The 57,671-nt window shown below is 55.3% G+C and carries 50 protein-coding genes (2 of these 50 running past the window's edge); 22 read left to right on the top strand and 28 right to left on the bottom strand.

Going from position 1 to position 57,671, the window contains the following annotated elements; genetic code table 11:
- The 4 genes from pnp to IV433_RS08825 all read left to right on the top strand — a co-directional run.
- Positions 1-30: the 3' end of a polyribonucleotide nucleotidyltransferase gene (pnp, locus tag IV433_RS08840; protein WP_195813600.1), read on the top strand. Its footprint begins 2,094 nt before the window's first position; the window shows 30 of its 2,124 coding nt (coding positions 2,095-2,124); its start codon lies beyond the left edge, outside the window; it ends in the stop codon at positions 28-30.
- Positions 31-160: 130 nt separating this feature from the next.
- The gene (nlpI, locus tag IV433_RS08835; protein ID WP_101078327.1) at positions 161-1,045 is read left to right on the top strand and encodes a lipoprotein NlpI; all 885 of its coding nucleotides are present in this window, start codon (positions 161-163) and stop codon (positions 1,043-1,045) included.
- 115 nt (positions 1,046-1,160) lie between these two features.
- Positions 1,161-1,241, top strand: a complete 81-nt coding sequence (yrbN, locus tag IV433_RS26395; protein WP_096335046.1) for a protein YrbN — start codon at positions 1,161-1,163, stop codon at positions 1,239-1,241.
- Positions 1,231-3,153: a DEAD/DEAH family ATP-dependent RNA helicase gene (locus tag IV433_RS08825; RefSeq protein WP_195813601.1), complete on the top strand. Its 1,923-nt coding sequence runs from the start codon at positions 1,231-1,233 to the stop codon at positions 3,151-3,153. Before yrbN ends, IV433_RS08825 begins: the two co-directional genes overlap by 11 nt.
- A 90-nt stretch (positions 3,154-3,243) precedes the next feature.
- Here the strand turns inward: IV433_RS08825 and IV433_RS08820 are convergent, their stop codons facing one another.
- The gene (locus IV433_RS08820) at positions 3,244-4,269 is read right to left on the bottom strand and encodes a luciferase-like monooxygenase (RefSeq protein WP_195813602.1); all 1,026 of its coding nucleotides are present in this window, start codon (positions 4,267-4,269) and stop codon (positions 3,244-3,246) included.
- 326 nt (positions 4,270-4,595) lie between these two features.
- On the opposite strand from IV433_RS08820, the gene IV433_RS08815 reads away from it, so the two are divergent.
- Genes IV433_RS08815 through IV433_RS08805 form a run of 3 tightly spaced genes read left to right on the top strand, consistent with a single transcriptional unit; the run spans position 4,596 to position 7,899 of the window.
- Positions 4,596-5,570, top strand: coding sequence for an HlyD family secretion protein (locus IV433_RS08815; RefSeq protein ID WP_195813603.1), 975 nt, complete (start codon positions 4,596-4,598; stop codon positions 5,568-5,570).
- Positions 5,567-6,739 carry an ABC transporter permease gene (locus IV433_RS08810; RefSeq protein WP_101078331.1) on the top strand — a complete coding sequence of 391 codons (1,173 nt, stop codon included), beginning with the start codon at positions 5,567-5,569 and terminating at the stop codon, positions 6,737-6,739. The genes IV433_RS08815 and IV433_RS08810 overlap by 4 nt, the downstream gene beginning before the upstream one ends.
- Positions 6,736-7,899 (top strand): ABC transporter permease, encoded by a 1,164-nt coding sequence (locus IV433_RS08805; RefSeq protein WP_195813604.1) that lies wholly within the window; start codon positions 6,736-6,738, stop codon positions 7,897-7,899. Before IV433_RS08810 ends, IV433_RS08805 begins: the two co-directional genes overlap by 4 nt.
- A 58-nt stretch (positions 7,900-7,957) precedes the next feature.
- On the opposite strand, the gene IV433_RS08800 is transcribed toward IV433_RS08805, so the two are convergent.
- Both IV433_RS08800 and ubiU read right to left on the bottom strand, forming a co-directional pair.
- Positions 7,958-8,836, bottom strand: coding sequence for a U32 family peptidase (locus IV433_RS08800; protein ID WP_195813605.1), 879 nt, complete (start codon positions 8,834-8,836; stop codon positions 7,958-7,960).
- 14 nt (positions 8,837-8,850) lie between these two features.
- Positions 8,851-9,846: a ubiquinone anaerobic biosynthesis protein UbiU gene (gene ubiU / locus IV433_RS08795; RefSeq protein ID WP_195813606.1), complete on the bottom strand. Its 996-nt coding sequence runs from the start codon at positions 9,844-9,846 to the stop codon at positions 8,851-8,853.
- A 314-nt stretch (positions 9,847-10,160) separates the two neighbouring features.
- Between ubiU and ubiT the strand changes: the two genes are divergently transcribed.
- Complete coding sequence (gene ubiT, locus IV433_RS08790) at positions 10,161-10,682, top strand: ubiquinone anaerobic biosynthesis accessory factor UbiT (RefSeq protein ID WP_152325276.1); 522 nt, start codon at positions 10,161-10,163, stop codon at positions 10,680-10,682.
- Positions 10,676-11,179 (top strand): GNAT family N-acetyltransferase, encoded by a 504-nt coding sequence (locus IV433_RS08785; protein WP_195813607.1) that lies wholly within the window; start codon positions 10,676-10,678, stop codon positions 11,177-11,179. The genes ubiT and IV433_RS08785 overlap by 7 nt, the downstream gene beginning before the upstream one ends.
- Positions 11,180-11,206: 27 nt before the next feature.
- On the opposite strand, the gene IV433_RS08780 is transcribed toward IV433_RS08785, so the two are convergent.
- A complete protein-coding gene (locus tag IV433_RS08780) occupies positions 11,207-11,536 on the bottom strand; it encodes a GIY-YIG nuclease family protein (protein WP_195813608.1) in 330 nt (109 codons plus the stop codon).
- Positions 11,537-11,649: 113 nt separating this feature from the next.
- Between IV433_RS08780 and IV433_RS08775 the strand changes: the two genes are divergently transcribed.
- Together IV433_RS08775 and IV433_RS08770 are read left to right on the top strand one after the other, a co-directional pair.
- Positions 11,650-12,102: a YhbP family protein gene (locus IV433_RS08775; RefSeq protein WP_195813609.1), complete on the top strand. Its 453-nt coding sequence runs from the start codon at positions 11,650-11,652 to the stop codon at positions 12,100-12,102.
- Positions 12,103-12,201: 99 nt separating this feature from the next.
- Positions 12,202-12,843 carry a Rossmann-fold NAD(P)-binding domain-containing protein gene (locus IV433_RS08770; protein WP_195813610.1) on the top strand — a complete coding sequence of 214 codons (642 nt, stop codon included), beginning with the start codon at positions 12,202-12,204 and terminating at the stop codon, positions 12,841-12,843.
- A gap of 84 nt (positions 12,844-12,927) precedes the next feature.
- Here IV433_RS08770 and IV433_RS08765 read toward each other — a convergent pair whose 3' ends face one another.
- The 10 genes from IV433_RS08765 to phnF are packed head-to-tail and all read right to left on the bottom strand — an operon-like array spanning position 12,928 to position 20,525.
- Positions 12,928-13,566, bottom strand: a complete 639-nt coding sequence (locus tag IV433_RS08765) for a DapH/DapD/GlmU-related protein (RefSeq protein ID WP_195813611.1) — start codon at positions 13,564-13,566, stop codon at positions 12,928-12,930.
- 8 nt (positions 13,567-13,574) lie between these two features.
- The gene (gene phnN / locus IV433_RS08760) at positions 13,575-14,150 is read right to left on the bottom strand and encodes a ribose 1,5-bisphosphokinase (RefSeq protein ID WP_195813612.1); all 576 of its coding nucleotides are present in this window, start codon (positions 14,148-14,150) and stop codon (positions 13,575-13,577) included.
- 11 nt (positions 14,151-14,161) lie between these two features.
- Positions 14,162-15,298, bottom strand: coding sequence for an alpha-D-ribose 1-methylphosphonate 5-triphosphate diphosphatase (phnM, locus tag IV433_RS08755; protein ID WP_195813613.1), 1,137 nt, complete (start codon positions 15,296-15,298; stop codon positions 14,162-14,164).
- The gene (gene phnL / locus IV433_RS08750) at positions 15,295-16,002 is read right to left on the bottom strand and encodes a phosphonate C-P lyase system protein PhnL (RefSeq protein WP_195813614.1); all 708 of its coding nucleotides are present in this window, start codon (positions 16,000-16,002) and stop codon (positions 15,295-15,297) included. The genes phnM and phnL overlap by 4 nt, the downstream gene beginning before the upstream one ends.
- 30 nt (positions 16,003-16,032) lie before the next feature.
- Complete coding sequence (gene phnK, locus IV433_RS08745) at positions 16,033-16,824, bottom strand: phosphonate C-P lyase system protein PhnK (protein WP_101078348.1); 792 nt, start codon at positions 16,822-16,824, stop codon at positions 16,033-16,035.
- Positions 16,824-17,699 (bottom strand): alpha-D-ribose 1-methylphosphonate 5-phosphate C-P-lyase PhnJ, encoded by an 876-nt coding sequence (locus IV433_RS08740; protein ID WP_195813615.1) that lies wholly within the window; start codon positions 17,697-17,699, stop codon positions 16,824-16,826. The genes phnK and IV433_RS08740 overlap by 1 nt, the downstream gene beginning before the upstream one ends.
- A complete protein-coding gene (locus IV433_RS08735; RefSeq protein WP_195813616.1) occupies positions 17,689-18,771 on the bottom strand; it encodes a carbon-phosphorus lyase complex subunit PhnI in 1,083 nt (360 codons plus the stop codon). Before IV433_RS08735 ends, IV433_RS08740 begins: the two co-directional genes overlap by 11 nt.
- Complete coding sequence (gene phnH / locus IV433_RS08730) at positions 18,771-19,352, bottom strand: phosphonate C-P lyase system protein PhnH (RefSeq protein ID WP_195813617.1); 582 nt, start codon at positions 19,350-19,352, stop codon at positions 18,771-18,773. Before phnH ends, IV433_RS08735 begins: the two co-directional genes overlap by 1 nt.
- A 3-nt stretch (positions 19,353-19,355) precedes the next feature.
- A complete protein-coding gene (phnG, locus tag IV433_RS08725) occupies positions 19,356-19,799 on the bottom strand; it encodes a phosphonate C-P lyase system protein PhnG (protein WP_104923470.1) in 444 nt (147 codons plus the stop codon).
- Positions 19,800-20,525, bottom strand: a complete 726-nt coding sequence (gene phnF / locus IV433_RS08720; protein ID WP_195813618.1) for a phosphonate metabolism transcriptional regulator PhnF — start codon at positions 20,523-20,525, stop codon at positions 19,800-19,802.
- Positions 20,526-20,891: 366 nt separating this feature from the next.
- On the opposite strand from phnF, the gene IV433_RS08715 reads away from it, so the two are divergent.
- Genes IV433_RS08715 through IV433_RS08700 form a run of 4 tightly spaced genes read left to right on the top strand, consistent with a single transcriptional unit; the run spans position 20,892 to position 22,107 of the window.
- Complete coding sequence (locus tag IV433_RS08715; RefSeq protein ID WP_195813967.1) at positions 20,892-21,212, top strand: type II toxin-antitoxin system RelE/ParE family toxin; 321 nt, start codon at positions 20,892-20,894, stop codon at positions 21,210-21,212.
- Complete coding sequence (locus IV433_RS08710) at positions 21,209-21,496, top strand: helix-turn-helix domain-containing protein (RefSeq protein ID WP_195813619.1); 288 nt, start codon at positions 21,209-21,211, stop codon at positions 21,494-21,496. Before IV433_RS08715 ends, IV433_RS08710 begins: the two co-directional genes overlap by 4 nt.
- A 23-nt stretch (positions 21,497-21,519) precedes the next feature.
- Positions 21,520-21,792 carry a type II toxin-antitoxin system CcdA family antitoxin gene (locus tag IV433_RS26135; RefSeq protein WP_229893281.1) on the top strand — a complete coding sequence of 91 codons (273 nt, stop codon included), beginning with the start codon at positions 21,520-21,522 and terminating at the stop codon, positions 21,790-21,792.
- On the top strand, positions 21,793-22,107 hold the full coding sequence (locus tag IV433_RS08700; RefSeq protein ID WP_195813620.1) for a CcdB family protein: 315 nt from the start codon (positions 21,793-21,795) through the stop codon (positions 22,105-22,107). It begins immediately after the preceding gene.
- Positions 22,108-22,156: 49 nt separating this feature from the next.
- On the opposite strand, the gene nrdG is transcribed toward IV433_RS08700, so the two are convergent.
- From nrdG to treR, 5 genes are all read right to left on the bottom strand, one after another.
- Entirely contained in the window at positions 22,157-22,621 is a 465-nt protein-coding gene (gene nrdG, locus IV433_RS08695) for an anaerobic ribonucleoside-triphosphate reductase-activating protein (protein WP_195813621.1), read from the bottom strand.
- Positions 22,622-22,785: 164 nt separating this feature from the next.
- Positions 22,786-24,924, bottom strand: a complete 2,139-nt coding sequence (gene nrdD / locus IV433_RS08690) for an anaerobic ribonucleoside-triphosphate reductase (protein ID WP_195813969.1) — start codon at positions 24,922-24,924, stop codon at positions 22,786-22,788.
- 347 nt (positions 24,925-25,271) lie between these two features.
- Complete coding sequence (treC, locus tag IV433_RS08685) at positions 25,272-26,915, bottom strand: alpha,alpha-phosphotrehalase (protein WP_195813622.1); 1,644 nt, start codon at positions 26,913-26,915, stop codon at positions 25,272-25,274.
- 29 nt (positions 26,916-26,944) lie between these two features.
- A complete protein-coding gene (gene treB / locus IV433_RS08680; RefSeq protein WP_195813623.1) occupies positions 26,945-28,363 on the bottom strand; it encodes a PTS trehalose transporter subunit IIBC in 1,419 nt (472 codons plus the stop codon).
- 155 nt (positions 28,364-28,518) lie between these two features.
- Positions 28,519-29,469, bottom strand: a complete 951-nt coding sequence (gene treR, locus IV433_RS08675) for a trehalose operon repressor TreR (RefSeq protein ID WP_195813624.1) — start codon at positions 29,467-29,469, stop codon at positions 28,519-28,521.
- Positions 29,470-29,834: 365 nt separating this feature from the next.
- Here treR and mgtA point away from each other — a divergent pair, with 365 nt between their 5' ends.
- Positions 29,835-32,537, top strand: coding sequence for a magnesium-translocating P-type ATPase (mgtA, locus tag IV433_RS08670; RefSeq protein ID WP_195813625.1), 2,703 nt, complete (start codon positions 29,835-29,837; stop codon positions 32,535-32,537).
- Positions 32,538-32,669: 132 nt separating this feature from the next.
- Positions 32,670-35,072, top strand: coding sequence for a beta-N-acetylhexosaminidase (locus IV433_RS08665; RefSeq protein ID WP_195813626.1), 2,403 nt, complete (start codon positions 32,670-32,672; stop codon positions 35,070-35,072).
- A 59-nt stretch (positions 35,073-35,131) separates the two neighbouring features.
- Here the strand turns inward: IV433_RS08665 and IV433_RS08660 are convergent, their stop codons facing one another.
- The 4 genes from IV433_RS08660 to IV433_RS08645 form a co-directional block, all read right to left on the bottom strand.
- On the bottom strand, positions 35,132-36,106 hold the full coding sequence (locus IV433_RS08660; protein ID WP_305079894.1) for a TerC family protein: 975 nt from the start codon (positions 36,104-36,106) through the stop codon (positions 35,132-35,134).
- 411 nt (positions 36,107-36,517) lie between these two features.
- Positions 36,518-37,264 carry a glutamine amidotransferase gene (locus IV433_RS08655; protein ID WP_195813627.1) on the bottom strand — a complete coding sequence of 249 codons (747 nt, stop codon included), beginning with the start codon at positions 37,262-37,264 and terminating at the stop codon, positions 36,518-36,520.
- Between the two features lie 56 nt (positions 37,265-37,320).
- Positions 37,321-38,310 carry a Gfo/Idh/MocA family protein gene (locus IV433_RS08650; protein WP_195813628.1) on the bottom strand — a complete coding sequence of 330 codons (990 nt, stop codon included), beginning with the start codon at positions 38,308-38,310 and terminating at the stop codon, positions 37,321-37,323.
- 29 nt (positions 38,311-38,339) lie between these two features.
- Complete coding sequence (locus IV433_RS08645) at positions 38,340-38,846, bottom strand: M48 metallopeptidase family protein (RefSeq protein ID WP_195813629.1); 507 nt, start codon at positions 38,844-38,846, stop codon at positions 38,340-38,342.
- A gap of 171 nt (positions 38,847-39,017) precedes the next feature.
- Between IV433_RS08645 and rlmG the strand changes: the two genes are divergently transcribed.
- Both rlmG and IV433_RS08635 read left to right on the top strand, forming a co-directional pair.
- The gene (rlmG, locus tag IV433_RS08640) at positions 39,018-40,169 is read left to right on the top strand and encodes a 23S rRNA (guanine(1835)-N(2))-methyltransferase RlmG (protein ID WP_195813630.1); all 1,152 of its coding nucleotides are present in this window, start codon (positions 39,018-39,020) and stop codon (positions 40,167-40,169) included.
- An 84-nt stretch (positions 40,170-40,253) separates the two neighbouring features.
- A complete protein-coding gene (locus IV433_RS08635) occupies positions 40,254-40,985 on the top strand; it encodes a phosphoribosyltransferase (protein WP_195813631.1) in 732 nt (243 codons plus the stop codon).
- Positions 40,986-41,292: 307 nt separating this feature from the next.
- Here the strand turns inward: IV433_RS08635 and IV433_RS08630 are convergent, their stop codons facing one another.
- Positions 41,293-43,329: an NADPH-dependent 2,4-dienoyl-CoA reductase gene (locus IV433_RS08630; protein ID WP_195813632.1), complete on the bottom strand. Its 2,037-nt coding sequence runs from the start codon at positions 43,327-43,329 to the stop codon at positions 41,293-41,295.
- 395 nt (positions 43,330-43,724) lie between these two features.
- Here IV433_RS08630 and IV433_RS08625 point away from each other — a divergent pair, with 395 nt between their 5' ends.
- Entirely contained in the window at positions 43,725-44,591 is an 867-nt protein-coding gene (locus IV433_RS08625) for a crotonase/enoyl-CoA hydratase family protein (protein WP_152325245.1), read from the top strand.
- A gap of 29 nt (positions 44,592-44,620) precedes the next feature.
- Here the strand turns inward: IV433_RS08625 and pdeR are convergent, their stop codons facing one another.
- The 4 genes from pdeR to malT form a co-directional block, all read right to left on the bottom strand.
- Positions 44,621-46,639 (bottom strand): cyclic di-GMP phosphodiesterase, encoded by a 2,019-nt coding sequence (gene pdeR, locus IV433_RS08620; protein WP_195813633.1) that lies wholly within the window; start codon positions 46,637-46,639, stop codon positions 44,621-44,623.
- 286 nt (positions 46,640-46,925) lie between these two features.
- Positions 46,926-49,223 (bottom strand): beta-glucosidase BglX, encoded by a 2,298-nt coding sequence (bglX, locus tag IV433_RS08615; RefSeq protein ID WP_195813634.1) that lies wholly within the window; start codon positions 49,221-49,223, stop codon positions 46,926-46,928.
- Positions 49,224-49,604: 381 nt separating this feature from the next.
- A complete protein-coding gene (locus tag IV433_RS08610; RefSeq protein ID WP_152325242.1) occupies positions 49,605-49,889 on the bottom strand; it encodes a YjcB family protein in 285 nt (94 codons plus the stop codon).
- A 243-nt stretch (positions 49,890-50,132) separates the two neighbouring features.
- Positions 50,133-52,859 carry an HTH-type transcriptional regulator MalT gene (malT, locus tag IV433_RS08605; protein ID WP_195813635.1) on the bottom strand — a complete coding sequence of 909 codons (2,727 nt, stop codon included), beginning with the start codon at positions 52,857-52,859 and terminating at the stop codon, positions 50,133-50,135.
- 321 nt (positions 52,860-53,180) lie between these two features.
- Between malT and malP the strand changes: the two genes are divergently transcribed.
- Both malP and malQ read left to right on the top strand, forming a co-directional pair.
- Positions 53,181-55,583 carry a maltodextrin phosphorylase gene (malP, locus tag IV433_RS08600; protein WP_195813636.1) on the top strand — a complete coding sequence of 801 codons (2,403 nt, stop codon included), beginning with the start codon at positions 53,181-53,183 and terminating at the stop codon, positions 55,581-55,583.
- Positions 55,584-55,592: 9 nt separating this feature from the next.
- On the top strand, positions 55,593-57,671 hold the 5' portion of the coding sequence (gene malQ, locus IV433_RS08595; protein ID WP_195813637.1) for a 4-alpha-glucanotransferase. Its footprint extends 9 nt past the window's final position; 2,079 of the gene's 2,088 nt are visible here — the first part of the coding sequence; its start codon is at positions 55,593-55,595; its stop codon lies beyond the right edge, outside the window.

The raw sequence follows: 57,671 nt of genomic DNA, 5'->3' as shown, positions 1-57,671 counted from the left end.
GATACAACTGAGCAACCTGCAGCTGAATAATTTGTAACAGAAGTTTTACAGCTCCTTTCCACTTGGACGGGAGCTGTTCGTCTCACGAACGTAGGGATGCGTTTGTGTTAAGCAAGCGGATGACAGGACGTTCATCCAATGTTTGTCTCCGGGAGTAGAAATGAAGCCTTTCTTGCGCTGGTGTTATGTTGCGACAGCACTTATGTTGGCAGGATGCAGCAACCATGATTGGCGTAAAAATGAAGTTCTGGCGATTCCGTTGCAGCCGACGTTGCAGCAGGAAGTCATTCTGGCACGCATGGAACAAATACTTGCCAGCCGGTCATTGACTGACGATGAGAGAGCACAGCTATTATATGAGCGCGGTGTGCTGTATGATAGTCTCGGGCTAAGAGCACTGGCGCGAAATGATTTTTCACAAGCGCTGTCTATTCGTCCTGATATGCCAGAAGTTTTTAACTACCTGGGGATTTACCTAACGCAGGCAGGCAATTTCGATGCTGCCTATGAAGCGTTTGATTCTGTACTAGAGCTTGATCCAACTTACAACTACGCGCGTTTGAACCGAGGTATCGCACTGTATTACGGTGGCCGATTCTCGTTAGCGCAGGATGATCTGCAGGCGTTTTATCGAGACGATCCAAATGATCCCTTCCGTTCGTTATGGCTTTACCTTGCGGAGCGAGAAATCAATCCGAAGAATGCCGAAGTAGCGCTTCAACAGCGTTATGACAAAGCGGACAGAGGGCAATGGGGATGGAATATCGTCGAATTCTACCTGGGCAAGATCAGCGAATCTACGCTGATGGAACGCCTCAAGGCAGAAGCAACGGATAACACTTCGCTCGCTGAGCATCTCAGTGAAACTGACTTCTATTTAGGTAAGCATTACCTAAGTCTGGGGGACAAGAACAGCGCCGCGGCACTGTTCAAACTGACGGTAGCTAACAACGTTCATAACTTTGTTGAGCACCGCTATGCATTGTTGGAATTGGCGCTTTTGGGCCATGAGCAAGACGACCTATCAGAATCGGACCAGCAATAGCTGACGACACCAATCAGCCTTTTTAATCATGGTATTAACCATTTTTAAGCGCCTTAACGGGCGAGGGTTGCTTTGTTCGTTTTATAATCTAATTTGAGCCGGTTCACACTTTTCAATGAAAATGACTGAAAATTTTCTCGACGAGTTATGTAGACTGGCTGCCATTATTAATGAGGCACGTGTACATGACTACTGAGCTTGAAACCTCTTTTGCTGACCTGGGGCTGTCTGCTCCGATCATTTCTGCCCTGACTGATTTGGGCTACGAAAAACCATCACCAATCCAGGCCGAGTGTATTCCTCACCTGTTAAATGGCCGCGACGTTCTGGGTATGGCTCAGACAGGTTCCGGTAAAACCGCAGCGTTCTCTTTACCGCTGCTGCATAACATCGATGCTTCACTGAAAGCACCACAAATTCTTGTTCTGGCACCAACCCGCGAACTGGCGGTTCAGGTTGCTGAAGCAATGACTGATTTCTCTAAACATATGCATGGCGTGAATGTGGTTGCCCTTTACGGCGGCCAGCGCTATGACGTTCAGCTGCGCGCACTGCGTCAGGGTCCACAAGTTGTTGTAGGTACCCCGGGCCGTCTGCTGGACCACCTGAAACGCGGCACCCTGAACCTCTCTAACCTGAGCGGTCTGGTGCTGGACGAAGCTGATGAAATGCTGCGTATGGGCTTCATCGAAGACGTCGAAACTATCATGGCGCAGATCCCGGCTGAACATCAGACCGCGCTGTTCTCTGCAACCATGCCAGAAGCTATCCGTCGCATTACCCGTCGCTTCATGAAAGAGCCTCAGGAAGTACGTATCCAGTCAAGCGTGACAACGCGTCCGGACATCAGCCAGAGCTACTGGTCTGTATACGGCCTGCGTAAAAACGAAGCGCTGGTTCGTTTCCTGGAAGCAGAAGATTTTGATGCGGCGATCATCTTCGTTCGTACCAAAAACGCAACGCTGGAAGTGGCAGAAGCACTGGAACGTAGCGGCTACAGCAGCGCTGCACTGAACGGTGACATGAACCAGGCCCTGCGTGAGCAGACTCTGGAACGTCTGAAAGATGGCCGTCTGGACATTCTGATCGCAACTGACGTGGCAGCACGTGGTCTCGACGTAGAACGTATCAGCCTGGTTGTTAACTATGACATCCCGATGGACTCAGAATCTTACGTTCACCGTATCGGCCGTACCGGTCGTGCAGGTCGTGCAGGTCGCGCATTGCTGTTCGTTGAGAACCGCGAACGCCGTCTGCTGCGCAACATTGAACGTACAATGAAGCTGACCATTCCAGAAGTTGAAATCCCAACTGCGGAAGTTCTGGGCGAACGTCGTCTGGCTAAGTTCGCAGCAAAAGTTCAGCAACAACTGGAAAGCAGCGATCTGGATCAGTACCGCGCTCTGCTGGCTAAACTGCAACCTGCAGAAGAGCTGGACATCGAAACGCTGGCCGCTGCACTGCTGAAAATGGCACAGGGCGAACGTCCTCTGATCGTTCCTGCTGATCAGCCGTTCAAAAGCCGTCCACCACGTCGTGAATTCGAAGATCGTGGTGACCGCGGTGATCGTGGCGATCGTCGTGACCGTCCGGCGCGTAACAGCGACCGCCCTGCACGTGATGGCGACAGCCCACGTCGTGAGCGTCGTGACGCTGGCGATATGGAACTGTATCGTATCGAAGTGGGCCGCGATGATGGCGTTGAAGTTCGTCATATCGTTGGCGCTATCGCTAACGAAGGCGACATCAGCAGCCGTTACATCGGTAACATCAAACTGTTCGGTACGCACTCCACTATCGAGTTGCCGAAGGGTATGCCGGGCGAGATTCTGTCTCACTTCACCCGTACCCGTATCCTGAACAAACCGATGAACATGCAGTTGATCGGTGATGCGGAGCCACAGGCTCCGCGTCGCGACCGTCCGGCAGGTGCTGGTGGTGAGCGTCGTGGTAACGGTGCTCCGCGTCCGTTCAATGGCGAACGTCGTGAAGGTGGCCGTGGTAACGGTGCTCCACGTTCTTTCAACGGCGACCGTCGTGAAGGTTCTTCAGCAGCCGGCGACCGTCGTCCGCCAAGCCGCGCACCACGTCGTACTACTGACGCATAATAATCTGACTTCAGTTCGCTGAACTTCAGATAATAAAAAACCAGCCTTTTAACGGGCTGGTTTTTTTTCGTCTGCCATTTACCGCAACGTTTATCCGATGCGCTGTTCTTTCACCAAATCGCCCTGTAACTGAGAGACGATTTCGAATGAACGCAGGCGGGCTTCATGATTAAAAATCTGCCCGTTAATCATCAGCTCATCGGCTTCGGTTTCGCGCAAGACAGACTGCAACCCCTGACGAATCGACTCTTTATTGCCGACGACTGACATCCGCAGCGCATTATCCACGCCAAAGCGTTCTGACGCTGACCACAGGCTTTCGATGTTATCGACCGGTGCCGGTAATTTCCCCGGCATGCCGCGGCGTAAATTGATGAACTGCTGCTGATTCGAGGTAAACATCCGCTGCGCTTCTTCGTCGGTATCTGCGGCAATCGCATTAATACACACCATTGCATACGGCTTTTCGAGCTGCGCGGAAGGCTGGAATTTACTGCGATAAATCGCCAGCGCCTGATACAGCATGTCGGGCGCAAAGTGTGATGCAAAGGCAAACGGCAGGCCAAGTGCGGCGGCGAGTTGCGCGCTGTACAGGCTGGAACCCAGCAGCCAGATTGGCACATGCAGGCCCTGACCCGGAACCGCCTGGACGGCTTGCTGCGGCTGAACGTCGCCGAAATACATCTGCAATTCCTGAACATCCTGCGGGAAATTATCAATCTCCCCGGAAAGATGACGGCGCAGCGCAATCATCGTGCGCTGATCGGTTCCCGGCGCGCGACCCAGGCCGAGATCGACACGGTTCGGATACAGCGTCGCCAGCGTCCCGAATTGTTCAGCAATCACCAATGGCGAATGGTTTGGCAGCATCACGCCACCGGAACCCACGCGGATCGTTTTCGTCCCGCCCGCAATATAGCCCAGCAAAACGGACGTCGCCGCGCTCGCGATGCCGGTCATGTTGTGGTGTTCTGCCATCCAGTAGCGCTGATAGCCCCATTTCTCGGCGTTTTGCGCCAGACTCAGAGAACATTGAAAAGCCTTCGCCGGATCAGCACCTTGCGGGACGGGTGCCAGATCGAGCACGGAAAGGGGAACGGTGTTTTTATCAGACATAATCACGGCTCACTCGTTGATGAAGAGGAGGGGAAAGGGTGCATTCCGCTCATAATTAAACCGAGTATTACCCATTACGTGTTCATTGAATACGGCATTTGTGCCCTTAATTTCCGTTTAAACATGCTTAAATTAGATTGAAGTTGCCTAAACTATAATTTTAGCCAATATGTTGTTTTGTGTTAAAAAGTCTCTGCTCATCCCGCTATGATTTCATTGAAGTAAAAAATGCGCCTGAAAAGGCTGCGAAAGCAGGCAGGGACAATGATGGAAGGGAAAACCAATGCCGGTAAATAATTCAGGCGAACAAAAAGGACGTGGTATCAATGAGTAAACGAATGTTATTAACCCTGCTGCTGGTGGCGGTTGCGGTTTCTTTGGCTGTTTTATTTCGTGCGCATAACGAAGATCTCCTGCTTCAGGGCGAAGTCGATGCGCCTGAAGTCATTGTCGCGTCGAAAGCCAAAGGCCGCGTGATTGAACGTCATGTCGAACGTGGCGATGACGTAAAAGCAGGGCAGTTGCTGATTACTCTCGACAGTCCGGAAATGATGGCGCAACTCCGCGCGCTGGAAGCCGCACGCGATCAGGCCAAAGCCCAGCTCGAACTTTCTGTTAACGGGACGCGTGAAGAAAGCATCCGCAACCTGAAAGCGACGCTGGCGCAATCTCAGGCCGAATACGTCAACGCCCGCGATGAATACAACCGCAATGCGAAAATCGCCGGTAAAGGCTTTATCTCTGCCTCCGATTTAGAAGATTCACGCCGCGCGCGCGACAGCGCTTATGCGCAGGTTTTGGTGGCTAAAGCCAATCTGGATGAAGGCGTTAACGGCGATCGCGTGGAGCAACGCGCAAGTTATGCGGCTCAGCTGCGTCAGGCGGAAGAAGATTTACTGGAAGTGAAAGCCCAGACCGATGATTTACAGGTGAAAGCGCCGGTAGACGGCGAAGTCGGGCCGATTCCGGTGGAAGTCGGCGAGTTGCAAAGTGCGTCCAGCCCGTTGCTGACGTTAGTCCGTCTGCCCGATGCTTATTTCGTTTTTAACCTGCGCGAAGACATTCTGGCGGGCGTGCGTAAAGGCGACAAAGTACAAATGCGCGTGCCTGCGCTGAATAATGAAATGATCGAAGCCGAAGTGCGTTATATCGCACCGCTCGGTGATTACGCCACCAAGCGTGCAACGCGCGCGACCGGTGACTTTGATTTAAAAACCTTTGAAGTTCGTCTGTATCCCGCCAAACCGGTTTCCGGATTACGTCAGGGCATGAGCGCGCTCTGGCAGTGGAAGGCGAAGTGAAGCCGGTCAAAGCGCCGCGCAGTGAAAGGATAAAAGCCGCATGGCGCTGTTTCAGTCGTGCTTTTACCCGCGAGGCAAATTACGCCTTTCGTAAGCCGGTGATCCACTGGCTGTGCTGGATTTTCCCTTTACTTCTGTTTGGCCTGATCAGCAGCAACTTCTCTGAAGGCACCTTGCTGGATTTGCCCGTTTCGGTGGTGGATAACGATCACAGCACGCTGTCCAAAACGCTCACCCGCAAACTTGACGCGGGTTCTCATGCGCACGTTCAGGCATTTGAAGGCGGATTACCGGAGGCGGAATACCGTCTGCGCACCGCGCAGGATTATGCATTATTGTATATTCCGGTGAACTTCGAAGCGGACGTGCTGGCCGGTAAACAGCCGAGCGCGGTCCTGTATTACAACGCCCTGTTTTACGGTGCCGGGTTGTATTCCACGCAAGATTTCAGCGGGCTGATCACTGAGCTGAACACCAGCTACCGGTCGATTATCGCGACGGAAATCGGCAAAACGTTGCCGTCACTGGCGAGCGTCGATCTCTCTTACGGCAGCCTGTTCAACGCCAGCGGCAGCTATATTTACTACCAGCAATTCGCCGCCACCATCCACCTTCTGCAACTTTTCACCGTCACCTGCATGATTTACGTGATGGCACGCAGTCAGGCGCTGCTCAGTGCGCCGTCGTTTACCCTGGCACTGCTCGGGAAACTCGCGCCGTACACGCTGTGTTTCACCACCTTGCTGATGGTGGAAATCGCCATGCTCGTGGGTTTTTTCGACGCGCGGGTGAGCGGTAATCCGTTGTATATGCTGGTGATTGGCTTCTTTTATGTGATTGCCGCCCAAAGCCTGGGTCTGCTGCTCTTTACCTTCACGAAAACGACCATCACCGCCTACACCATGATGGGGATTTTCGTCAGTATCGCGCTCACCTTTTCCGGTATGGCCGTTCCGGTGTTATCGATGCCGCTGCCGGCGCGCATTATTTCCGGTATCGAACCCCTGAGTTACGCGCTGGCGGCAATGTTTGACGTTTTCCTGCGTCAGGTATCGCTGCGCGGGATTCTGATGGTGTGCTGTATTCTGCTGATTTATCCGCTGCTGACCGGTGTGCTGGTGCGTAAGCGTCTGTATATGCGCATGAAGCAACAGGAGCCAGGACAATGACCCGTCGCGAATGGTTCAAAACCTGGTGGGGAACCTTCAGCAAAGTGCTGACCGGTTTGCTCGATAAACCGATGTGGATGATGCTGCTGCTTTCGCTGTGCGTGATGAGCCTGGTTTACGCTAACCGTACCGTCTGGGATCTGCCGGTCGCCGTTATCGATCAGGATCACAGCACCGCCAGCCGAATGCTGACCCGTCAGCTGGACGCCACGTCGAAAGTTGAAACTAATCACTACGATAATCTCGCCGATGCCGAACGCGATCTGGCGCTGCGAAAATTGTTCGCGGTGATCATCATGCCGGTGGATCTGGAGAAGAAGATCCTCGCCGGTGAAAACATCGTGATCCCGGTTTATGGCGATGCGACCAACCGTCTGGCGAACGGGCAAATCCAGCAGGACGTGCTCGCGGCGTATCAGGCGATCCTTACGCAATACAACACGGATTTACTGCTCAGCAGCGGCTTCAGCGAGCGGCAGGCCAGCGTCGTGTTGTCGCCGATAATCGGGCAGTCGCTGGATGTCTTTAACCCCGGCATCAGCTTCGCGGCGATTATCTTTCCCGGTCTTCTGGTCATGTTATTACAGCACTCACTGCTGATCGCCAGTGTGCGTGTCAGCATTGTGCTCAACAGCGGGCCTTCCGGAAAACCGGCAATACCGGCCTTTCTCGGCGGGATTTCTGCGCTGATCCCGGTCTGGTTATTCCTGTCGATTGTCCTGTTCGTCTTGTGGCCGTGGGTGCTGGGATACCGGCAGACGGCCAGCATTCCTGAAATTCTGCTGCTGACGTTCCCGTTTTTACTGGCCGTACTCGGATTAGGCAAACTGGTCACGGAATGCCTGCGCAGCGTGGAACTGATCTACCTGACGCTGGCCTTCGTGACGACGCCGGTCTTTTACATTTCCGGTACCATCTGGCCGCTGCAGGCGATGCCCGCGTGGGTCCGGGCGGTGTCTTCGATGCTGCCCTCGACCTGGGCGACCAAAGCGATTGCGGGGGTGAATCAGATGGGGCTGCCGTTTAAAGATGTTGGCGGAGATATCCTGATGCTTCTGCTTTTATGCGCGTTTTATACGTTCATTGGTATCGCCGTGGGGATGCTGCGCGACGGCGTGCGTCTGCGGGCGATGTTCAGGCCGCGGCGAAGAGGCGTCTGATCCAAAAAGGGATATTACCGCAAAGTAATATCCCTTTTTCATGGCGTCATTTTAACTCTCAGCGACGCAGTTCCAGCCCGGCAATACGCTGCCAGTAGCCGTTACAGTCGGCTCTGTCTGTCAGCATTAGCGGATGCAAACCCCGTTCGTTGGCGCGGAATTCCTCGAGAGTGGAAAGCGTCTCGTGCGTTTCCGGTGACAGCCGCACGATATCGACCAGCCCCTGCATCGACGTCAGTTCATTGCCCAGATTGTAGCAATAGCCACTTTGCGTCTGGATGCCATTGAGGATAAACACCTGCTGATTTTCCTGCGACAGCATTTTCCGGCCCTGCGGATAATTGATGCAGCAGGTTTCGCATTCATCTTTCGCACGGTTTTCCGAACGTGCCGTGAAACAGCGCGCGGAATAGGCCAGCGGCAGGTGCCCGTAAGACAACACTTCCACTTCGAACTTATCCCGGATGCCCAGTTCCTGACACTGATTCAGCAGGTTCACCAGCCAGTCGCGGGAAAGCTCAACCGGCATACACCAGCGCACCATGCCTTGTTTTTGCAGCAGTTTCAGCGTAACGGCGTTGTAGCAGTTCAGCGCGTGGCCGACGACAAACGGGAGCTTCCGGTCTGCCGCCATATTGACCGCGCCAAAATCGTTGGCTTCCAGCAGGAACTCACCGTTCTCCACATAGCGTTTCAGTTCATTCAGCTCGGACGGTGCCTGCAACAACGCCAGCGTGGAAATCACCACCTGCTTTCCGACTGACGCCAGTTCACGGGCGACATCCATCCAGTCATTGACCTTCATTTCGCGACGTTTGGTACACACATTCTCGCCGAGATAAATGATGTCGGCGCTGCTGTTTGCCGCCGCCTGATAAAAGTCTTCAACCTGCGCTTTCGGCCAGTAATAAAGGATGGCTCCTAATGAATATTTCATGATGATCTCTTTAATTACTGCCATTTACGGTGATAGGCACCGAGCGTCGTTTGCGTACCCTCAGACATCGCGCCCAGCGCATTCATCCAGGCTTCGTCGGTTTTGTAGTTTTGCGGATCGGCCATGCAGCGGTCGATGGCCATGCGCCACACGCGCGCCACCTGGCTGACATACGCCGGGCTGCGCTGGCGCCCTTCGATTTTCACCGAGGCAATATTGGCGGCGAACAGCTCCGGCAGTAATTCCAGCGTATTCAGGCTGGTCGGCTCTTCCAGCGCGTGGTATTTCGCGCCATCCACCAGATACCGGCCTTTGCACAGCGTCGGATAGCCGGCGTTTTCGCCTTCGTCATAGCGGTCAATCAGCACGTCATTCAGACGTGATTCCATGCCCTGTGCGGTTTGTTGCCAGCGCACAAAACGCGCCGGAGAACAGGCACCCACGGTATTAGGCGATTCGCCGGTGAGATAGGAAGAAAGGTAACAGCGGCCTTCGGCCATGATGCACAGGCTGCCGAACGCGAATACTTCCAGCGGCACGACGGTGGTGCGCGACAACTGACGCACCTGATGCATCGAAAGCACGCGAGGGAGCACCACGCGGGCGACGTCAAAATTGTTTTTGTAGAAACGGATCGCTTCGTCGTTGGTGGCGGAAGCCTGAACGGAGACGTGGCGTTCGACGTGAGGATATTTCGTCGCGGCGTAATCCAGCATGGCGATATCGGCGAGGATCAGCGCATCGGCGCCGAGCTGTGCGGCCATATCCACGGCGCGTTCCCAGCGCTGATAGCCGTCAGGGTGCGCAAACGTATTGATGGCGATATGCAACTTACGGCGGTGGCGGTGAACGTAATTTGCCGCCTCCTGCAATTTTTTCTCCGTGAAGTTCAGGCCTGCAAAGTGGCGTGCATTGGTGTCATCTTTCAGGCCGATATATACCGCATCAGCACCGTTATCGATGGCCGCTTTTAGCGCAGGTAAATTCCCTGCCGGGCAAAGTAGCTCCATTCTCGTTCCTTACTGCAACCGCACGCCGTGGCGAAAGGGTTGTGGGTGATGAAAAGCCAGTTGCCGACGTTATTCATTCATCAGTCAGGGCTTTGATTGGCGAACTATTTTAGAGAAGCTATAGATGCAATATTTTGATTTGAGGCAGTTTCTGGGGTGTTGAAGGGGCTGCAACCGTCGGGGAGGTTGTACGGGAGGTTTTTCTGTTGCAGTATTTATTGATGTAGACCGCTGAACGTTACGGGCGATGTGGCAAAATAGTACAAATAGTTGCCACAAAATTGCCGAAAAAGTTACCGAAAGGAGTAGTGCCAGTGTTGCAAAAACTACGTGCACGTTTGGTTCGTCAGGGACCATCCCTGTTGAGTGTGCCTTTGAAATTCACGCCTTTTGCGCTACAGCGTCAGGTCTTGCAACAGGTACTGAGCGGGCAGCTTCGTCAGGCGCTGGCCGATGGCGAACTGGATTTCCTCGAAGGCCGCTGGCTGAAAATTGATGTCAGCGATCTCAGCCTGAGCTGGCTGATGTCAGTGGATGAAGGCAAGTTGATCGTTGCAGAAAAAGGCGACGCGGATGTCAGCTTTAGCGGCAACGCCAACGACCTGATTTTGATTGCTGCGCGGAAAGAAGATCCGGATACGCTGTTCTTCCAGCGTCGTCTGCGCATTGAAGGTGACACGGAACTCGGTCTGTACGTGAAGAATCTGATGGATTCTATCGATCTCGATACTATGCCGCTGCTGCTGAAAAATGGCCTGCTGCGCCTGGCCGATTTCGTCGAAGCGGGACTGCAAGAGGACCGTGAGCCGAAAGCTCCGGTAGCTGAGCCATGCTAATTCGCACTGAAATTCCGGTAGATGCCGCGGGCATTGACCGGCTGTTGCGCCGTGCCTTCCCCGGCGGCGCCGAAGCCGATCTGGTGCAGCAACTGCGCGAAGACGGCCTGCTGACGCTGGGTGTTGTCGCCACCGACGACGAAGGCGGTGTGGTCGGTTATGTCGCCTTCAGCCCGGTTGATATTCAGGGCGAAGATCGCAACTGGGTCGCGCTGGCACCGCTGGCGGTTGACGAGTCTTTGCGTCGTCAGGGATTGGGCGAAAAGCTGGTGTACGAAGGGCTCGATTCCCTGAATGAATTTGGTTACGCCGCCGTCGTGGTGCTTGGTGACCCGGCGTATTACGGGCGTTTTGGTTTTAAACCGGCGGCAGTACATGATTTGCAGTGCCGCTGGCCGGACACCGAAGCGGCATTCCAGCTCTTCACCTTGTCCGATGATGCGCTCAACGACGCCAGCGGTCAGGTAGAATTCTCCCCGCCGTTTGACCGGTTCTGATATTTAACGGGTCTGACTTCAGGCCCGCTAGTTTTCTTCCCGCGCCTCGTTTTCCAGACTCCCGCTATCCGGCAATCCAAAATAACGATGCAGGCATACGGGCGCGGCTTTCACCAGCAATTCCTTCTGCGCCTTGCTCAGCTTTTTCACCCGGATTTCCAGCTTAGAGGCCAGAGAACGATCCCCCGCCACGCAGTGGAACACCAGCTCCAGCTCGCCTTTTCCGCGTAATGCTTTCGCCCCTTTGCCTGCCTGATGCTGGCCGAGACGCCGCGTTACGTCGGTCGTGATGCCGGTATAAAGCATGCCGGTGGGCGTTCTCAACATGTATAAAAACCAGCCGGGAGAAGTGGACATAGACGCATCGTATTTGGAAAAGTTTGCGTAAGTTTACCTGAACCGCACAGCAGAATGACGTAAAACATCGGTGTGTCACGGTACACTGCGGCAAAGACGACAAGGATCCTCCGATGAATAACCCCGACGACCTGAAACACATTCTCAAATTCCTGAACAAAAATCATGTGCTGGCGCTGTGTGCCGCCGCCGACGGCGAGATGTGGAGCGCTAACTGCTTTTACGTCACCGATGCGGAAAACCTGTCTTTATACTTCATGACCGAACTGAAAACGCTGCACGGCACGCTGATGGCAAAATCGCCGCAGGTGGTGGGCACGATCGCGCCGCATCCGAAAACCATCGCGCTGATCAAAGGCATTCAGTATCGCGGTGAGGCGACGATCCTTTCCGGTGAAGAAGAGAGCCACGCGCGCCGTCTGTACTGCAAACATTTCCCGGTGGCGATCGCCATGAAAGCGCCGGTCTGGGCGCTGAAACTTAACAGCATCAAGATGACGGATAACGCCCTGGGATTTGGCAAAAAGCTGCTGTGGGATCGCACGCTTTCTGATAAGCCTGAGTAACAGGAACTGTCTTATAGCGGGGAATTTACAATCGGGTAACACTTGAACTTATCTGTTTCTGAAATTCCGTGTAAACGCCGTTTTTTAAAAGGAAGTGATATGGCAAAAGTTCTTCTGCTGGGCGGAAGTGGTCTGATCGGGCGCGAGCTTTTGCGTCTGTTGCAACTGGATCCGCGCGTCAGCCGGATTGTTGCGCCGAGCCGCCGCCCGCTGCCGCCGGGTAATAAACTGATCAACCCGCTCGGGGCAAATCTCACGTCGCTGGTGGTTGCGCTGGATGAACCGATTGACCTGCTGTTTTGCTGCCTCGGCACCACGCGTAAACAGGCGGGCAGCGCGCAAGCGTTTCGCGCCGTGGATTACGATCTGGTGGTGGATTGCGCCAAAGCCGCGAAGGAACTCGGTGCGCGCCATTGCCTGGCGGTCAGTGCCAACGGTGCGGATGCGCACTCACGATTTCTCTATAACCGGACGAAAGGGGAAATGGAACAGGCGCTGATGCACCAGGGCTGGACTTTGCTGACGCTGGTCAGGCCTTCGCTGCTGGTCGGGAAACGCCATCCGCCGCGCCTGCTTGAACAACTCAGTGCGCCGCTGTTTAAACTGTTGCCGGGAAAATGGAAAGCCATCGATTCGGACGTTGTCGCCAAAGCCTTGCAGGAACAGGCGTTTAACGCAGGACTGGGCGGCGTCACCGTGCTGGAATCCGATCAAATCGCCGCCAGCATTGAAGAACTTTAATCCGCGTTCTCTGCTGAGCGGGATCCTTATGATAAGGTATCAGCAAAAAACGCGAATTTTGCCCCGCAAGGATCGTCCCGATCCTTACAGATATTTCTCCGCGAACACATCCAGATTTCGAAAATCCGGCATTCTTTCTTTCAGCGTGTCGTGATCCCAGTTCCACCACTGACTGTTCTCGATCTTTTCGATCATTGAATCTTCAAAACGCATGCCGATCTTTTTCGCGGCCACGCCCGCCACGATGGAATACGGCTCAACGTCTTTCGTCACCACGGCGGACGTCCCGATCACCGCGCCGTTCCCGACGCTGACGCCCGGCATGATCACGGCGTTGTGGCCGATCCACACGTCGTTGCCGACGGTGACGTGATGTTCACGGCGCCAGTCGAAGAAATCCTGATCGTCCTCACCCAACCCGTAAACCGAGCTACGGTAGGTGAAATGATGCTGCGCAACGCGCTGATATGTCGGGTGATTCCCCGGATTGATCCGCACATAGGTGGCAATTGACACAAACTTGCCGATAGTCGCGTATAAGATCTGATTGTTGCCCGCCGTATACGAATAATCGCCGATCTGTGTTTCTTCGATGATCGCGTTATCGGCAATATGCACGTATTGCCCGAGCTGCGAACGGTTCAGTTCGACCTGCTGGCCGATTTTCGGACGTGAATAATCCTGTTCGTCAGCCAGAGAAAACGGGGAAATGATGTCTGTCATAATCTCGCTCATGTTGAAGTGACGGAATAAAAAGGGGCGCTGACCGGCAGCGAAAGAATAGCCAGCAAATGCCGTAACGTGTCCTGTAACGCACCGTCGTTATTCAGCCGGTGGCAGCTGGCGGGCAACGCGCTGTCATACTCACGGGCACGCGCCAGACGGCAGGCAATTTGCCCGGCGTCTTCGCGTCCGCGCCGCAATAAACGCGCAGCCAGCACCTCGTCTGAAACCTGCAAACACACCGGCACCAGCCGCTGGCCGTAACGCTGTTGCGCTTTCTCCAGATGCGCCCGCGAACCGTTGACCACCACGTGGCAACCGAGCTGCATCCAGGTGTCGATTTCGATTCCCACGCCGTAACGGCACTGATGCGCGTGCCATTCCAGCGCAAATAATCCGTGCTGACGACGCTGAATAAATTCGGCATCGCTCAGCGCTATATGATTCTCAGAACCGGCGTCAGCGGGACGCGTAATGTAGCGATGTGCCACGGCAACATCCGCCGGTAAATGCTGGCGCAGCGCGTCCAGAAGACTGTCCTTTCCCGAACCTGAAGCACCCATCAGATAAAGTAAACGACTCATTTTTTCTCCGTTTAGAACACCTGAATGCCCTGACGCCAGACGTTTTGCACATAGTGATGATCGCCATGCGCACGTGCCAGAACCAGATCGGCGCGTTTGCCTTCGGCAATTTCACCGCGATCCTGCAAGCCCAGCGCATTGGCCGGATTTCGCGTCACCAGCTTCACGGCCTGCGGCAAACTGAAGGCATTGGTTTCATCATTGGCGATGCGGAAAACGGCGTCCATCAGGCTGGCGGGATAATAGTCGGAGGACAAAATATCCAGCAGGCCCAGTGACGCCAGTTTATGCGCCGCGACGTTGCCCGAATGCGAGCCGCCGCGCACGATATTCGGCGCGCCCATCAGCACCGCCAGCCCGCTGGCGTGCGAGGCGCGTGCCGCTTCTTCGGTGGTCGGGAATTCTGCAATAACGCTGCCGAGCGCCAGAGATTCCTCAACGTGTGCCGCCGTGGCGTCATCGTGGCTGGCCAGCGAAATATTCCTGGCGCGGCAATGGGCGGCAATCGCTTCGCGGTTAGGCTGTGCCCAGCGGCGCGACAGGGCGATTTGCTCTTCCTGATACGCGTCCATCTGCTCATCGTTCATGTGATATTTGCCCTGATAATACTCGCGGTATTTCTGCGGCGTGGCGAACTGGCGCTGGCCCGGCGAGTGATCCATCAGGGAAACCAGCGAGAGAGCTGACGTATCCATCAGCTTTTCAAACAGCGGCAACGTGGTGTCGTGCGGCAGTTCGCAGCGCAGATGCAGACGGTGTTCAGCGCGGTTCAGCCCGGCGTTCTGGCTGTTGACGATGGCGTCGATCATCTTTTGCAAATTCTCCAGACGATGCCCGCCGTCGCGCACATCGCCCACGGCCACGGCGTCGAGCACCGTGGTGATCCCGCTTGCCACCATCAGCGCATCGTGGCTGCTCATGGCGGAATGTGCCGGCCAGTCCACTTTCGGGCGCGGCGTGAAAAACTTGTCGAGGTTATCAGTGTGCAGCTCGATCAATCCCGGCAGCAGCCAGCCGCCCTGAGCGTCCAGCGCCTGCGGCAACTGACTGCGCGTGTCGGCAAAAGCCGTGATCACGCCGTTGTGCATTTCCAGCGAGCCATCGGCGACCTGATCGTCGAGAACCAGTTTGACGTTGTTGATGATCATGCGGACATCTCCGGGGCAGTTTCTGGGCTCATTTCATACAGGCGATCGGCGACACGTTCGCGGACATCTTCGTCATGGAAAATCCCGACCACGGCGGCTCCGCGGGCTTTCGCCTGCTCAATCAGCGTGACGACGGCGGCGCGGTTAGTGGCGTCCAGCGAGGCGGTCGGTTCATCAAGTAGCAGCACCGGATAATCGACCACGAAGCCGCGTGCGATATTCACGCGCTGCTGTTCGCCGCCCGAAAATGTTGATGGCGCGAGATGCCACAAACGTTCCGGCACATTCAGATGGCGCAGCAATGCGCTGGCGCGGGCTTCGCTTTGTGCTTTATCCACGCCCAGTTCCAGCAGCGGCTGCATCACCAGATTCAGCGCGCTGATACGCGGGATCACGCGCAGAAACTGGCTGACCCAGCCGACGGTATGACGGCGCACGGACAGGATTTCGCGCGCTTCGGCGCTGACCATATCGATTTGCTGGCCCTGATGTTCGACCCAGATTTTGCCACTGTCCGGCAGGTAATTACCGTACAGCGAGCGCAGTAACGTAGATTTTCCGCTGCCGGAATGGCCGTGCAGCACCACGCATTCTCCGGCTTTAACCTCCAGACTGGCGTTGCTGAACACCGGCAACCGCACGCCGTGCTGGTTGTGTAACACAAAAGTTTTACTGAGATTTTCGACCCTGAGCTTCGTCGTCATTTTGGTCACTCTTTTTCTCTGGAATAAGGGTTAAGACAACACGGAGGACACGAGCAGCTGCGTATACGGATGATGCGGGTCGTCGAGCACGCGGTCGGTTAAACCACTTTCCACCACCTGACCCTGTTTCATCACCAGTAAACGGTGCGCCAGCAGACGCGCGACGCCCAGATCATGGGTCACAATCACCACCGCCAGCTGCATTTCCACCACCAGCGTGCGCAGCAAATCCAGTAACCGCGCCTGCACGGACACATCGAGGCCGCCGGTGGGTTCATCCATAAACACCAGACGCGGATGCGTCACCAGATTGCGGGCGATTTGCAGACGTTGCTGCATCCCGCCGGAAAACGTGGTCGGCAGGTCATCGATGCGCGACACCGGGATTTCCACGTCTTCCAGCCACTGGCTGGCTTTCTGGCGGATGTTGCCGTAATGACGCTCACCGACCGCCATCAGGCGCTCGCCGATATTGCCACCGGCAGAAACCTGGCGGCGCAGGCCGTCCATCGGATGCTGATGCACCACGCCCCAGTCGGTGCGCAGCAGGCGGCGGCGGTCACTTTCCGGCATGTCATACAAAGACTGGGCGGGCGTCTGGCCATTGTTGTAAATAACGTTGCCCTGCTGCGGTGCGAGGCGGGCTGAAATTGACTGCAACAGCGTGGTTTTGCCGGAACCGGATTCGCCGACAATGCCCAGCACTTCGCCCGGATACAGATTGAAAGACACATCGCTGAAGCCTTTTCCCGGCGCATACAAATGGGTCAGATTGTTCACCGACAACAGCGGCGCGGCGGCGAGATTTAATGGAGTGGTCATCAGCGGTTAACCTCGTTGGAAGCCTGTTGCTCAACTTGCTGAGCGCAAAAATCGGTGTCTGAGCACACGAACATCCGGTTGCCCACATCGTCGAGCACCACTTCGTCGAGATAGCTGTGATGTGAACCGCAGAGGGCGCAGGGTTCCTCCCATTGCTGCACGGTGAACGGGTGATCGTCGAAGTCCAGACTTTCCACTTTGGTGAACGGCGGCAGGGCGTAGATACGTTTTTCGCGCCCGGCACCAAACAGCTGCAAAGCCGGCATCATGTGCATTTTCGGGTTATCAAATTTCGGGATCGGCGACGGATCCATGACGTAGCGGTCGTTCACTTTCACCGGATACGCATAGGTCGTGGCGATATGGCCGAAGCGCGCGATGTCTTCATACAGTTTCACCTGCATCACGCCGTACTCTTCCAGCGCATGCATTTTGCGGGTCTCGGTTTCGCGCGGTTCGATAAAGCGCAGCGGTTCGGGGATCGGCACCTGAAAAATCAGGATCTGATCTTCCTGCAACGGCGTTTCCGGAATGCGGTGACGCGTCTGGATCAGGCTGGCATCCACGGTTTTCTCGGTGGTTTTCACCCCGGCGACGCTCTGGAAAAACTTGCGGATCGATACGGCGTTGGTGGTGTCGTCAGCGCCCTGATCAATCACTTTCAGCACATCTTTTTCACCGATCACACTGGCGGTGAGCTGGATCCCGCCGGTGCCCCAGCCGTAAGGCATCGGCATTTCGCGCCCCGCGAACGGAACCTGATAGCCGGGGATCGCCACGGCTTTCAGGATCCCGCGGCGGATCATGCGTTTGGTTTGCTCGTCGAGATAGCCGTGGTTATAGCCGGTGAGCGTCTGGGCGGCATTATTGTTCATGGGCGGAGTCCTGTTCTTTCGCAGCGCGCAGGCGCTTGAGCAATTCCAGTTCGGCCTGGAAATCGACGTAGTGCGGCAGCTTGAGGTGCGAAACGAAACCCGCCGCTTCGACGTTGTCTGCATGAGATAAAACGAATTCTTCGTCCTGCGCCGGGCTGCTGATTTGCTCGCCGTATTCACGGGTTTGCAGCGCGCGGTCGACCAGCGACATTGACATGGCCTTGCGTTCGGCGCGGCCAAACACCAGCCCGTAACCGCGGGTGAAATGCGGCGGTTTGTCTTCGGGCGCGACAAAACCGTTCACCATCTCGCATTCGGTCAGCAGGATTTCGCCGATATCAATCGCAAAGCCCAGCTCTTCCGGCACGATTTCTACGGTCAGCCAGCCGGTACGGATTTCACCGGCAAACGGGTGCGTGCGGCCATATCCGCGCTGCGTGGAATAACTTAGCGACAGCAGAAAACCTTCGTCGCCGCGTACCAGTTGCTGCAACCGCGCCGCGCGCGAAGCCGGATAGACCGGCGGCGTGCGGGTGATATCTTCCGGCTCGGTGCCGTCGTCCTGTTCCTCAACCGCCAGCTGTTGTTGCGTCAGCAGGTCAAAAACGTGCCCGCAATTTTCCGGCTGAGGTTCGTCGGCAATGGGCGTAAACGGCGCTTCACCTTCCGCCAGCAGGGCGAAATCCAGCAAACGGTGGGTGTAATCGTAGGTTGGTCCCAGAACCTGACCGCCCGGCAAATCCTTATAGATGGCGGAAATACGGCGTTCGAGGCGCATCGCTTTGGTGTTCAGCGGTTCGCTGGTCGCCAGACGCGGCAACGTCGTGCGGTAAGCGCGCAGCAGGAAAATGGCTTCCACCAGATCGCCGCCGGACTGCTTAATCGCCAGCGCGGCCAGTTCGCGGTCGTAGATCCCGCCTTCGCTCATCACGCGGTCGACTGCCAGACCGAGCTGTTGCTCAATCTGTTCGCAGCCGAGTTCATTCACATCAGTATCGCCACGGCGTTCGTGCGCCAGCAGCTGATGGGCGGCGGCAATCGCCTTCTCACCCCCTTTAACGGCGACGTACATCAGCACACCTCCACGCGCGTGGTGCGCGGTACGGCTATCAGTTCTTCGCCGCAGGTGAACATGAAGTCCAGGCCGAGCGGGAAACGGTGAGGGCGGTTGAGCAGGTAATCGCGAACTGCGTCCGGCAGCAGTGGGGAAATCGTCCGGCTGCTCTCAATACCCGGCCCGCGCAGACGCAGCGGCGTGCCGCCGGTCAGAGCACCAAGCTGAACAATTACGCTGGTCGCCAGCTCCGGCGACATTTCGTCACCGCACGGGAAAGCCAGTAACGTCGCGCTGTCGAGCGCCGGATCCGCCAGCGCAAAGCTGACGGCAGAAGGAGAATCGGTCAGCACCGCGCCGGTGTGAAAGCGCAGGTTTTTTCGCAGGATTTCATCGTTGAGCGAGGCGCTCAGCCACAGCGGGGTATCCTGATCGATAAGCGTCAGCAACACGCAGGCGCTGGCAGAACCCAGCGCGCCGAAGCCGGGCATCGCGGGCAACTGCACGCTGACGCCGGGTTCGCTTAACGCTTTGAGAATACGACGGAAACTGTATTGCGCATCGGCAACCGGATTTTGAAAACTGGCAACAAGTGACATGAATTATTCTCCGCGAACCAGAGTAAAGAAATCGACACGGCTGGCAGCCACCTCGCGGGCGCGCTGCTGGCGACGTTCCTGTTGCAGCGCCGCCAGCGGGGCGATCACCCGCTTATGCAGCAGTTCATCCATCCCCTGGATTTGCAGCAAAGCATCAATAACGGCGCACAACTCGGCGTGGGCTTTATTGCGGCCGCTGACATAGCTGTAGCCGTAGACGCCGCCGTCCATCTGCACCACGGCGCGGGTGACGGTCATGTCGCCCATCACAAAGCGTTTTCCGGTGCCGCCCATGCGGCCCTGAAGTTGCGTCAGGCCGGTTTCGGCGGCGCGGATGCGTTCAAATTGCGGAGACAGATTTAGCGGTTGCCAGTGCGCGAGCAGTTCATCCGGGCGGCTGTGAGCCAGCACCGACATCCAGCGCTGGCGGGTTTGCAGGTGATCCATTCAGTGCTCCATGGTCAGTTCGATCATGTCGGCGCGCGTCAGGCTGACGGAATATTCCGCCACCTGGTCGCTGCCTTCACAAATGTTCAGGGTGCGCACACACAGCAGCGGAGCCTGCGGCACGATTTCGAGTAATTTGCTTTCCTTCGCCAGCGCGCGGCGGGCGTTGATGCGGGTCGTGCGGCGGCTGAGTTTTTGCTTAATTTCTTCACGGATAAAATCGTGCAGTGAGCCGTTATGGAAGTTTTGCAGTGCAGGCCACCAGTCCAGATCGGGCAGGTAATGGTCGATCACGCAAACCGGCACGCCGTTGACGCGGCGCAGCGTGCGCAGATGAATCACGGTGTCGCCTTCCTGACGCGATAACGCCGCAGCGACGTGATCGGTGGCCGGACGCAGCACCGCCAGCAAACGTTCGCTGGTCGGGTGACTGCCCTGATCCAGCAAGTTCTGGCTGAACCGTGCCTGCGAATGCAGCGGGTAATCGTAAGGCCGCATCAGCACCAGCGTGCCAATCCCCTGACGGCGTTGCAGCCAGCCGCGATCCACCAGCTCATCCACCGCGCGACGCAGCGTGTGGCGGTTGACCTTAAAGCGCTCGGCAAGCTGCTGTTCCGGCGGCAGATAATCCCCGCAGCGATAGCCGTTACGCAGTTCGTGTTCCAGTTCAGCAGCAATCTGCTGATAAACCGTGGTGTGACTGGTCGGATGTCTAGATAAGTTCATCACAATGAATACCTCGCACGGGATAAACGGGCAAAGGAGGGCGCTGCGCATTCACGCAGTGGCAGACGATTTTTTTGAGAGCGGTATGAATGAGACATGATGCAAACCTCAGTTCGGCGTTGGCATCATGTTGGCGAAACAAAGTGACAGTTGGGTGAAGGTCAGGTTGCAAAGAAGTGAAGAGTTGGAAGATGTCTCGCAGGAATCACCTGTAAGGATTTACGGGAAAACATAAGCCCATTACATTCCGGACGCGGCGGGATCGGGTCGCGGCGATAACCTGATGAAAGGACTGAATGGGATTAATACATCTTATTTTATATAAAATTTTGTATAATTTTTACAAGGAAGTCATAATGAAAAAAAATCGCCTTCGCGGGCAGTAATCTTGCTGATTTACGGGGATTCCCACTCAGCGTCCGGCAAGACATAGGCTATCAACTTGAGCTTGTGCAGAAGGGGAAAATGCCGTTTGACTGGAAACCTATGCCAGCCATTGGCACCGGGGTCAGAGAGGTCAGGGTTAAGGATCCCGCAGGGATATTTCGCGTGATTTATCTGGCTAAATTAGAAGAGGCCATTTACGTGTTGCATTGTTTCCAGAAGAAATCTCAGACGACAAATCATCAGGATATTGAACTGGCAAAGCAGCGATACAAAACCCTGATAAAGGAGTATTCGCAATGATTGAAGAGTTTGACAGCATATGGGATGCCATTGAAGACACCCCGGAACGGGCTGAAAACATGAAAGTGCGCTCTAAATTGATGAGGGTTCTCACCGCGCATATCGAAAATAACAAAATGACACAGGCCCAGGCTGCGAAGTTTTTCGGCGTAACGCAGCCGCGGATATCGGATCTTGTCCGGGGAAAAATCTCGGTTTTCAGTATCGATATGCTGGTCAATATGCTGGCGAGTGCTGAGCTGCGCATCTCGAATATCGAAATCAACGGTATCGCGGTTGCCTGAACACGCGTCAGGGAACGCAAGAGTTGGAAGATGTCTCGCAGGAATACACACCGGCGGTTTACGGCGTGAAAGCGGAGGAATACACTGTTCCTAGTTGTTTGTTTTTTATACTAAAACATGTAAAAGGAACTGTTATGTCTAATGGAAATAAGAAGGATTTTAAAATGTCTGCGGAGCAACCCGTTGAGGAAACTGCGGGTGAAAAATGGAAACGGGAGAATAAAGCGGGGCTTGAAGCTATCAAAAAGTATGTGGAAAAGCATGGGACGCTGACTCATCCTCCGCGGAAATTATAAATGGAGCAGTACGCTATTTATGAAAATAAAGGCAGTAAGAAGCGTGCTTATCCTTATCTGCTTAATGTTCTTCACCCTCTCGCAAGTGGTTATGGCGATACGGTAATGGTACCGCTGGTTCCTCTGGCGAAGATGAGTATTTATCCACCCAAAAAAATGTGCCCATTACTTAAAGTGCAGCATAAGCACTATGTATTAGTGACTCATATTCCTGGCGGTATCCCGCCATCGGAAATCGGTGAGTGGATAAAACAGCTCGACGGTGAAATCTATGAAGTGAAAAACGCGTTTGATTTTTTGCTGAATGGAATTTAGAGAAAAGAGGGGAGTGATTTCCCCTCTGTAAGCTTTCATCTCAGGCGCTTTACCGTAAGTAATGAATCACCTGATTCCCGCTGCCGCGCCAGATCAGCGACGGGTCTTTCAGTTCCTGCACAAATTTGCCGTCCACCAGTACGTTGATGAGCGCCACCACGTCCTGCTGTTCTGGCGTCAGTTCTCCGAGCGTGTAGCCGGTCCACATCCACACGTCTTTGCCGGGACATTCTGCCTCTACGCGCAGCAACAGCTGGCGTACGGCAGACAGATTTTGCGGATGCAGCGGGTCGCCGCCGGAGAGTGTAAGCCCCTGGCGGGGAATGACCGTGTTTTGCAGGTCAGCGATAATCCGGTCTTCGTCTTCCGGCGTGAACGGCTTACCGGAGTTCACGCGCCAGGTGCTTTTGTTATAGCAACCGCGGCATTCGTGGACGCAGCCAGAAACGAACAGTACGCAGCGCGTTCCCGGACCATTCACGACATCAATAGGGTAGTACTGGTGAAAATTCATTCGTTTGCCCAGCAGGCTATTTTACTTGCTACTTTGAATTCGGGCAGTGCTCAAAATCCTCACGTACTTTGTGTACGCTCCGGTTTCTCCGCGCTGGCCGCCTCCAAACTAGCTGCGACAATAACGCCTGCTGCTCAAACTCAGTATGATTAGCAGGCATAACATTAACCCAGTTGTCCGTTACCCAAATGCTTCACGCGGCGCTTCACTTCTTCCTGTTTACCGGCGTTAAACGGACGCGCATCCGGGCTACCGAGATAACCGCAGACGCGGCGGGTGACTGACACGCGTGAAGGCTCGTGGTTGCCGCATTTCGGGCAGGTGAAGCCTTTGCTGGTGCACTCGAATTCACCGGTGTAGCCGCAGTCGTAGCACTCATCAATCGGCGTATTCGTGCCGTAATAAGGAACGCGGGTGTAGCTGTAATCCCACACGTCTTCCAGCGCTTTCAGGTTGTGTTGCAGGTTCGGGTACTCGCCATAGCAGATGAAACCGCCGTTACTCAGTGGCGGATACGGCGCTTCGAAGTCGAGTTTTTCATACGGATTCACCTTCTTCTCCACGTCCAGATGGAAGCTGTTGGTGTAATAGCCTTTGTCGGTAACGCCCGCGACCAGGCCGAATTCGGCTTTATCGAGGCGGCAGAAACGGTCGCACAGGTTTTCGCTTGGCGTGCTGTACAGGCTGAATCCGTAGCCAGTTTCGTCTTTCCAGCTTTCCGTGGCGGCTTTCAGACGGGCAACAATCGCCTCGGCTTTTTCACGCAGCTGGCTGGCGTCGAAGACGTGAGTCTGGTTGCCGAACAGCGCATTAATGGTTTCATGCACGCCGATATAACCCAGAGAAATCGATGCGCGGCCATTTTTGAAGATACCGGAAATATCGTCGTCGGCTTTCAGACGCACGCCGCACGCCCCTTCCATATACAGAATCGGTGCGACGCGGGCTTTGATGCCTTCGAGGCGGGCAATGCGCGTCATCAGGGCTTTTTTCGCCAGCAGTAAACGTTCGTCGAGCAGGCTCCAGAACGTCGCTTCATCCTGTTTTGCCTCCAGCGCGATGCGCGGCAGGTTCAGGCTGATCACGCCGATATTGTTGCGGCCTTCGTGGATCATCTGGCCGTTTTCTTCGTAAACACCCAGGAAGCTGCGGCAGCCCATCGGCGTTTTGAACGAGCCGGTGACTTTGACCACCTGATCGTAATTCAGAATGTCCGGGTACATGCGTTTGCTGGCACATTCGAGCGCCAGTTGCTTGATGTCGTAATTCGCGTCACCGGCTTTATGGTTCAGGCCGTCGCGGATAGCGAAGACCAGTTTCGGGAACACGGCGGTTTTGCGGTTTTTGCCGAGCCCTGCAATGCGGTTGCGCAGAATAGATTGCTGGATCAGGCGTGATTCCCAGGTCGTCCCGAGGCCGAAGCCGAAGGTGACAAATGGCGTCTGACCGTTGGCGGTGTGCAGCGTGTTGACTTCATATTCCAGCGACTGGAAGGCGTCATAACACTCTTTTTCGGTGCGGCTGTGCGCAAAGGCTTCGACGTCAGCGACCTGCCATTCCTGCGCGATGGCGCGGTGTTTTTCAAAGCTGGACGTGACGAACGGTGCCAGCACTTCGTCGATGCGGTTAATGGTGGTGCCGCCGTAAATATGGCTGGCGACCTGCGCGATGATTTGCGCGGTGACTGCCGTGGCGGTGGAAATTGACTTCGGCGTGTCAATCTCGGCATTCCCCATTTTGAAACCGTGATTCAGCATGCCTTTCAGGTCGATCAGCATACAGTTGAACATCGGGAAGAACGGCGAGTAATCCAGATCGTGGTAATGGATTTCACCGCGCTCATGCGCCAGCACCACGTCCCGCGGCAAAATGTGTTGTTTAGCGTAATGCTTGGCGACGATACCGGCCAGCAAATCGCGCTGCGTCGGGATCACTTTACTGTCTTTGTTGGCGTTTTCGTTGAGCAGCGCCATATTGCTTTGCTCAACCAGACCGCGGATTTCCTGATTCAGGCGGCCACGCATTTCGCGTTTTACGTCGCGGTCATGGCGGTATTCGATATAAGCGCGCGCCAGTTTTTTATGCGGGCCAGCCATCAGCTGGTTTTCAACGGCGTCCTGGATTTCATGGATATCGACGCGGGCCTGGTCTTGCAGATTTTCAGCGACAATGCGGGCGACCTGTTCACAGTAACCGACGCTGTCGATACCGGCGGCAGCGGCGGCGCGTTGCACCGCTTGTTTGATCAGAACTTCATCGAAAGGGACCTGACAACCATCCCGCTTGATCACGATGGGTTGCATTTTGTTATTGGATTTTGCGGGTACGGATTCCAGTCTGTCTGCCTTCACAATGACACTCCTTTTACGCTCATTCCCGCGCCCCGCAAGGCTTACAGGCCGGTTGTGGGGGTTTTGCGAGAAATCGCTACATATTGGGTTGGGTGTGTACTATACACACTAGATGTAGGATCTGCGCGAGCGTTAATTGTCATTTTATTGACCTGAAACAAAGAATTTTTTCGTCGGAAGAATAGGTGAACAAATGTTAATTCTGGCCTGTTTTTTGCGTGTTGTTTTTTAAGGAGATGCATAAAAAACAAACGGGTCAGCCACTGATGTGACTGACCCGACAGATGTGAAAATTCAGATTATTCGAGAAGTTGCCAGCGGCATTCGTAAGGACGAAGGCTGCCTGAAACCGTTGCATCGCCATAGTTGCTCAGCAGCGTTTTGCCTGCGAAATCAGGCAGACCGGCGGCCTGATTTTCACCGCTCAGATTCGCCATCACCTGCAACGTTTGCCCGTTTGCCTTGCGCTGGTAACACCACAACTGCGGGTGTTCCGGCAACAGATCCTGATAATCCCCGTGAGTCAGCACCGGCACGGTTTTGCGCAGCTGAATCAGTTGCTGATAAAGATAAAACACAGAGTTTTTATCTGCCAGCGCCTGTTCAGTGTTGATGTCCTTTACGTTATGGCTGACCGAAATCCACGGCGTACCGGTGGTGAAACCGCCCTGATCGCCGTCGTTCCATTGCATCGGCGTCCGGCTGTTATCACGGGATTTTCGCGCCAGGATCCGCAGCAGTTCTTCGTTGCTGCGCCCGTCGGATTTCAGTTCAGCAAACATGTTCAGGCTTTCCACATCGCGGTATTGTTCGAGATGTTTAAAGCCCGGATTGGTCATGCCGATCTCTTCGCCCTGATAAATGTACGGCGTACCCTGCAAACCGTGCAGCACCATCGCCAGCATTTTCGCGGACGTTTCGCGCAGCGCGCCCTCATCGCCAAAGCGCGAGACAATGCGCGGCTGATCGTGATTACACCAGAACAGCGCGTTCCAGGCGTGGCCGTGCATTCCCTGTTGCCATTCGCGGAAAATCTGCTTGAGCTGCACGAAATCCGGCGGCGCGTCCGTCCATTTTTCACCGTTCGGATAATCGACTTTCAGGTGATGGAAGTTAAACGTCATCGATAACTCGCTGCCATCGTTGGCGGCGTAGCGGCGGCAATGTTCCAGTTTTGTCGATGACATTTCACCGACGGTCATCAGCCCGAGCGGCTTGAAAACGTCGCGGCTAAACTCTTGCAGGAATTCGTGAATATGCGGGCCGTCGGTGTAAAAACGGCGGCCATCGCCGGTATCGTCCGCCGGGAAATCCTGCTGTTTGGACACCAGATTGATCACATCCAGACGCAAACCATCGACGCCCTTATCGGCCCAGAACTGGCAGACTTTTTTCAGCGCCTCGCGCACCGGCGGGTATTCCCAGTTGAGATCCGCCTGCTCGGTGGCGAACAGGTGCAGGTAATATTGCCCGCTGTTTTCGTGCCACGCCCACGCGCCGCCGCCAAATTTTGAACGCCAGTTATTCGGCGGCCCGCCTTCCGGCGCACTGTCGCGCCAGATGTAAAACGGACGGAAAACGCTGGCCGGATCCTGCGACTGGCGGAACCATTCGTGGTGCGTCGACGTGTGGTTAAACACCATGTCCATGACGATGCGGATGCCGCGCTGATGCGCCTCGCGGGTCAGGCGCTCGAAATCTTCCAGCGTGCCGTAAGCCGGGTCAATCGCACAGTAATCGGCCACGTCATAGCCGTTATCAATCTGTGGCGACAGGTACACCGGCGTCAGCCACAGCGCGTCAACACCCAGCGTTTTCAGGTAATCCAGACGCTGCGTGATACCGTTGATATCGCCGGTGCCGCTGCCCGTGGTGTCCTGAAAACTCTTCGGGTAAATCTGGTAAATCACGCCGTTTTTCCACCACGGCAATTCGCTGCTCATCGCATTTTCCTTATTCAACATCTGTTTCTTCACACCGCCGCCAGCTCGCCGCGGCGGGCTTTACGCTGATAAACCAGAACGGTCAGGATGATTGGGATCACAATCGCCACCAGCATCGCCAGCGCGTAGATACTCCAGAACTGCGGTTTGATGGACAAAATGCCCGGCAGGCCACCGACGCCGATGCCGTTTGCCGTCACGCCAAACAGGCCGCAGATAAGCCCGGCGAAAGCTGAGCCGATCATCGCGCAGAGCATCGGGAAGCGGTATTTCAGGTTGATCCCATACATCGCCGGTTCGGTCACGCCGAGGAACGCGGAGATGGCGGCAGGCACGGAAATTTCACGCTCGTTGTGTTTACGGCTGACGATAATGACGCCGACAACGGCCGCGGCCTGCGCAATGTTGGACAGCGCGATCAGCGGCCAGACTGGCGTTCCGCCGGTGCTCTGCACCATCTGCATGTCGATGGCGAGCGTGGTCTGATGCACTCCGGTGATCACCAGCGGCGCATACAGGAAACCAAACAGCGCGGCACCGACGGGCGCGAGGCTGCCGGTCATCACGAATTTCACCGCAAAGGCCACGCCGTCGCCGATCATGCGGCCAAACGGCCCGATCAGCGTGTGTGCCAGGAAGACGGCAATAATCAGCGATGTAACAGGCACAATCACCAGATACAGGTAATTCGGCACGATGCGTTTCAGGCCATTTTCAATCATCGCCAGCGCCATACCGGCGAGAACGGAAGGAATAACCTGCGCCTGATAACCGACTTTTTCGATGGTGAACCAGCCGAAATTCCACACTTCAGGAATTTGCTGGCCAAGGTTGTAGGAGTTCATCAGCTGTGGCGAAACCAGCGTGATCCCCAGCACGATGCCGAGAATTTCCGTTCCGCCCATTTTCTTCACGGTTGACCAGCACACGGCCACCGGCAGGAACATAAACACCGCTTCGCCCAGCAACCACAGGAAGTCGTAAATGGATTGCCAGAGCGGGTGCATCTGCGCCAGCGTCTGTCCGCCGCTCATCGGAATATCGCCGATAACGTTACGGAAACCGAGGATCAGACCGCCGCTGATCAGCGCCGGTAACAGCGGGAAGAAGATTTCAGCGAAATGCGAAATGCTGCGTTCAAACCAGCTCATATTCTGGCGTGCGGCCACTTTCGCCTGTTCTTTGCCGGCTTCGCTTTTGCCGGTGCTGGCGATCAGCACTTTGTAGTAATCGTCCACTTCCGGGCCGATGACGACCTGAAACTGACCGGCGTTGGTGAAACAACCTTTCACCATCGGCAGGGTTTCGAGGCCCTTCGGATCCGCTTTGGACGGGTCATTGAGGACAAAGCGAAGACGCGTGATGCAGTGAGTCACCATGGCGATATTGTCACTGCCGCCCACGAGGGCGATCAGCTGATCAACATCCTGTTGTTTTACCTTACTCATAGGAGGTGGCCTTTTATAGGTATGCGTAAATTTGTCGTTGAGGTAGGGAACGGTTCAAGCATAGCGAAGCCGGTGGGAACTTGTCCGGGAACGTTCCCGGTTTTGCCGGGACGATCACAAAGTTTCTGTTATTCAGAAAATCAAAGAGGGGAAAATCAGACGGCGAGCTGGCCGGGAATAATCAACTGTTGCAGCGTCGCGGAACCGTCGAGCTGCGCCAGAAGCTGCTTCGCGGCGGCTTCTCCACCCGCGCCATAGCCGAGTTCAACCGACAGGGATTGCGGAAACAGAAAGTGCAGCAACGGGTTATTCCCGATACCGCAAACCTGTACGTCGCGGATTTGCTGCTGTTGCAGGTATTTCTGCGCGCCAATCGCAATGGTGTCGGAGGCGCAAATTACCGCCTGAATATCGCGGTCAAGCAACTGCGGGATCAGCTCAAAACCACTCTGGTAGGTGAGTTCGCCCAGCACAATGTGCGGCGTGAGGTGATGTTCCTGACAAAAAGCCCGGTATGCCTCGCTGCGGCGTTGGCCGGTGGTGGTGTCGTGCGGTGAAACGCCGATAAAGCCAACCGACCGGATATCCTGCGCCAGCAATTTTTGCATCAGCAGCTGCACCGCGCCCGCATCGTCGTAGCAGACCGAAGATAAACCCGGCATATCGCGCGCCAGCATCACCAGCTTATCTTTCCACGGCGTCAGCATTTGCGCGGACAATCCGGTAAAACCAAACAACACCACGCCGTCGATATTGCGCTGCTTCAGCACCTGCAAATGCTCTTTCACGCGTTCGGCGCTGAACTGACTTTCCAGCACAATCGGATCGTATCCCTGCTGATAAAACAACGGCAGCATGGCGCGCACCGCCTGATTCTCAGAAGGGGAATCCAGACGCGAAACGATAATCGCCACAATTTTGTCGCTGAAACCACGCATGGCGCGTGCCGATTTTGACGGGCTGAAATGCTCCTGCTCAATCACCTGCAAAACGCGCTCACGGGTTTGCGGGCTGACATTGCCTTCATTATTCAGCACGCGCGATACCGTGGATTTTCCGACGCCGCTCAGGCGGGCAATGTCATTGATGGTCAGGCGATTTTGCATAGTTATTTTGTATGGTTGTTTGATGAATGATTAATAACTTGATCAGGTTTAATTTTGGTTGCAGTTCACCGGCGTATACTGCGCGAATTATCGAAGGTATATCCACTTATTCCTGATTACCCTAACGGATTTTCCTGCCCGACGGCTATGAATTTCCAAACTGTTCCTTACCGGAGGTGAAAACCTGATGGAACCCGACCCCAACTCTGTAAGTCCGTTGTGATCCGGTAAGCACCCGCCTTTTGCTGCTGCTTGCCGTGACGTTATCTGGTGAGCAGTGGTGCACGTTTTTTCGTTCGCCCTGTTTTTAGAAATCCTTTTGCCATGCTTATGGCGGCTTAGCCGTGGGCGCAACAAAGGTGCGAATGATGTTCAAAAATATAACTTCCCGGCTGCTCGATGCGCTCAGCCGCAACCTTCCGCGTCGTTTAGTTCGTCGCGACCCGATGCTCGAAACCGTTCCAGGCCGCGCCGCACAGGCGGTGCCTGCGGCGATGGCAGCGCATTGTCAGGCCTGTGCTCGTGCGACAGAAGACCAGCTTTACCTGCAATTTGACAGCCATCCTGAAGGGCTGACGGAGCAGGAAGCCGAAGCGATCCGCGAAGTCTCCGGCCTGAATCAGACCGGCGATCAGCAGCCTGCGCCGTGGTGGCTGCACCTGTGGCACTGCTACCGCAACCCGTTCAATTTGCTGCTGACCGTCCTCGGCATGGTGTCTTACGCCACCGACGATCTGACCGCCGCGCTGGTCATCGGCGCGATGGTGTTTATCTCGACATTCATGCACTTCATCCAGGAAGCGCGTTCCAACAAAGCGGCCGATGCGCTGAAAGCGATGGTCAGCAACACCGCGACCGTGCTGCGCAGCGACGCGCAAACCGGCCGCAGTGAAACGGTCGAAATCGCCATCAGCCAGCTGGTGCCGGGCGATCTGATTAAGCTGTCGGCGGGCGATATGATCCCGGCGGATTTGCGTATTCTCTCAGCCAAGGATCTGTTTATCAGCCAGGCGGCGCTGACCGGTGAATCCCTGCCGGTGGAAAAACACGCCTGCGAAAAGAAACCCATTGCTAACGATCCGCTTGAACTGAATACCCTGTGCTTCATGGGCACCAATGTGGTGAGCGGCACGGCAATCGCGATGGTGATTGCGACCGGCAACAAAACCTGGTTTGGCCAGCTTGCCGAGCGCGTGGTGCAGGAAGATACCCAGCCGAACGCATTCCAGGCGGGGATCAGCAAAGTCAGCTGGCTGCTGATCCGCTTTATGATGGTGATGACGCCCGTCGTTCTGGTGATCAACGGCTACACCAAAGGCGACTGGTGGGAAGCGGCGCTGTTTGCGCTGTCCGTCGCGGTCGGGCTGACGCCTGAAATGCTGCCGATGATTGTGACGTCCACGCTGGCGAAAGGGGCGGTGAAACTGTCGCGTCAGAAAGTCATCGTCAAACGTCTGGACGCGATCCAGAACTTCGGCGCGATGGACATTCTCTGTACCGACAAAACCGGCACGCTGACGCAGGATAAAATCGTCCTCGAACGCCACACCGACGTGCTTGGCGTGACCAGCGATGACGTGCTGCACCTGGCGTGGCTGAACAGCCATTACCAGACCGGCCTGAAAAACCTGCTCGACGTGGCGGTGCTGGAAGCCGGTGATGCCAGTCAGGCGCATAATTCCCTGAAAGTTGATGAAATCCCGTTTGATTTCGACCGCCGCCGGATGTCCGTGGTGGTGGCAGAAAACGACCAGAATCACCGTCTGATTTGCAAAGGTGCGCTGGAAGAAATGCTGTCGATTTGTACGCTGGTGCAGCTCAACGGTGAGATTGTTCCGCTGACCGATGTGCTGCTCGGGCGCATTCGCCGCATCACCGACGACCTCAATCAGCAGGGGCTGCGTGTAGTCGCGGTGGCGCACAAAGTCATGCCTTCCCGCACGCAAGGCTACGGCGTAACGGACGAATCCAGCCTGATTCTGGCCGGGTATATCGCGTTCCTCGATCCGCCAAAAGAGAGCACCGCACCGGCGCTGGAAGCCCTGCAACGCAAAGGCGTGACCGTCAAAATTCTCACCGGCGACAACCCGCTGGTGGCGCGTAAAGTCTGCAAAGACGTCGGCTTAAAGGCAGATAACGTACTGATTGGCAGCGATATAGACGAACTCGACGATGTACAGCTGTTACACGTTGCCCGCGAAACCACGGTATTTGCCAAACTCACGCCGATGCACAAAGAACGCATCGTGCGCGTGCTGCGCGGCGAAGGGCATGTGGTCGGATTTATGGGCGACGGCATCAACGACGCACCGGCGCTGCGTGCGGCAGATATCGGTATTTCCGTGGATTCTGCGGTGGATATCGCCAAAGAGGCCGCCGATATTATCCTGCTGGAAAAAAGCCTGATGGTGCTGGAGCAGGGCGTGACGGAAGGGCGCAGAACGTTCGCCAACATGCTGAAATACATCAAAATGACCGCCAGTTCTAACTTCGGTAATGTCTTCAGCGTGCTGGTTGCCAGCGCCTTCCTGCCGTTCCTGCCGATGTTGCCGTTGCACCTGTTAATTCAGAACCTGATTTACGATGTGTCTCAGGTGGCGATCCCGTTTGATAACGTCGATGAAGAACAGCTGGCGAAACCGCAGCGCTGGAACGCCGGGGATATCGGCCGCTTTATGGTGTTCTTCGGGCCGATCAGCTCCGTATTCGACATTCTGACGTTCAGCCTGATGTGGTGGGTCTTTAAAGCCAATACCGTTGAAGCGCAGACGCTGTTCCAGTCCGGCTGGTTCATTGAAGGGCTGCTGTCGCAGACGCTGATCGTCCACATGATCCGCACGCGCAAGGTGCCGTTCATCCAGAGCCGCGCGTCCTGGCCGCTGTGCATCATGACGCTGATGGTGGTGATTACCGGTATCGCGCTGATCTACTCGCCGGTTGCCGGATTCCTGCAATTGCAGGCGCTGCCGCTGAGCTACTTCCCATGGCTCATCGCGATCCTGGCCGGTTACATGGTGCTGACGCAGTGCGTCAAAGGCTGGTTTGTACGCCGTTACGGCTGGCAGTAAAACCTGAGCGGTAACCGGAAGACGGTGATTGTTAACGCAGTCACCGTCTTTTTTTTATCCGTCGTCTATAGTTATTCCTTTACGTTTCAGCGGGCTATGAGGGCCAGCTTTTATCTTTGAGGAATTTCACCGATGTTATTGCCTTTTCGCCGTACCCTTCTTGCGACTTCATTATTCCTGACCGCCTCCGCTTTCGCCGTTCCGGCAGGGGATCTGCCGCTGATGCCGTGGCCGCAGCAGGTAGAAATAACCTCGCCTGCGGGCAAATTTGTGCTTAACGATGCGCTGCAAATTCAGGTTAAAGGCGACGCACTGATGCCGGAAGTGAACCACTGGCGCGAGCGTCTGGCGCAACAAACCGGCTGGTATCTGTTGCCGCAAAATACCGGCAGCGCGGGCGAACATCCCGCAATCAACATTGAGATCAAACAGAAAGTTGCCGCGCAGCCCATGCCGGACAGCGACGAAAGTTACCAGTTAACCGTGACGCCGCAGGGTGCGACGCTCACCGCCAATACCCGTTTCGGCGCGATGCGCGGCATGGAAACGCTGCTACAGCTGGTGCAGAACGACGGTGAAAATACGTTTATTCCGCTGGTCACCGTTCGCGATCAGCCGCGCTTTGCCTGGCGTGGTGTTCTGCTCGATTCCGCCCGTCATTTCCTGCCGGTCGCGGATATCAAACGCCAGCTCGACGGCATGGCGGCGGCAAAATTTAACGTCCTGCACTGGCATCTGAGTGACGATCAGGGCTGGCGCTTCGAATCGCAGAAGTATCCAAAATTGCAGGAACTGGCCAGCGACGGGCAGTTTTATACCGTCGCGCAGATGAAAGACGTGGTGGCTTACGCCACGCAGCTTGGGATCCGCGTGGTGCCGGAAATCGACATGCCGGGTCACGCGTCGGCGATTGCGGTGGCGTATCCGGAACTGCTCAGCGCGCCGGGGCCGTACAAAATGGAACGATCCTGGGGCGTGCATGAACCGACACTCGATCCGTCCAATGAAAAAGTCTATGCCTTTGCGGATGCCATCGTCGGCGAACTGACGCAGATCTTCCCCGATCCGTATCTGCACATCGGCGGTGACGAAGTGGACGCCACGCAGTGGAAAACGTCCAAACCGATCCAGGCATTTATGAAAGAAAAAGGCATCGCTGATACGCACGCGTTGCAGGCGTATTTCAACACCCGGCTCCAGACGATCCTGCACCAGCATCAGCGCAAAATGGTCGGCTGGGACGAAATCTTCCACCCGGATCTGCCGCACGATATTGTGATCCAGTCATGGCAGGGCCCGGATTCTCTCGGAGCCAGCGCGCAGAAAGGCTATCAGGGCATTCTGTCGACCGGCTTCTATCTTGATCAGCCGCACAGCGCCGCGTATCACTATCGCAATGAAATTCTGCCGCAGCCGCTAGGCGGTGATCAGAACGTTGCTGACGGTGAAAAAGCGCAAAGCTGGAAATTCAACATGCCGCGCCTGAAAGGCAAACCGGTGGACGGCAGCTTTACGCTGATTGAAGGCAAAAACGGCTGGCGCGGATTCATTGATTTCACCGGAAAAACCCGCCGTGCGGTGCGCGATATTGTCTGGCAGGACGACGGCAAAGTCAGTTTTGCCGTCGATACCTGGATGGGTGACACGCGCCCGGTGCTGACCCTGAAAGACGGTAAATTCGGCGGTTATTTCATTATCGGTAACGCGCGTTATCCGGTGACCGGCGGCCCGCTCAGCACCGTGCCGGACGGCCTGCCGCCGGTGGTGCCGGACGCTGAAAATATGAAAAATATTCTCGGTGGCGAAGCGGCGCTGTGGCAGGAAAACATCACGTCGCAAATCCTTGACCTGAAACTCTGGCCGCGCGGATTTGTGGTCGCAGAGCGCCTGTGGTCGGCGCAGGACGTCAAAGATACCGGCAACATGTATCAGCGGCTGGCGAAAATCGACGCCTGGTCGGTGGTGTCGGTCGGGCTGCAACAACACGCCGAAACGGCGCGGCTGATGACACGGCTTTCCAACAGCACGGACATTGCACCGTTGCTGAGTTTCTCAACCGCGCTCGAACCGGCGCAGTATTACACCCGCCAGCACATCAAATTCCAGGCCGGACATTACACGCAGGCCGAACCGCTGAACCGGCTGGCGGATGCATTACCGGCAGAAAGCAATGCAGTACGTGAGTTCGCCGGGCAGATCGAAACGCTGGTGGCGGATCCGAAAAATCCACAGGCAGCGCACGTGGCACGCGGGCAGTTAGAGAACTGGCAGCGCAGCGCGGAACAGGTAAAACCGGTGCTGGCGCAGAACTCAGTGCTCAGACCGTTGCAGCCGGTGGCGGAACAGCTGGGTGCGCTGTCTTCGCAAGGGCTGGTCTGGCTGGATAAACTGCAAAAAGGGGAAACGCTGAGTGCGCAGGAACGTCAGCAGGCGCAGGCCGCGCTGGACGATGCCGCCAAAGTGCAGGATGAACTGGTGCTGGCGGTAGTCTGTCCGCTGGAGAAATTACTGGCCGGGGTGCCGGTTCAGAAGTAATCCTATAAAAAAGCGCGACCGGTGAAGCGGCCGCGCTTTTGTTTTATTCCGCCTGAATCTTACGACTGCGCTTTGTTTTTACGGTCGTTACGACGGTTCACCCAGGTGTTGATGAGCAGAGTGATAATCAGAATCGACGCGATCACACCGAGCGAAATCCCTACCGGAATGTGGAACACGTCGAGCAGCAGCATCTTGATACCAATGAAGATCAGGATCACCGCCAGACCGTATTTCAGCATGGAGAAACGTTCCGCCACGCCCGCCAGCAGGAAGTACATTGCACGCAGGCCGAGGATCGCGAACAGGTTAGACGTCAGCACGATGAACGGGTCAGTGGTCACGGCGAAGATGGCCGGAATACTGTCTACCGCGAAAATCACGTCGCTGAGTTCAACCATAATCAGCACCAGCAGCAGCGGAGTGGCGAACAAGATACCGTTGCGGCGTACGAAGAATTTCTCGCCCTGCAAATCGTCGGTCATACGCATCTTACTGCGCAGCCAGCGGATCATCGGTTTCTCGCCCACTTCGCCGTCATCATCTTTCGCCAGCGCCATCTTGATACCGGTGAACAGCAGGAACGCGCCGAACACGTACAGGATCCAGCTAAATTGCCCGACCAGCCAGCTGCCCGCGAAAATCATACCGGTACGCAGGACGATTGCGCCGAGCACGCCGTAAACCAGCACGCGGCGTTGCAGATTGGCCGGTATTGAGAAGTAGCTGAACAGAATCAGCCAGACGAAGACGTTATCGACCGCCAGCGCTTTTTCCAGCAGATAGCCGGTCAGGAACATGGTCGCTTTGGCGTCCGCCACTTCGCGGCCAAACTCGCCGTTGAGATACCACCAGAAGCCGAAGTTAAACAACAGCGACAGGCCAATCCACACCAGCGACCACATTGCGGCGCTTTTCATGGTCATGGTTTGCGCGCCTTTGCGGCCCTGCAACAGCAGGTCGAAGGCGAGCATAATAATCACTACCACGGCAAAAGAGCCCCAGAGAATCGGGTTGCCTACGGAGTTCATCATCGGTTTATCCTCGAAAAAACATCAAAAAAAAACGGCCAGCGTCGGAAGACGTTAGCCGCTCTCTCTGAGCTATAAGCAACCTCGCCTTCCGGCAAGGTCTCACTTACAACCCGTTTTCTCATCATCCTTCAAGCTGCAGGGGTGTTGGCTGCGTTTGCTCACCCGAATCACTGACCAATGTCAGCTCACGGGATTCGCACACTTGCCGCCTACCTGCAACTCGAATGATTTCGAGAAAACGATCAATTAGATTCGTGGGTTGCCTCGGTAACCGGGTGGCTGAGACGGCGCTTAAGCGCGGGTCCAGACACCGTAATGACGATTATCCGACGAAGAAGTTACTCCCCTTTGCGATCCGGAAAATAATACAAAATGTATCCGCTGTCAAACATTCAGAAACATTATGGTTCATTATCCCGCCAGCGCCACCCGCTTGCCGAGTGCGCTGACGAACGCCAGTAACAGCCCGCGGCTGAGCGGTGTTTCGCTAAGGTGCTGAGCCTGACCGGCAAAGTCGACGCTGTCGTCTTCGGCAATCGATCCGAGCCATGACAGATACGTTTTCATCACCGCCAGACTGAATTCCGGGTGGAATTGCGTGCTCACCGCGTTCGGCCCGTAGCGCAGGATCTGATGCGGATCGTGCAGCGTTTTAGCTAAAACGGTGGCCGTCGCCGGCGGCGTGATGACGGTTTGCAGATGGATCAGGTTCGCCGCAAACTGCGCCGGAAGCTGTGAAACCAGCGGATCGAGATGTCCGGCGGGCGTCAGCGTGACTTCGTGCGTGCCGACTTCAATGCCCTGCGGGTGGTAATCGACTTCGCCGCCCAGCGCGTAAGCCATCAGCTGATGGCCGTAACAGGCACCGAACATCGGTAATTCCTGCAACATGCCCAGACGCACCCAGTCGGCGGCTTCTTCACTCCACGCCAGATGTTCCGTCACCATGCTGCGCGAACCGGTGATGATGGCACCGCAGTAATTTTCCGGCGGCAGCGGGCGCTCACCGGCCTGTAAATCCACAATCACGACCTGCCGCGGATCGATATCGCCCTGACGGATGAACATCTGCGGGAAATTATCGTGCGCGCGACGGATAGGGTCAGGCGCGTGGCCGGTCTGCAAAATCAACAACGGTTTCTGGCCGGGTGCAGTCATCTGTTACTCCCAATTAATAAAATCCCCATTAACGAAAATTTCCGTACTGGCAGAGATTAAGCAGGCTGCTGGTCGGCAGGGAACACCACGCCGGTCTGACGGCGGATTTCCGTCAGCACTTTGGCAGTGATGCGCGATACTTCCAGCCCCGGGTGCGCGACAAACTGGTTATCCACCAGAATCGCAAAAGTTTCCGCTTCATACAGCATGGTATTGATGTGTTGTGGCTGCGTCAGATCCAGCTTCTGGCCGCCGCGTGGCGTCAGGCTAAGCGTCTGGCACTCAGACAGTTTTTCCATCTGCAACGTGCCTTCTTCGCCCTGAATTTCACTCGGCAGCAGGGAATCGCTGATTTTGGAGTGGTTAATTACCACTTCGAAATCATCCGCATAAGACAAAATCACCGTGCCCTGACCGTCGACGCCGCTTTCCAGCAGGACGGCGGTAGCGGTCACGGATTCCGGCTCGCCGAACAGCGAAATGGCGCTCGCCAGACAGTAATAACCAATATCCATAATCGACCCGTTAGAAAACGCCGGGTTGAAAGTATTCGGGTTTTCACCGGCCAGATAGCGCGGATAACGTGATGAATACTGACAGTAATTCAGAATGGCTTTACGCAGCGTACCGATACGGCTAAGCGCGCCTTTCATGTGCAGGAAATTCGGCAGATAGGCTGTTTTGAACGCCTCGAACAGCACGACGTTATTTTCTTTCGCGCAGGCAATCAGGCTTTCGGCTTCTGCCAGATTGGAGGCCAGCGGTTTCTCGCAAATGACGTGTTTTTTATGGCTGAGAAACAGCAGAGATTGCGGGCAGTGCAGGGAATTCGGGCTGGCGATATACACCGCATCAATAAGATCGGACGCGGCCATTTCCTCAAGGGAATCAAAATAATGATCGACCGGATAATCCTCGCCGAGCTTTTTCGCGCCTTCCAGCGTGCGGGAGTAAATCGCGGTCAGCTTCATTTTACCGCTCTCGTGCGCGGCATCGATAAAACGCTGGGTGATCCAGTTGGTGCCAATTACCGCAAAGCGAATCATGAGGGATCCCTATAGTTGGTCGTTAATTATTATTGGTACAACTTGCCGAATATTTCCAGATGCGTCAGGTACATGCGCGTATCAAATTCTAACTGATGATAGTCCGGCGTCATGTGGCAGCAAAGGCTGTAGAACGCTTTGTTATGTTCTTTTTCTTTCAGGTGCGCGAGTTCGTGAACCACGATCATTTTGAGGAAAGCTTCCGGCGCGCTTTTAAAGACGGTGGCGACGCGGATTTCTGCTTTGGCTTTCAGCTTGCCGCCCTGAATACGGGAAATGGCGGTATGCAGCCCCAGCGCGTGTTTCATCACGTGGATTTTGTTGTCATAAGCCACTTTACTTAACGGTGATGAACTGCGTAAAAACTGGTTTTTCAGGTCGAGCGTATACTGATAGAGCGATTTGTCGGTGGTCAGCTCGTGCGGCTCGGGGTAGCGCGACAGCAACACGTTACCTAAACGTTCCTGTTCGATTAACTGGCGCACCTGAGCCTGAAGTTGCTCGGGATAGCCTTGCAGATAGGTCAATTCAGGCATAACTGTTTGCTTTGTCTCTTATTGCCGGGGAAAAGGTGCCGGATCGTTAAGCGTGGTTTTTGGAGCGATCGCTGGGATCAGGCAGATAAACCCCTTTTTAACTGAAAAAACATTTTACTGATAGCCCAAATTAGGGGATAAACAGCGCAAATTGAATATTGAGGAGGGCCAATGAGCCAATTCGAACTCGAAGTGGGTGGACAGTTACTGCAACTGAACCTGGAACGTTATCCGCAGGATGAAGCGGCAACGCAGTTGCAGGCATGGGAAGCGGCCGATGAATATCTGCTGCAAACCCTGAACACCGACGCGCTCAACGGCCGTCCGCTGCTGATTTTCAACGATGCTTTCGGCACGCTGGCCTGTGCGTTGCAGGAATTCAATCCGACCAGCATTAATGACTCGTTCATGAGCCAGCTGGCGATGCGTCATAACCTGCGCGATAACGGTTTTGACGAAGACAGCGTGGCGGCGCAAAGCAGCCTCGTGCCGTTGCCGATCAACCCGGGGCTGGTCGTGATTAAAGTGCCAAAAACGCTGGCGCTGCTGGAACAACAACTGCTGGCGCTGCGCGAAGTGGTGACGGCGGATACGCAGATTATCGCCGGTGCGAAAGCCCGCGATATTCACACCTCGACGCTGCAACTGTTCGAGAAAATCCTCGGCCCGACCAAAACCAGTCTGGCATGGAAAAAAGCGCGTCTGATCCATTGTGAAGCCACACTGCCCGCTCAGTCGGCAGAACCGGTGATTTCCGAATGGGCGCTGGACGACAGCGAATTCCGTATTTCCAACCATGCGAACGTGTTCTCACGCGGCGGGCTGGATATCGGCGCGCGCTTCTTCATGCAACATTTGCCGGAAGGCATCGAAGGCCGCATGGCGGATCTGGGCTGCGGCAACGGCGTAATCGGCATGACCGCGCTGGCGCTGAACCCGGATGCTGAAATGCTGTTTGTCGATGAATCTTACATGGCGGTGGAATCGAGCCGTCTGAACGTTGAAAACAACCTGCCGCAAGATCTGAACCGCTGTCATTTTGAAGTGAACAACATGCTGGCAGGCGTTGAACGTGAAACGCTGCACGCCGTGCTGTGTAACCCGCCATTCCACCAGGGCACGGTCATCAGCGATGACACCGCGTGGCGCATGTTCTGCGACGCCAAACGTTGCCTGCAAACTGGCGGCGAACTGCGCATCGTCGGCAACCGTCATCTGGATTACTACCAGAAACTGCGTCGCCTGTTCGGCAACTGCACAACCATCGCCACCAACCAGAAGTTCGTGATCCTGCGCGCGGTAAAAACGGCGGCTCAGCACTGATTTAATGATCTGGTAAAATAGATAATTGCCCGGCCTTATTGCAGGATTTTTAAATAAAGGCCGGGAGCTTTCAGGGAGAAGGCTTTGGGTATTGACGTTACGGTTAACAGGGAAGTGAAATTTAACGATGCCCACGAACATCGGGTGATTACGGGCGTTCACTTGAATCCCAAGAAGTCCAAAGTCGGGCGAAATCCCTGCCTGAATATTTTCAGTATTTATACCCGCACTAAACAAGGCGACCTCAGGCGCGATGGTAATCCCCTGATCTATGCCCTGAAATCTTTGAACGGTTTTACGATCAGTAAATCTGAACTGCGTGCATTCAAACCGACTTTCTCAGCAATCGTTGACAAAACTCTTCTCGGCTTGCCTTTTGCATCTGTACTCACAATGCCGTCCTCCTCTGCGCTGGCAGAACAATTTGGACGCCGTATCGCCAGGAAATTGTGCGGTAACATGGTCAGTAATGCGTTTTGTAAGCGGACTGCGACAGAAATTCTTGCTGAGTATCGTCAGCGCCACGTGGTTCCTAAAACCAGACATAAATCTGATGTTAACCGTGTTCTCGCTGAGCTGAATAAAGTCCCGCCGAATACCTTGTTTTCGATGAAACTGGTCGAAAACAATATTCGCGAATATTTTCGGCCATTGAAACTGAACCCGGTCTGCGATTTGCGTTTGATAATGAAAGGGCCTGTTTTACTGGTCGATGATTTGCTCTCTACTGGGACGACGTTACTGAATGCGAGGGAAGAGCTTGAGCGGGTTGATATTCAATGTCACAGCGCGATTTGCCTGCTGAGTGATTTGTAAGGCCCGGCGAGCGAGGGCGGTGGAGCCAATGCCTGTTGGTGTTGTTATGCCTATAATGTATACTGACGTTCGCAGCCAACATACGCCCTTGGCTGTTAAAATATGAAGCATTCTGAAAGGAATGTGGGTTCGTGCAGGCGCCCTGGTGTGGGTCAGGTCGGTAAGCGACAAAATCATACCGGAAGAATGGCAGCGACATTCTCCAACATGCAGAGTTGTAAAAATTGCCGGGTCAGCTGATGTTCACGCATCCGACTCGCCGTTAAAAAAGCCGCTCCCGCGGCTTTTTTTTCGACTGAATAGTCCCTCAGATCTCCAGCGCCAGTTTCGTTCCCTGACCGATAGCGCGCCGCGCATCCAGCTCTACTGCGACGTCCGCGCCGCCAATCAGATGCACGGTTTTTCCGGCATCCACCAACGGCTGATACAGCGCGCGCTGCGGCTCCTGTCCGGCGCAGATAACGATGTTATCCACTTCCAGACACACCGGTTCGCCGTTCATGATGAGGTGCAAACCCGCGTCATCAATGCGTTCGTAAGTGACGCCACTTTGCATTTTTACGCCGCGCTGCAACAGGCTGGCACGGTGGATCCAGCCGGTGGTTTTGCCCAGTCCCGCGCCGACTTTGGTGGATTTACGTTGCAGCAAAACAATATCGCGCGCGGCAGGTTCCGGCTGCGGGCCTTGTGGCGCAAGGCCGCCGCGCTGCGTCAGTGTCTGATCAATACCCCATTCGTGGCTGAACGCGCTGTTGCTCAGGCTCGATGACGGGCCGCTGTGAATAAGGTATTCGGCGGTATCAAAACCAATCCCGCCTGCGCCGATAATCGCCACCCGCTGGCCGACCGGTTTTTTATCGCGCAGGACGTCGAGATAAGTCAGTACGCGCGGATGGTTGATCCCCGGAATGTCCGGCAAGCGCGGCGAAATTCCGCAGGCGAGGATCACTTCGTCATAACCGTCCAGCTGGCTGGCATTCACGGTTTCACCGAGGCGCAGTGTGACGCCCAGCAGTGTCAGCTGGCGCGAGTAGTAGCGCAGCGTCTGATAAAACTCTTCTTTGCCGGGGATTTGCTTGGCGACGTTAAACTGGCCGCCGATTTCGGTATTGGCGTCAAACAGCGTGACGTGATGCCCGCGGCTGGCGGCAGTTGTCGCAAAGGCCAGACCGGCCGGGCCAGAGCCGACCACGGCCAGGCGTTTGAAATGCTGCGCACGCACGACCGGCATTTGTGTTTCATGGCAGGCGCGCGGATTCACCAGGCAGGATGTCACTTCGCCGGCAAAAATCTGATCCAGACAGGCCTGATTGCAACCGATGCAGGTGTTGATTTCGTCCGCACGGCCTTGCGCGGCTTTCTCGACAAACGCCGGATCGGCGAGGAACGGGCGCGCCATTGAGACCATATCGGCGCAGCCTTCGGCGAGAATTTTCTCCGCGACGTCCGGGTCATTAATGCGGTTAGTAGTAATGAGCGGAATACCGACTTTGCCCATGAGTTTTTGCGTCACCCAGCTGAATGCGCCGCGCGGCACCATCGTGGCGATGGTCGGAATGCGCGCCTCGTGCCAGCCGATGCCGGTATTGATAATGCTGGCCCCGGCCTGTTCGATGCGCTGCGCCAGTATTTCGACTTCCTGCCAGTCCGAACCTTCCTCGACCAGATCCAGCATCGATAAGCGGTAAATAATGATGAATTCCTCACCGCAAATCTGACGCACCCGGCGGACAGCTTCCGTGGCAAAACGCATTCTGTTTTCCACGCTGCCGCCCCAGCGGTCGGTGCGCTGATTGGTGCGGACGGTGAGAAACTGATTAATCAGATAGCCTTCTGAGCCCATGATTTCCACGCCGTCGTAGCCGGATTCTTTCGCCAGACTGGCGCAGCGGGCGAAATCCTCCAGCGTCGATTCAATCTCTTCTTCGCTCAGGGCATGCGGTGTAAAGCGGTTAATCGGTGCCTGAAGGGCCGACGGCGCGACCGGATGGGGCTGATAGCTGTAGCGTCCGGCGTGCAGGATTTGCAGCGCAATTTTACCGCCCGCGTCGTGAACGGCCTGCGTCACCACGCGGTGATGCGTGATGTGTTCCTGCTCAGCCAGAACCGAACCGCCGTGATAAACGACGCCCTGCGCATTCGGCGAAATCCCGCCGGTGACAATCAGCCCGACGCCCGCCGCCGCACGTTCGGCATAAAAGGCCGCCAGACGCTCCGGCCCGTCTTCCAGCTCTTCAAGGCCGGTGTGCATGGACCCCATGAGCACGCGGTTTTTCAGCTGCGTAAAACCTAAATCCAGGGGCGCCAGCAGGTGCGGATAAAACGGCAACGCGCGTTCAGTCATGGAATTCTCTTAAGTGGTCGGATGAGATAATTTCAATTTAGCGTCTGGCGGGGCAATTGGAAAGTTAGCGCGCAATGATTGTGATAGGCGTCACTGTGGGGCTGTTGCGCAGAGTTAATTAACTATTACGTATATTATTAAGGGTGGCTCTTTAATTAGCCGGGTTATTAAGGCGACCGGTAAACATCAGGTCGTAGCAGATAAAATAATTATTTCTTTGTTTTTACACAATATTGATTATGTGCAGGTTGTTTATTTTTAACATTTTTTTCCTGAATCGTTACGGCTAGGATTATTTTTATAAAAGGATCTCGAATCGATTCAGTTCGGGTTAGAGCTGGACTAGGCTGGAGCTGCTTCACCCTAAAAATTCATTTCTAACCTGGATATATACTATGAATCTTAATGACCATACAGCCTGCCGCCCGTTTACCGAAGCCGGGCATTTGTCCCAGATTGCAGCCTATTATGAAGAGGGCCGTAATGTCATGTGGATGATGCTCAGGTCTTATCCACGTCCTTGTTTTAATCAGGAGCTTATTGAAGACATCATGACGCTGACCTACGCCGCGAAGGCATCGGGGCTGCGTTTTGATTTTTGGGTGACCGGATCGCTTGTGCCCAATATGTACAATGTGGGCGGTGATCTGAGTTTCTTTGTTGAAGCCATCATCAATAACAAACGCGAGGCCTTACGTTCGTATGCCCGCGCTTGTGTTGATTGTGTTCATGCGGCGGCGCGGGGTTTTGATGTCGGCGCAATCAGCTTGTCGATGATCGAAGGCACCGCGCTGGGCGGCGGATTCGAAGCGGCGCTGGCGCATCATTACGTTCTTGCGCAGAACACCGCGCGCATGGGGTTCCCGGAAATTGCGTTCAACCTGTTTCCGGGAATGGGCGGTTATTCGCTGGTATCGCGCAAAGCCGGGATGAAACTGGCGGAAGAGCTGATTTCCACCGGCGAATCACATACGGCGGAGTGGTTCGAAAGCCGCGGTCTGGTGGATGTTTTGTTCCAGCCCGGCGAAGGCTTCAACGCCACGCGTACTTTCATGGATGTCCTGCGGCCAAAACTCAACGGGATCAGGGCGATGATCCGGGCGCGTCAGCGCGTGCTGCAGCTGTCCCGTTCAGAGCTGATGGATATTACGGAAGATTGGGTGGATGCCGCATTTACGCTGGAGGAGAAGGATCTGAGTTATATGGAGCGTCTGGTCATGCTGCAAAACCGGCACACCGCATCATTGCGTAAAACCGGTTAATAACAGACAGAAACAGCCCGTCACTGGCGCTATTTCTGTTTTGCTTTATGTTTAAAAACATTGGGTGAAGCAACTCTTTTTTCCTCAAGCCAGTGCTCCAGCTCAATCGCGGGCATTGGCTTGGCGTAAAGAAAGCCCTGTTTACTGTCCACACCGATTTCATCCACCAGCTTTTCTTCTTCAGCCGTTTCCACACCTTCCGCGACCACCGTCAGTTGCAGGGTTTTTGCCACTGCGACAATCGCCCGGACCAGCGCCTGTGAAACCGGATTGTCATTGATTCCACGAATAAAACTCTGATCAAGCTTGATGCAGTCGAGCGGAATACGCGCCAGTTGCGACAGCGAGGAATAACCGGTGCCGAAATCATCCAGATGCACCTGCGCACCCAGTTTATGCAGCTGATTAATCATGACGACGGCGGCGCTTTCATCTTCCACCAGGCAACTTTCCGTCAGCTCGAAATCAAGCAGGCAGCCTTTCATTCCGGCTTTTTTCATCGCATCAGACAGCGTGGTAATGAAGGAACCGTTGTTGAGCTGGCGTCCGGAAAGATTCACCGCGACGCGCAGATTCAGGCCTTTTTTTTGCCATTCCGTCGCCTGACGGGTCGCTGTTTCAATGACCCATTTTCCGATAGGCGTAATCAGACCAGATTCTTCGGCATAAGGGATAAAGCTTTGCGGCTGGATCAGCCCGCGCTCCGGTGATTCCCAGCGCAGCAACGCTTCAACGCTTTGCACCGTGCCGTACAAAGACACTTTCGGCTGATAGTGCAAAACCAGCTGGTCTTTTTCGGCCAGCGCTTTGCGTAAATGCGTATCCAGCCACATGTATTCCGCGGCTTTCTGGTTCATTTCCTGCGAGAAAACGCAGTGTGCGTTCTTGCCTTTTTCTTTCGCTACATACATCGCGGTATCGGCGTTTTGCAACAGCGTATCGCCGTCAGTGCCGTGTTCCGGGCAAATCGCAATGCCGCCGGAACAGCCGGTGTAGACTTCAATCAGCCCGATGCGGAAAGGTAAGCCCAGACGGCGCAACACGCGCTGGCTCAGTGCTTCGAGCGTGTCGATCTCGGCGTGCGTGCTGAGAATAATGAATTCATCGCCGCCTAAGCGCGCAAGTTTATCGTTGGGCGACAGGCAATCCTGAATCGCATCTGAAACCGCGCGCAGCAGGTGATCGCCAAACATGTGCCCGTAGGCGTCGTTGACCTTTTTGAAGTTATCCAGATCCAGATAAATCAGGCCGACTTTGTCGTCGCCGCGCTCTTTCAGCGCCTTTGCCAGCGATTCCTGTAAGGCGTTGCGGTTAGCGAAACCGGTGACTAAATCGGTGTTGGCCAGAACGCGTAACCGCTCCTGCGCCTTGCGTTCATCGGTAATGTCAGAGCCGGAGCAAATCAGGTATTTTTGCTGTTTGCCGCTGCCGCTGTGGACAAATTTATTGCGGAACAGAAACAGCCGCTGGCCTTTTACCGTGTTGATCCAGCGCTCGACTTCATAGGATTGCTGGTGCTGAAAAAAACCGTTGATGTTCTGGCGTGACGCCAGCCCTTCTTCCATCGACATAAACAGGTCATAGGCGCTGCGCCCGATGACGTCTTCTTCGCGCAGGCCGGTATATTCTTCACTTAATCGGTTGAAACGATGGATTTTGCCTTCCTGATCGATAATCACGATGACTGAGTTGGCCTCAGACACCACCTGCTCGGCGAACGTCAGGCCGACTTCCAGATCGTGTGCTACGGATTCAGTATCCTGATAAGCCGATGCCGTACCCGCCCAGGCTTTGCTGTCGATTTTGCGGCCCACCAGATACAGGCGAACGGGAGATCCGAACAGCGTGATATCGAGTGTGAAACTTGAGGTGATCCCGGTCAGTTGCCTGATTTTTCCTGCCTGCCATTGGGTCAGGGAAATCGCGACGTTGACGATGCCTTTCTCAGCGGATAGCTCCAGTGCATTGCTGTCGGAACCCAGCCGCCAGTAGGGGCGGGGTGTGCCGAAATGTAGGTACAAAATGGAGGCATCTTGAGAATCGACCATGAAATGTTTCTCCGCAAAGAACGCTATACGCCGCCAGTGTGGCGACAGGGCAACAGTCAGCACAGACGGAGCTTACTCTGTTCAGCACATTCGCAACGCTCCGTAACGAACGGATAAAGGGCGAGGGCGCGTAACACATTGAATCTAAGGTTAGCAACTGTCGGTTAGATATCCAGTCGCCAGGCAGAAATTACTGCTCAGAACAGGCGGGTGCCGTTACCGGTAACCCGCCTGTGCGAGACTCAATTTCAGACTACACGCCGGGCTCCAAAATGAGCCCGGAAAATCATTTCAGCAGGAAGCTGGTTTGTTTCACATCCTGAGAATCTAAGCCTACGAATACGTTGAACTTTCCGGGTTCAGAAGCCCATTTCAACTTGTCGTTGAAGAAACGTAAATCCTTTTCATTGATCGCAAATGTAACGATTTTCTCTTCACCCGGTTGCAGGGTGATCTTTTCAAAATTTCTTAGCTCTTTAACCGGGCGGCTGATTGAAGCCGCGACGTCCTGAAGATACAACTGAACCACGGTTGCGCCGCTGACTTTACCGGTGTTTTTCACCGTCACGCTGGCGGTCAGCGGGTGTTTGGCATCCATGGTGGTGGAAGACAAACTCACGTCAGACACGCTGAAGCTGGTGTAGCTCAGGCCATAGCCAAACGGGAACAGCGGGCCATTAGTGATATCAAAATAGCGGGTGGTGTATTTGTCCGGATGCTGCGGATTAAACGGACGCCCGGTATTCAGGAAGCTGTAATACAAAGGAATTTGGCCGACAGCGCGCGGGAAGGTCATCGGCAGCTTGCCTGACGGGTTATAATCGCCAAACAAAACGTCGGCGATCGCATGGCCGCCTTCGGTACCGCTGAACCAGGTTTCCAGCATCGCATCAGAGATTTCGTTTTCCCACGTCAGGGTCAGTGGGCGACCGTTCATCAGGACGATAACCAGCGGTTTTCCGGTGGCTTTCAGCGCTTTCAGCAGGTCGCGCTGGCTTTGCGGAATGTTCAGCTCAGAACGGCTGGAAGCTTCATGCGCCATGCCCTGTGCTTCACCGACCACGGCCACCACGACATCGGCTTTCTCAGCCGTTTTCACCGCTTCGTCGATCATGTCCTGCGGTTTTCTCGGGTCGTTGATTACCTGTTTTTCGTAGGAATTGAGGAAGTCGACCATTGCCTGATCGTCGGTGACGTTTGCCCCGCGCGCGTAGAGAACGGTGCCTTTATCGCCGAGCACATCTTTCATGCCCTGCAATACGGTCACGGCCTGATCGGCTTTACCGGCGGCAGACCAGCTGCCCATCACGTCACGTTTGCTGTCAGCCAGCGCACCGACCACGGCGATGGTGCCTTTCTTCGCCAGCGGCAATGTCTGGTTGTTATTTTTCAGCAGAACCAGAGACGTGCGTGCGACTTCGCGCGCTTCGCTGCGGTGCAGACGGCTTTCGGCATTGGTGTCGGCCGGGTCGCTCGACGCCGGGCCTAAATGGCGGTACTCATCGACAAACAGGCCCATGTCCCATTTGGCGGCCAGCACGTCACGCACGGCGCGATCGATATCCTGCTGGCTGACCAGACCGTCGGCGAGTAATCCTTTCAGATACTTACCGTACATATTGTCGGCCATGTCCATATCCACGCCCGCTTTCAGCGCCATTGCGGCGGCCTGACGATCGTCTTCAGCCACGCCATGTTTCACCAGCCCGCCAATCGCGCCATGATCGCTGACGGTCAGGCCTTTAAACTGCCAGTCGTCGCGCAGAATGTCTTTCAGCAGCCAGGTATTGGACGTCGCCGGGATCCCGTTAACGCTGTTGAGCGCAACCATCACACCACCGGCACCGGCATCAATTGCGGCTTTGTACGGCGGCATGTAATCGTTGAACATGCGGGTCAGGCTCATATCGACGGTGTTGTACTCGCGGCCACCTTCGACCGCGCCGTAGAGCGCATAGTGTTTTACGTTAGCCATTACGGCGTCGGGCGCAGACGGATCTTTGCCCTGGAAGCCGGTGACCATTTCGTGCGCGAGGCGTGAGGTCAGATAAGTGTCTTCGCCGAAGCCTTCAGACACACGGCCCCAGCGCGGGTCACGGGTGATATCCACCATCGGCGCGAAGGTCATGTTCAGGCCATCGGCGGCGGTTTCCACGGCAGCGATATGTGCGCTGGTGAAGACGGCCTGCATATCCCAGCTCGCGGCGAGGCCAAGGCTTATCGGGAAAATCGTGCGCTGTCCGTGGACAACGTCATAGGCATAGAAAGGAGGAATTTTCAGACGGCTGTTTTTGACTTCATCCTGCATACGGCGGATGTCTGGCTTCGTGACCGTATTAAATACCCCGCCGACTTTACCGGCCTGGATATCAGCCATGATGGCTTCTTTTTTATAATCCGGGCCAACTGTGACCAGATTCAGCTGACCAATTTTTTCATCAAGGGTCATTTTTTTCATCAGGTCGGCAATGAACGCGTTGCGTTCTTTTACCTGATCCTGCGGGATACCCGTTGTTTCAACGGCGAGTGACGAGGCAGAGCTTACCAGTAACACTAACGCGCCAAGCACGTGATGCGTATTCATCGGAATTCCTTCAGCCATAAGCAGGGGTGCCAAAATAGTGGAAATTCAGCAGCCTGAAGCAAACAAAACAATGATCATTCTGGGAAAAGTATAGTGTGAGAATCTAATACGACCGTTCAACTATTAGCAATGAATAGTTTAGGGCGTCCGCACATTATCTTTTTATCCTTCGGGACAGTGCGCAATTTACAGGTAATCAGGCAGATAGGTACAAAAAGACAGTCGATGCATCCCGCAAATTTTCAAATTTAGGATTAGATGAGGCAACGGTGCGCAAATAAGCAACAAAATCGCGGCGGGGTGAAAGAAAAGGCGCAATAAAAAGGGCAGAACATGACGTTCTGCCCTCTTAAAATCGTAAATACCGATCAGAGAATAAGATTAATAGTAGTAAGACATATCGGTTGGGGTTTTGCTCATGACATCAAAGAAAACCTCTTTCGTCGTGGACCAGAACTGAGCAATCGCCACGGCGTTATAGCTCATTCCCATCAGGCTCATCACGAAGAAACAGGTGACGGTGAGGCCGATACCACTGCAAACAAACGCCATGGTATTCCGGCTGGACTGGCGGCAAACAATATTAAGCTGGCTGGTGCAGAACATTAAAAAGGCGCTCAGCAGTTCCCAGCGCATCATGATAAATCCGGCAGTTAAAGTACCCATCGATATAAATCCTTACTCACTACAGCCGTTTGCACGAAGCCAAATCAGCCTGAAGGCTGCTACCGCTGGTTGGCAATGGGCTTTACTGAAGAAAATGGTGAAGTTAAATAGTGTGACGACGGTCACATTATATCACCGGATTTTCGTTGTGAGCAAAAAATGTTCGGCTGTACTCATGCAAAATAGGCATAACACACCGCCATAAATAGCCGGTGCGTTATGAAAGGAGAGAATGAAGGGATTTCAGGCGCCGTAGCCCATGACCTGCAACAGATGCTGAGCCTGCTGAACGGCTTCCTGACGGTGGGCGACGCCCAGTTTTTGGTACAAATTGCGGATATGCGTTTTGATGGTGGTCGAGGCAACATCCAGCTCACCGGCAATCTGATCATTGCTGTAGCCGGAATAAATTAACCCGAGCACCTGCCATTCACGCTGGGTCAGCGGGCTGGTGCGGATAAGCTCCGGTACCTGCGGATGGGTCAGCAGTTTATTCACGAAGCCTTCGTCGAAGTGGGCAAATTTATGGCGATGGTGCTGATTAATTTCCCGCAGGATTTGCTGTGCGCGGCGCTGTTCCAGCTCCGGCAACAGATTGAGCTGAATCAGCTGACGCAGCTGCTGCGCCATCATTTCCCCTTCAATGACGAAATGGCTGACAAATCCGGTGCGGTTCGCCAGCCCGAGCGCTTCAATTAACACGCGCTGTGCGTCACTTTTGCGGCCCGTGTGCCAGTAAAGCAGGTTACTCAGCAACAGGTTTCGGTTCAGATCGCTGGTCAGGCGCAGCTGACGGGCGTTCTGATTCAGCTCGTCGAGCACCACTTCTGCTTCATCAAACTGTTCCAGCAAAATCTGCACGCGGGCAATATTGCGCCACTGACCCTGCTGGAAATGGTTGTCCGCCATGTCCGGTTTACGCGCCTGTTGCAGCCACTGCCGCGCAGCGGTTTTATCGCCGATCATCTGCCAGTAAATCACCCGCGGCTTATCGGTATTGGTCATCCAGTCGATGTGATACTGACCGGTTTTGAGCAGGCTTTCACAGCGCTGTAAATGGTGATGCGCATTGTCGAGCTGGCCGCGTGCCAGAGAACATTTCGCCAGCATCGCCAGACACTGCAACTGCTGCTGCGGCTGGAAGTTGGTCAGCACGTCCAGCCCCTGACGCGCCGCGTCTTCGGCATCATCCAGACGGGACCACGACCACAACAATTGCGAACGCAGACGCAGTAAAAATTCATGCATCGGCAGCTGTTCAAGATGCTGTTCGCGCACCAGCTCAAAGGCGCGATCCTGCATTTCAAATGCGGCCTGTAAAAAGCCCTGAGCAATCAGAATTTCGCTCTGTTGCAGCAGCGCCCATAAGGCGTAGTGATAGGCCTCGTAGCGCCGCGCGATTTGTTCGGTTTGCTGCATCAGCGGCAGCGCACGGGTTAAATCACCTTTGCAGTGCTGGATTTCGCCCGTCACCGACGTGGCAACAATGCGGCTGTAGTAGCTTTCATACGGCAGGAAACGCAGGGCGTCGGCGGCCAGTTTTTCAGCCTCATCCTGACGGCCATCGTTGATCGCCACCTGCGCACGCAGGGCATCAAATTCTGCCGTCAGATCCTGCTCCATCACGATATTGCGTTGCTGCATTTCGCTTTCAGCACGCGCCAGCAGCGCCTCCACTTCGGCATAACGGTGCTGACTTTGTGCCAGCCAGGCCTGCAACAGCACCAGTTTTGGATTCTGAATCAGGCGGTCGTAAGGCAGCGCGGCGAGGCACTCTTCCAGCAACGCCAGTTCGCTCTGATTAAACAGCGCCCAGGCATGTTGCAGCAGAATATCGCGCAGCATATCGGTGTCTTCAGCGCCCAGCGCATGGTGGATGGCTTCGGCCGGGAAACCCTGAGCCAGCCAGCCTTCGGCGGCCGCGCGGTGAATCTGCGGCAGCTCGGTCGCCAGTTCCCACTGGCAGCGCTGACGCAAAAAAGTGGCAAACAGCGGGTGGAAGTTAAACCATTCGCCGGTGTCATCCATACGGTGAATAAACAGCCCCTGACGCTCCAGCTCTTCCAGCCGTTGCTGACCGTTGTCGCCTCCGGTCAGGCGTACAATCAGGGCGTCGTTCATCGAACGCAGCAACGAACAGCGCAGCAGAAAATCGCGGGTTGGCGCATCAACGCGATCCAGCACTTCGTCCACCAGATATTCGGATAAATGGCTGGCGTTCAGTCCGGCCAGTTTGCGCGCGGATTGCTGAGTCGATTGCTGCGAAGAGGTGGTCGACTGGCGCGCCGAGAGCGCAATCAGCTGCAACGCCGTGGCCCAGCCTGCGACGTCATCGCACAGGCGGCTGCTGTCAGCCTGATCAATCGGATCTTTAAGACGGTTATCGAAAAACTGCTGCGTTTCCGGGTGCGTAAACGCCAGATGCGAAGCATTGAGTTCGAGCAGTTGCTCGCGCACACGCATATTTGCGATGCCCAGCGGCGGCAGGGTGCGCGAAAGCACGACCAGCGAAATGTTTTCCGGCTGATGACGCAGGAAAAAACGCATCCCTTCGTGGATGGCGTCGTTGGAAATGAGGTGATAATCGTCGATCACCAGCAAAAGCGGGCGGTGCCAGTCGGAAAGCTCCACGAAAAGCTGAGCGAACAGTGCGGATAAACTCGCGTACTGATGCTTCTGGCTCAGCGCTTCACTTTTCACGCAATGACCGCCGCAGGCGTGCTGCACGGCGGCAATCAGATAGCTGGCAAAACGTTCGGGCTGATTATCGCTTTCATCAAGAGAGTACCAGCCGAGATCGCTTTTTCCCGCTGCCCAGTGTGCCACCAGCGTCGTTTTCCCATAGCCTGCCGGGCTGGCGACCAGGGTCAGACGGTAATTTGGCGCAGTCGCCAGCTTCGTCAGCAGACGATCGCGAACCACTGTATTTTGCTGCCGCACCGGGCGGCTCAATTTCGAAGGGATCAGCATTTTTTACGATTCTTTTGACGGTGAACAGAAGGGGCGATCTTTATTTCACAGCGTGTAATTAATCACTTTTTCTAAAGTCCTCCTTTGAAACATTGATTGCAAGAATGTTACGTTTTTACATGTCGTTAAGTTGCTCTGTATCACAAATTTCAATGAGAGTTTTCCCACGAACACCTTGTAAGCCCGTCTCCTCCGGCTACGCCCCGTTTCTCCTCCCTGCCTAATCTTTAGCGGGATGATGCTGCTCTTCGGGAGAAGCTTCAGCATAGTGATTATCAACCTAAAACTTTTCCCACAAATTCCCGGATAGAGAGGCATGTGATGCAGGTGACTTTGGATAAGACGCAGTTTTTAGCCGCGCTAAAACGCCAGTGGCAGGGATTCGGTTTACAGCAGGCGCAGGACATGACGCCACATCAGTGGTGGCAGGCCACCAGCGGCGCGCTGTCAGAACAACTCAGCGCGCAACCCGCGCCGGCAGCCACAAAGCACCCGCAGCGACACGTCAATTACATCTCGATGGAATTTCTGATCGGGCGTCTGACCGCGAATAACCTGATCAACCTCGGCTGGTACGAAACGGTGCAACAGGCGCTGAAAGAGCAGGGCGTGGAACTGGCGGATGTGCTGGAACAGGAAACCGATCCGGCGCTGGGCAACGGCGGCCTTGGGCGTCTGGCGGCCTGTTTCCTCGATTCGATGGCGACCGTCGGGCAACCGGCGACCGGCTACGGCCTGAACTATCAGTATGGCTTATTCCGTCAGTCATTCAGCGAAGGCCAGCAGCAGGAAGCGCCGGATAACTGGCACCGCGAAAGCTACCCGTGGTTTACCCACAACAGCGCGTTGTCCGTGGACGTTCAGTTTGGCGGCAAGCTGGTGAAAAATGAGCAGGGCATTGAGCAATGGCATCCGGCGTTTTCCCTGCGCGGCGAAGCGTGGGATTTGCCGGTAGTCGGCTATAAAAATGGCGTTACCCAGCCGCTGCGTTTGTGGCAGGCGACCGACGTGCACCCGTTTGACCTGACCTTATTTAACGATGGCGAATTCCTTAAAGCGGAACAGAAAGGCATCGATGCCGCTAAACTGACCAAAGTGCTGTATCCGAATGACAACCATGAAGCGGGTAAGCGCCTGCGCCTGATGCAGCAGTATTTCCAGTGCGCGTGCTCGGTGGCCGATATTTTGCGCCGCCACCATTTCCTGGGCCGCAAAATTCAGGATCTGCCGAAGTTCGAAGTGATTCAGCTAAACGACACGCATCCGACGATCGCAATCCCTGAACTGCTGCGCATTTTGCTGGATGAACATCAGCTGGACTGGGACGCCGCGTGGGCGATCACCAGCCAGACCTTCGCTTATACCAACCACACGCTGATGCCGGAAGCGCTCGAATGCTGGGATGAAAAACTGGTTCGCAGCCTTTTGCCGCGCCACTTCTCGCTGATTAAAACCATTAACGCGCGCTTCAAAAAAGTGGTCGAAAAACAGTGGCCGGGCGACAAAGCGGTATGGGAAAAACTTTCAGTGCATCAGAACAAACAGGTGCGCATGGCGAATCTGTGCGTGGTGAGCGGCTTTGCGGTGAACGGCGTTGCAGCGCTGCATTCCGAACTGGTGGTCAAAGACCTGTTCCCGGAATATCACCAGCTGTGGCCGAACAAATTCCACAACGTGACCAACGGCATCACGCCGCGCCGCTGGGTAAAACAGTGTAATCCGGCGCTGTCGGCGCTTATTGATGACACCCTGAAAACTGAATGGGTCAACAATCTGGACGCGCTGAAAGGGCTGGAAAGCTCCGCTGACGACGCGGCATTCTGCCAGCGTTATCAGCAAATTAAGCGCGAAAACAAGGTGCGTCTGGCGGAGTACGTCAAACACACGATGGGCCTGACGCTGAATCCGGACGCGATTTTCGATGTGCAGATCAAACGCCTGCACGAGTACAAACGTCAGCACCTGAATCTGCTGCATATACTTTCGCTGTACCGCCAACTGCGCGATAACCCGGAAATGAACATCGTGCCCCGCGTGTTCCTGTTTGGCGCGAAAGCGGCACCGGGTTATTACCTGGCGAAAAACATTATCTACGCCATCAATCAGGTGGCCGAAAAAGTGAACAACGATCCGCTGGTGCGCGACCGCATCAAAGTGGTGTTTATCCCGGATTACCGCGTGTCGGTGGCGGAGCTGATGATCCCGGCGGCAGACGTTTCCGAGCAGATTTCCACTGCCGGGAAAGAAGCTTCCGGCACCGGCAACATGAAGCTGGCGCTGAATGGCGCGATGACCGTTGGCACGCTCGACGGCGCAAACGTCGAGATTGCGGAACAGGTTGGCGAAGAGAATATCTTCATCTTCGGCAATACCGTCGATCAGGTGAAAGCGCTGCAGGCCAAAGGCTACGATCCGCTCAAAATCCGTAAGAAAGACAAACACCTGGATACAATTTTCAAAGAGCTGGAAAGCGGCTTCTTCAGCAACGGCGATAAACAGGCGTTTAGCCTGATGCTCGACAGCCTGCTCGGCGGCGGTGACCCGTATCTGGTGCTGGCGGACTTCGCGGATTACTGCGCGGCACAGCAAAAAGTCGATGCCCTGTATCGCGATCAGGACGAGTGGACGCGCAAAACTATTCTCAATACTGCCCGCGTCGGGATGTTCAGTTCTGACCGATCGATTCGCGATTATCAGCAGCGGATCTGGCAGGCGAAACGTTAAGGAGCCCGCATGGAGAACAAAGTACTGGAGCAGGCCGCCAGGGAGGCGGGTATTTCCTCTGGTTTCATTAATGCACATGGCAAGCAGCAGGCTATCGCGCCGGAAACCAAGCGTGAACTGTTGTCGGCCATGGGCTGGAAGGCCGGGCATCGTCCGGCTGCAACACCGGTTCCGCCGGTCAAAGTCTTTGTCTCCGGCAGCCGTCTGGCGCTGCCGGTCAGCGGAGAAGGTGAATTCGGCTGGACGTTGCAACTGGAAAACGGCGCAACCCAGCAGGGGCGGATCAGCGGCAAAATGACGCTGGCGCTGCCGGGGAAAATTCCCGCCGGTTATCACCAGCTGACGCTGACACAGGACGCGCAGCAGTGGGATTGCCGGGTAATTGTCGCCCCGAAACGTTGCTACGAACCGGACGCCTTGCTGGCCGGTAAAAAACTGTGGGGCACCTGCGTGCAGCTTTATACGCTGCGCTCGGAAAATAACTGGGGCATCGGAGATTTCGGCGATCTTAACCTGATGCTCGAAAACGTCGCCCGTCGCGGCGGCGCTTTTGTCGGCCTCAATCCGATTCATGCGCTGTATCCGGCAAACCCGGTGGCAGCCAGCCCGTACAGCCCGTCTTCGCGCCGCTGGCTGAACGTCATTTATATCGACGTCAGCGCGGTAGACGATTTTAAGCAGAGTCAGGAAGCCCAAATCTGGTGGAACCAGCCGCTGACGCAGCAGCGTTTGCAGGCCGCACGCGCCAGTGAATGGGTGGATTACGCGGAAGTCATGCCGCTTAAACTCGAAGGTTTACGGCTGGCGTATACGCATTTCCGTGGCCGAAAAACACAGGATCCGCAGGTGAAATCCCTGGCCAGTTTCGTAAAACAGGGCGGCGAAAGCCTGTATTTGCAGGCGGCGTTTGATGCGTTGTATGAGCATCTGGCGAAAGAAACGGATGTCGCGCTCGGCTGGAACCGCTGGCCGGAAAAATATCACGATGCCCGTGGCCCGGCTGTTCGCGCATTCTGCGAGCACCACGCTGAAGATGTCGAGTTTTACCTGTGGCTGCAATGGCTGGCGGAAATCCAGTTCGAAAACTGTTATCGCACCAGCCAGCAGCAGGACATGCCGATGGGGTTATACCGCGATTTAGCGGTGGGCGTCGTCGAAGGCGGTTCTGAGACCTGGGGCGACGGCGAGCTGTATTGCCTGAAAGCCTCGGTCGGCGCGCCGCCGGACATCCTCGGGCCGCTCGGCCAGAACTGGGATCTGCGCCCGATGGATCCGCATGTGATGGTGAAGCGCGGCTATCAGCCGTTTATCGATTTACTGCGTTCGAACATGACCAGCTGCGGCGCGTTGCGTATCGATCATGTGATGACGCTGCTGCGTTTGTGGTGGATCCCGGCCGGAGAAACGGCGGATAAAGGCGCGTATGTGCAATATCCGGTGGACGATCTGCTGGCGATTCTGGCGCTGGAAAGTCAGCGTCACCGCTGCATGGTTATCGGCGAAGATTTGGGCACCGTGCCGGTGGAGATCGTCAGCAAGCTGCGCGAGGGCGGTGTGTATTCCTACAAAGTGTTGTATTTCGAGCGCGATGAGGAAAACAACTTCCGTGCGCCGCAGTCGTACCCGGTTCAGGCGATGGCAACCATCACCACGCACGACCTGCCGACGCTGCGCGGTTACTGGCAAAGCGACGATCTGGCGCTCGGTAAAACGCTCGGACTTTACCGTGACGAAGACGTTTTACAGGAACTCTACGCCGACCGTGCACGTGCGCGTCAGGGGCTGCTCGACGGGTTGCATCATTACGACTGCATCCCGAAGAAAACCGGACATAAAGCTGCATTAATGGAAATGACGCCGGTGCTCAACCGCGGCCTGCAACGCTACGTCGCCGACAGCGCCTGTGCGCTACTCGGCCTGCAACCGGAAGACTGGCTCGACATGGACGCGCCGGTCAACGTCCCCGGCACCAGCGACGAATACCCGAACTGGCGCCGCAAACTTTCCTGCACTCTCGAAGAAATGTTTGCCGATGAGCAGGTGAATAAACTCATCAAAGACCTCGATAAACGCCGCCGGAAAGTGTCG

Origin of the sequence: Rahnella laticis (assembly GCF_015644585.1) — a bacterium.
Taxonomy (GTDB): Bacteria; Pseudomonadota; Gammaproteobacteria; order Enterobacterales; family Enterobacteriaceae; genus Rahnella; species Rahnella laticis.
The sequence above is the reverse complement of the archived record's forward strand: the minus strand, read 5'-3'. Positions and strand labels throughout refer to the sequence as shown.

Coding starts and splice junctions, on each gene's coding strand:
- pdeR (WP_195813633.1), bottom strand. CDS start 46,639: ATGGTCGATTCTCAAGATGCCTCCATTTTGTACCTACATTTCGGCACA.
- IV433_RS08660 (WP_305079894.1), bottom strand. CDS start 36,106: ATGATGAACTCCGTAGGCAACCCGATTCTCTGGGGCTCTTTTGCCGTG.
- treB (WP_195813623.1), bottom strand. CDS start 28,363: ATGAGTAAGGTAAAACAACAGGATGTTGATCAGCTGATCGCCCTCGTG.
- nrdD (WP_195813969.1), bottom strand. CDS start 24,924: ATGCAACCCATCGTGATCAAGCGGGATGGTTGTCAGGTCCCTTTCGAT.
- phnK (WP_101078348.1), bottom strand. CDS start 16,824: ATGACCACTCCATTAAATCTCGCCGCCGCGCCGCTGTTGTCGGTGAAC.
- IV433_RS08610 (WP_152325242.1), bottom strand. CDS start 49,889: ATGGGTACTTTAACTGCCGGATTTATCATGATGCGCTGGGAACTGCTG.
- IV433_RS08805 (WP_195813604.1), top strand. CDS start 6,736: ATGACCCGTCGCGAATGGTTCAAAACCTGGTGGGGAACCTTCAGCAAA.
- phnG (WP_104923470.1), bottom strand. CDS start 19,799: ATGGATCACCTGCAAACCCGCCAGCGCTGGATGTCGGTGCTGGCTCAC.
- IV433_RS08645 (WP_195813629.1), bottom strand. CDS start 38,846: ATGCCTGAATTGACCTATCTGCAAGGCTATCCCGAGCAACTTCAGGCT.
- malT (WP_195813635.1), bottom strand. CDS start 52,859: ATGCTGATCCCTTCGAAATTGAGCCGCCCGGTGCGGCAGCAAAATACA.
- IV433_RS08825 (WP_195813601.1), top strand. CDS start 1,231: ATGACTACTGAGCTTGAAACCTCTTTTGCTGACCTGGGGCTGTCTGCT.
- phnF (WP_195813618.1), bottom strand. CDS start 20,525: ATGAACTTATCTAGACATCCGACCAGTCACACCACGGTTTATCAGCAG.
- IV433_RS08775 (WP_195813609.1), top strand. CDS start 11,650: ATGAATAACCCCGACGACCTGAAACACATTCTCAAATTCCTGAACAAA.
- nrdG (WP_195813621.1), bottom strand. CDS start 22,621: ATGAATTTTCACCAGTACTACCCTATTGATGTCGTGAATGGTCCGGGA.
- IV433_RS08655 (WP_195813627.1), bottom strand. CDS start 37,264: ATGACTGCACCCGGCCAGAAACCGTTGTTGATTTTGCAGACCGGCCAC.
- IV433_RS08820 (WP_195813602.1), bottom strand. CDS start 4,269: ATGTCTGATAAAAACACCGTTCCCCTTTCCGTGCTCGATCTGGCACCC.
- phnM (WP_195813613.1), bottom strand. CDS start 15,298: ATGATCATCAACAACGTCAAACTGGTTCTCGACGATCAGGTCGCCGAT.
- mgtA (WP_195813625.1), top strand. CDS start 29,835: ATGATGTTCAAAAATATAACTTCCCGGCTGCTCGATGCGCTCAGCCGC.
- IV433_RS08780 (WP_195813608.1), bottom strand. CDS start 11,536: ATGTCCACTTCTCCCGGCTGGTTTTTATACATGTTGAGAACGCCCACC.
- IV433_RS08630 (WP_195813632.1), bottom strand. CDS start 43,329: ATGACTGAACGCGCGTTGCCGTTTTATCCGCACCTGCTGGCGCCCCTG.
- phnH (WP_195813617.1), bottom strand. CDS start 19,352: ATGTCACTTGTTGCCAGTTTTCAAAATCCGGTTGCCGATGCGCAATAC.
- treR (WP_195813624.1), bottom strand. CDS start 29,469: ATGCAAAATCGCCTGACCATCAATGACATTGCCCGCCTGAGCGGCGTC.
- yrbN (WP_096335046.1), top strand. CDS start 1,161: ATGAAAATGACTGAAAATTTTCTCGACGAGTTATGTAGACTGGCTGCC.
- phnL (WP_195813614.1), bottom strand. CDS start 16,002: ATGACGACGAAGCTCAGGGTCGAAAATCTCAGTAAAACTTTTGTGTTA.
- nlpI (WP_101078327.1), top strand. CDS start 161: ATGAAGCCTTTCTTGCGCTGGTGTTATGTTGCGACAGCACTTATGTTG.
- IV433_RS08785 (WP_195813607.1), top strand. CDS start 10,676: ATGCTAATTCGCACTGAAATTCCGGTAGATGCCGCGGGCATTGACCGG.
- treC (WP_195813622.1), bottom strand. CDS start 26,915: ATGAGCAGCGAATTGCCGTGGTGGAAAAACGGCGTGATTTACCAGATT.
- phnN (WP_195813612.1), bottom strand. CDS start 14,150: ATGAGTCGTTTACTTTATCTGATGGGTGCTTCAGGTTCGGGAAAGGAC.
- IV433_RS08735 (WP_195813616.1), bottom strand. CDS start 18,771: ATGTACGTCGCCGTTAAAGGGGGTGAGAAGGCGATTGCCGCCGCCCAT.
- IV433_RS08625 (WP_152325245.1), top strand. CDS start 43,725: ATGAATCTTAATGACCATACAGCCTGCCGCCCGTTTACCGAAGCCGGG.
- IV433_RS08765 (WP_195813611.1), bottom strand. CDS start 13,566: ATGACAGACATCATTTCCCCGTTTTCTCTGGCTGACGAACAGGATTAT.
- IV433_RS08665 (WP_195813626.1), top strand. CDS start 32,670: ATGTTATTGCCTTTTCGCCGTACCCTTCTTGCGACTTCATTATTCCTG.
- IV433_RS08815 (WP_195813603.1), top strand. CDS start 4,596: ATGAGTAAACGAATGTTATTAACCCTGCTGCTGGTGGCGGTTGCGGTT.
- IV433_RS08740 (WP_195813615.1), bottom strand. CDS start 17,699: ATGAACAATAATGCCGCCCAGACGCTCACCGGCTATAACCACGGCTAT.
- IV433_RS08770 (WP_195813610.1), top strand. CDS start 12,202: ATGGCAAAAGTTCTTCTGCTGGGCGGAAGTGGTCTGATCGGGCGCGAG.
- bglX (WP_195813634.1), bottom strand. CDS start 49,223: ATGAATACGCATCACGTGCTTGGCGCGTTAGTGTTACTGGTAAGCTCT.
- IV433_RS08800 (WP_195813605.1), bottom strand. CDS start 8,836: ATGAAATATTCATTAGGAGCCATCCTTTATTACTGGCCGAAAGCGCAG.
- rlmG (WP_195813630.1), top strand. CDS start 39,018: ATGAGCCAATTCGAACTCGAAGTGGGTGGACAGTTACTGCAACTGAAC.
- IV433_RS08710 (WP_195813619.1), top strand. CDS start 21,209: ATGATTGAAGAGTTTGACAGCATATGGGATGCCATTGAAGACACCCCG.
- IV433_RS08650 (WP_195813628.1), bottom strand. CDS start 38,310: ATGATTCGCTTTGCGGTAATTGGCACCAACTGGATCACCCAGCGTTTT.
- malP (WP_195813636.1), top strand. CDS start 53,181: ATGCAGGTGACTTTGGATAAGACGCAGTTTTTAGCCGCGCTAAAACGC.
- IV433_RS08700 (WP_195813620.1), top strand. CDS start 21,793: ATGGAGCAGTACGCTATTTATGAAAATAAAGGCAGTAAGAAGCGTGCT.
- ubiU (WP_195813606.1), bottom strand. CDS start 9,846: ATGGAGCTACTTTGCCCGGCAGGGAATTTACCTGCGCTAAAAGCGGCC.